Origin of the sequence: Enterobacter sp. JMULE2 (assembly GCF_013337145.1) — a bacterium.
Classification (GTDB): domain Bacteria; phylum Pseudomonadota; class Gammaproteobacteria; order Enterobacterales; family Enterobacteriaceae; genus Enterobacter; species Enterobacter mori.
In genome coordinates, this window is record NZ_SGWD01000010.1 from 1550496 (window position 1) to 1608166 (window position 57671).

The following is a 57671-nucleotide window of genomic DNA, read 5'->3' on the forward strand; positions in this document are numbered from 1 at the left end:
ACGGGACTGAAGGCTCTGGGCAATCTGTGCGGGCAGCCCTTCCGTGCCTTCAAAGATCAGGCTTTCGCCCGCGACGCGTTGCACTTCAGGCCACAGCGCCAGCATGGCGGCTTTTTCCGTCGCTGGGCCGGTCAGCTTGAGTTCGATAATGGGCATCGACGAGCGATAGCCCATTGAGACGCCCGGCGGCAGTTGGAGATGATCCAGGCTCTGGGCCAGATCGCTTTCCGAGCGGCCAAAGGTGGTCAGGCGCAGACACAGCGGCGGCTCTGGCAGCGTAAAACGCGCGCGCAGGCGCGGCAGGATTTGCTGCTCGACCATCACTTTAAATTCAGAAGGCACGCCGGGAGTGAAGAACATCAGGCAGCGGTTTAGCTGTACGGCAAACCCGCAGGCGGTGCCAACCGGGTTATCAACCAGCTCTGCGCTGGCGGGTATTTCAGCCTGCTTGCGGTTGCTGGGTGCCATCACACGACCACGATCGGAGAAGAAGCGTTCCATCTGCGCCAGCCACGCCTCGTGCAATACCAGCCCCTCGCCTTTCGCGGTGGCGGCAGCCAGCGCGCTGAGATCGTCGCTGGTGGGGCCGAGCCCGCCGTTCACAATCAACACGTCGCAGTGCTCGCTGCGCTCGCGAAGAACGTTCACCAGTGACTCAAGATTGTCGCCCACGGTGTTGCGGCGCGTTAACGGTAATCCTTGCTCAAAGAATAAATCGGCAAGCCAGGCGGCATTGGTGTCAATAATTTGCCCATGCAGCACTTCGTCGCCGGTGGATAACATCTCCACGTTAATCATTGTGTTCTCCCGCTTATATGGTCGAAACACTATAGCGCAATTGAATGGGGGGAGCAGAGAGAAACTGGCGCGACAGAACGCCGCGCCGAAGAGATTAGAAGCCTGCGCTCACGCCCACGTAAGGGCCATCAGCCAGCGCGTTGTCGCGGTTGCCGTCTTTACCCGCCAGGTTCAGATAGCGATAACCCGCTTCGATAGTGATCGGACGCATGATAGTCCAGCGCGCACCGGCATTGGCTTCTTCATAGCTTTCGATACCGCTGGAGAGCGAATCCGGAGAGTAGTAGTACTCGCCGAACAGACCGAAGCTGTCGCCAATTTTCCACTGCAGGCCGCCGCCGACCGCCGCCGCGTAGCCTTCGTCGCCGTCGTTCGGGTTGGTGTAGATCCCTTTGCCGCCGACGGTCGCCAGGAATGGACCAAGAGGAACGTTGAAGCCGAGTCCAAGGCTTGCCGCATCGCCGTCGTCATCGTTATGCGTCCAGCCGCCGGTCATTGCCAGACCGGCGCTATCCGTGCCAAGACCAAAGCCCAGATGGGTGTAATCCTCACCCGCCGAGCCGTTGAAGCTGATGGCGTTAGCCGCCGAAGAGATAACCATCAGGCCTAAGCCCATTAATGCCACTTTTTTCATTGTCGTGATCCCGCACAATTTATAGATAATAAGTCCCAAAACCGCGAGATTTTAACCTGCCTCACTGCGGGATCAAGCACTCTGCGTGCGTCAGACAATTAGTTTGTAACGATTTGATAATATCTACCTTTATCCCATCAGCAGAAAACGCATTTTCACACTCAGCCCGCCTAAGTGTTCACTGCGGGAAAGTTGAAGATGGCTGCGGTGCAGCCGGGCAATATCGCTCGCCAGCGCCAGCCCGATGCCGGACCCTGCCGCGTCGCCGACGTTATCCAGACGGCGAAACGGCAGCATCGCCTGCGGGATCAGATTTTCCGCAATCCCCGGCCCACTGTCTTCCACGCTCAGGTCAACCGCGCCGTTATCCGCGCGCAGGTAAACCGTTACGATCCCCTGCTCCGGCGTGTATTTGATGGCGTTCTCCAGCAGGTTTGCGCATAGCTCGCCCAGCAAAACCTCATCGCCTTCGATGATCGTCGGCTGCAGCTCACCGTCGTACCCCAGGTCAATCGCTTTGCTGCGCGCCTGCGCCAGCCGTGAAAAACAACAATTCTGCACCACCTGCACCAGATCTACCGGGGTAAACTGCCGCTCCCCCTGCTCTTTTCGCTTCACCGCCGAAAGCTGAAGCAGGCGTTCAGTCAGCACAATGGTGTTATCCAGCGTCACATTCATCGCCCGTAAACTCTCCTGCCACAGCGCAGGATCGTCCCGCGTCAGGGCCACCGAGACCTGCGTTTTCAGCACCGCCAGCGGGGTTTTAAGCTGGTGAGAGGCATCGGCATTAAAGCGCTCCTGCCGCGACAGCACGCCACGCAGCCGGTCAATATAGCGGTTGAAGGCCACAATCAGCAGGCGCGTTTCTGACCAGGGCAGCAGCTCGGGCAGCGGAGACAGCAGCCCCGGCTCCCGGCGCACCATGAGCGAGGACAGCTGGCGCATCGGGCGCAGCACGCGACGCAACAGCCAGGCGGTTAAGATCAGCGTCAGCAGGACCAGCAGCCCCTGAGATACCCAGGACGAAAAAAGCAGCTGGCTGGCAAGATAGCGACGGGACTGCAGCGTTTCAGCGACATAGATCTCCGCCATCCCGACGACGTTATCTTCGTTGATGGGCTGAAGCAACTTCGCCACGCGAATCGCCTGCCCGCGATACTCGGTGTGATAAAACCAGGCCAGCGCCGGGTAGAGCGTGGTGCGCGAGGTTGAAGGGGGCATCTTCGGCAGGTCGTCGTAGCCGGAGATCACCCGCCCGGCGGGGTCGACCACCTTGTAATACAGCCTGTCATTCATGTTGAGCTCAAAGCTGTCGAGCACCACCCAGGGCACATTCACCTGCAGCTTGCCGTAATGCACTTCAAGCCGCTCAGAGACCGTACGCGCCGACGATAACAGCGTGCGGTCATAAGCCTGCGTCGCCGCTTGCAGGGCGCTGACGTAGCTATTAAACGTTGATAATCCCCATAACAGCAGCAGCGGTAACCCCAGAAACAGCAGAAGTTGCAGATAAAGCGACTGCGGTTTAGCCCACTTCATCGCCACACTCCAGCACGTAACCCAGCCCGCGCAGGGTGGTAATCTTCACCCCGCTGCCGCTCAGTTTCTTGCGCAGACGATGGATGTAGAGATCGATGCTCTCCGGACTCACATCGTCGTTCAGGCTAAACACCTGGTCGAACAGCTGCTGGCGGGAGACGGGCCGGGTCCGGCGGTGCATCAGCACCTTCAGCAGGGAAAGCTCGCGCGGCGTCAGGGAGAGCGGTTCATCGTGCAGCAGAAAAAAACCGTCATCGTCATATTCCAGCTCGCCCAAAAGCTGACGCTCCTGGGTTCGCCCTTCGCTTCTGCGCAGCAGCGCGCGCAGCCGCGCATCGAGTTCTTCCAGCTCAAACGGCTTCGGCAGATAGTCATCCGCCCCGGCGTTCAGTCCTTTCACCCTGTCCGCCACGTTGCTGCGGGCGGTGAGAAACAGCACCGGAAGCGTCTGCCCGCGCTTTCTCAAACGATGGACGACCTCCAGCCCGTCGAATCCGGGCATGCCGATGTCCAGAATAGCGACGGCATAGTTTTCACCCTGCAACAGATGATCGGCCGCCCGTCCGTCGTTAACGCAGTCAACGGCAAAGCCTCCCTGCACCAGCGCTTTCTCCAGCCAGTGAGCCAGTTCACGATTATCTTCCGCGAGTAAGAGACGCATATCACATCCTGTAAAGTTCGTGTCGCAGTGAAAGGGAAATGAAAGGTTAATGTTTTAACAATCACGCAACGGAACCGCTACAAGGTGGTTCACATAATCAGAAAAAAAGCCCCGTACCCGTACTCCCGGTTCTCCGGCGTGAGGATAAACGATGAAAAAACAATTACTTTCGACCCTTGCTGCAAGCGTATTGATGTTGAGTGCCTCTGTCGTCCAGGCGCAGGATGTCCCGTCCCGCACCGAATGTATCGCCCCGGCCAAACCGGGCGGCGGCTTTGACCTGACCTGTAAGCTGATTCAGGTCAGCCTGATGGAGACAAAGACCATCGAGAAACCGATGCGCGTCACCTACATGCCCGGTGGCGTGGGCGCGGTGGCTTACAACGCCATTGTGGCGCAGCGTCCTGCCGAAGCGGGCACCGTGGTGGCTTTCTCCGGCGGCTCGCTGCTGAACCTGTCGCAGGGCAAGTTTGGCCGCTACGGCGTGGACGATGTGCGCTGGCTCGCGACCGTCGGCACGGATTACGGCATGATCGCCGTTCGCGCTGATTCCCCGTGGAAATCGCTGAAAGACCTGCTGACTGCGATGGAAAAAGATCCGAACAGCGTGGTGATTGGCGCCGGTGCGTCGATCGGCAGCCAGGACTGGATGAAAGCCGCCCTGCTGGCGCAGCAGGCAAAAGTGGACCCACACAAGATGCGCTACGTCGCCTTTGAAGGCGGCGGCGAGCCGGTCACGGCGCTGATGGGCAATCACGTGCAGGCCGTCTCCGGCGATCTCAGTGAAATGGTGCCTTACCTGAGCGGGGATAAAATCCGCGTGCTGGCGGTCTTCTCGGAAAACCGTCTGCCGGGCCAGCTGGCGAACGTCCCTACCGCCAAAGAGCAAGGCTACAACCTGGTCTGGCCGATTATTCGCGGCTTCTTCGTTGGGCCGAAAGTGACCGACGCTGAATACCAGTGGTGGGTGGATGCCTTCGCCAAACTCCAGCAAACCGATGAGTTCAAAAAGCAGCGCGATCTGCGCGGCCTGTTCGAGTTCAACCTCAACGGTAAGCAGCTGGACGAGTATGTCAAAAAACAGGTGAATGACTACCGCGAACAGGCGAAAGCCTTCGGTCTGGCGAAATAAACGGAGGCGCTATGAGCGATCGTATTTTTGCCGGGATATGGCTGCTGCTCTGCATTGGCGGGTTGTTCGTCGCCTGGCAGATCCACAGCGAATACAGCTATGAACCGGTGGGGCCACGCCCCTTTCCGATGGGCATCGTCGGACTGATGCTGCTCTGCTCCGTAGCAATGCTGTTGCGCCATCCTGACACCGTGGAGTGGCCGCCACGCAGGATTTTGCAACGCCTGTTGGTGATGGTGATTGTCCTGCTGATGTACGCGTGGGGCTTTGAGTGGCTCGGCTTCCCGGTTGCCACCGCTATTCTGACGATGGTGATTGGCATGCTGTTCAACGCCACGCTGCCCGCGGCGGGGCTATCGGGTGCGGTGCTGGGCATTTTGCTCTGGTACGCCTTCGACCGCCTGCTGGACGTGACGTTACCCCTTGGCGCATGGTTTAACTAACGGAGCACGCTATGGATACCTGGATTTACCTCTCTCAGGGGTTCGCGGTAGCGATGACCCCGGAAAACCTGGTGATCGCCCTGATCGGCTGCTTCGTGGGCACGATCGTCGGCCTGCTGCCCGGTCTTGGTCCGATTAACGGCGTGGCGATACTTCTGCCGCTGGCCTTTGCCCTGCATCTGCCGGCTGAATCCGCCCTGATCTTACTGGCGACGGTGTATATCGGCTGCGAGTACGGCGGACGCATCTCCTCCATACTGCTGAACGTGCCCGGCGATGCCGCCGCCATTATGACCGCGCTCGACGGTTATCCCATGGCGCAACAGGGACGCGGCGGCGTGGCGCTCTCCATTTCTGCCGTCAGCTCGTTCTTCGGTTCGCTGATTGCCATTGGCGGCATCATTCTGTTCGCCCCTGCGCTGGCCCAGTGGTCGCTGGCGTTTGGCCCGGCGGAGTATTTTGCACTGATGGTGTTCGCTATCGCCTGCCTCGGCAGCATGATGGCGCAAAACCCGCTCAAATCGTTTTTGTCTGCGCTGATTGGCTTAGGGTTGGCCACCGTCGGTGTGGATGCCAACACCGGGGTTTATCGCTTTACCTTCGACAGCGTTCACCTGTCCGACGGCGTGCAGTTTATCGTCGTCGTGATTGGCCTGTTCTCTGTCTCAGAAATCTTACTGATGCTGGAACATACCAGCAGCGGGCAGACGCTGGTGCGCAAAACCGGCCGCATGCTCTTTAATGCCAAAGAGGGGGCGCAGTGTGTGGGTGCTACCCTGCGTTCGTCGGTGATTGGTTTCTTCGTCGGCATCCTGCCCGGCGCGGGGGCGACCATCGCCAGCGCCATCACCTACATGACCGAGAAAAAGCTGAGCGGCAACAGCGACAGCTTCGGTAAGGGCGATATACGCGGCGTGGCGGCACCAGAGGCGGCCAATAACGCCTCGGCCTGCGGCTCGTTTATCCCGATGCTGACGCTCGGCGTGCCGGGCTCCGGCACCACGGCGGTGATGATGGGCGCGCTGACGCTCTATAACATCACCCCGGGCCCGGCGATGTTTACCGAGCAGCCGGACATCGTGTGGGGCCTGATTGCGGCACTGCTGATCGCCAACGTGATGCTGCTGGTGATGAATATCCCGCTGATCGGTCTGTTTACCCGCATGCTGACCATTCCCCTGTGGTTCCTGGTGCCCGCCATTGCGGCGGTCTCTGCGGTTGGGGTGTACGCGGTGCACAGCACCACATTCGACCTTGTGCTGATGGTGCTGCTCGGCGTGCTGGGGTACATCTTACGCAAGATGCACTTCCCGATGTCACCGCTGATTTTAGGCTTTGTGCTGGGCGAGATGCTGGAGCAGAACCTGCGCCGCGCCCTCTCCATTAGCAACGGCAATATGTCGATACTGTGGGAGAGCAGCGTAACGAAGATCCTGCTGGCCATGGCGATCATGGTGATTGTGGTGCCGCCGGTCCTGCGCCTGCTGCGTCGACGCCAGCGCAAGCCCGAGCCGGACGTCGGCTGATTAGCCCCTCAGCAGGGCATTGACCCACTGTTTTAACGCCTGGCGGGAGATTTTTATCCCGCCATTTTTTAGCGCTGCGGGCAGCACCAGCCAGTGTACCGGCTGTTCAAAACGCGCCAGCCTGCCCTGGATCCAGTCAGGGAATTGCGCGATATCCGTTCCCGGCTCGCACTCCACCACCGCCACCGGACGCTGTCCGAACTCGGCGTCGTCCAGCGGGACGATAAACACCTGGCTTATCTGCGGATGCGTGGCGATAACGCGCTCCAGCGATTCGGGTTGGATCCCCTCTCCTCCGCTGAAAAAGAGGTTGTCCATACGGCCTACAATTGTCAGACGACCGTTGCGCCATTCCCCGCGATCGCGGGTGGCAAACCAGCCCTGCGCGTTAGTAAGCGGAAGAAGCGCACCGTCTCGCCAGTAGCCCGCCGCCATGCTTTGCGCTTTGATCCAGATTTCCCCCTCAACCAGCTTCACTTCCCGACCCGGCAGGGCGGTTCCCACATCCGGCTCGCCGTCCGCCGCTTTCGCGCAAACGGTAGAGGCGAACTCCGTCAGGCCGTAACCGCAGAAGGTACGAATGCCCTGTTCCCGCGCCTTCTCGGTCAGTTCAACGGGAATTGCCGCGCCGCCGAGCAGAACGGCTTTAAGCGCAACGTGGTGTTGAGTATGAAGCAAACGCCACAGCTGGGTCGGCACCAGCGACGCGTGCGTGCAGCCCTCCAGCGCCTGCTCCAGCGGCTGCTTCTTGCGCACGGTCAAGCGACCGCCCGCCAGCAGCCAGCGCCACAGAATCCCCTGACCAGAAACGTGAAACAGCGGCAGCGACAACAGCCAGTCGTCGTCCCCGCCGTAGGGCATCAGCGCCAGCACGCCTTGCGCGCTCGCAAGATGCGCCGCGCAGGTGTGAACCGCCGCTTTTGGCAACCCCGTCGAGCCAGAGGTTAACGTCATGGAAGCCAGGCGATCCGGCTGCCACGCGGCCGCATATTCCCCTGCGAGTTCTGACAGGCTAAGGGAAGAGAGCCCGTCAAACGCGCCGTCCAGCACCAGCGCATGGCGTAGCGTCATCTGCGGGAGGAGGACGTCCAGCAAGGGGCGCGGAAGCTGGGGATTGACCGGCAGAATGCGCGCACCGCACTGCAGCAGCGCAAGCCACGCCAGCAGCGTTTGCGGGTGGTTATGGGCGAGCAGCATAACGCCGTCGCCCTCCTGCACACCCTGACGATGGAACCCGGCGGCAAGGCTATCGATGCGTGCACAAAGCTGTTGCCAGGTGAGAACATCGTCGTCCAGGCGCAGCGCGGGTTTTTCCGCACGCTGCGTGCGCCAGTGCCGCCACGGCCAGTCGGTAAAACTCATAGCAGCGGCTCCAGCGCCTCAACGTCGAGGCACGGCAGTATGCTGTCCGGCCACTGACGAATAAGCTGCGTTTGCATCAAGCTTAACGTGTCGAGGCCAGGGATGGTCTGCGGCGTGAGCCAGGCCGCAATGCGCGCCAGCTGCGTCAGCCCAAGGCTGGACTCAATGGAAGAACTGATCACCGCCGTCAGCCCCAGGGCGTGCGCAGCCGAGACCTGCGCACGCACCTTGTCCAGGCTGCCGGTCAGCGTCGGCTTAATGACCACCGCACTCACGCCCGGCTCGGCGACAAATTCAAAATCGGCTTCGCGCAGGCTTTCATCCCAGGCAATCGCGATGCCCGTTTCACGGGCAAAGGCGCGGGAGTCATCCCGCCTTTTGCACGGTTCTTCCAGAAACGCGATGCGGTTGCGGTAGGCCGGGTTGACGTACTTCGCGAACTGCTGCGCCTTAAGCGGCGTCCAGGCGCGGTTGGCATCCAGCCGCAGGCGCAGATCCGGAATCGCTTCCAGCAGCAGATTCGCCACCATCCCGTCGCGCACCGCTTCGTACAGGCCAACTTTGATTTTCGCCACTTTCTCGCCGGGCATGGCGGAGAGCAGCGCGAACAGTTCGTCCGGATCGCCGGTACAGAGCGGCGCCGCGCGGTAGTTGGCTTCCTGAGGCAAGCTGCCGTCAAGCTCCGCCAGCGCACAACTGATACCGAATGCAGCGGAAGGCAGGTCCGGCAGGGCCGGATTAGCACCTTCCCGCCACGCGCGCGCCCAGGCCATCAGCGCCGCCTGCGCGTCATCCAGCGACTCCAGGCTAAAGCCCGGCAGAGGTGAAATCTCGCCCCAGCCTTCCCGCTCGCCCTGCCGGAGATGCACGAAGAGTCCGTCACGGGTTTTTAACCGCCGCTCGCGCAGCACCACGCCCGCGTCCATCGGTATCTGCCAGCGGTAAACCTGCGCGCGACGCATTACGGGTTCCGTTTGTATTTGCTGAAGTCCGGCTGGCGTTTTTCGTTAAACGCGTTGCGTCCTTCCTGACCCTCTTCGGTCATGTAGAACAGCATGGTGGCGTTACCCGCCAGCTCCTGCAGACCCGCCTGTCCATCACAGTCGGCGTTGAGGGCCGCCTTCAGGCAGCGCAGCGCCATCGGGCTGTTTTGCAGCATTTCGCGGCACCAGCGCACGGTCTCTTTTTCAAGATCGGCAATTGGCACCACGGTATTCACAAGCCCCATATCCAGCGCTTCCTGCGCGTTGTACTGACGGCACAGGAACCAGATTTCACGCGCTTTTTTCTGCCCAACGATGCGTGCCATGTAGGACGCGCCCCAGCCGCCGTCGAAGGAGCCGACTTTTGGGCCAGTCTGGCCAAAGATGGCATTTTCAGCGGCAATGGTCAGGTCGCACATCATGTGCAGCACGTGGCCGCCGCCGATGGAGTAACCCGCCACCATCGCGACAACCGGTTTTGGACAGGTACGGATCTGGCGCTGGAAATCGAGGACGTTCAGGTGGTGCGTACCTGCATCATCCTGGTATCCGCCGTAGTCGCCGCGCACTTTCTGATCGCCGCCGGAGCAGAACGCTTTGTCACCTTCACCGGTCAGGACAATCACGCCGATGTTGTCGTCATAGCGCGCGTCGGCCAGCGCCTGAATCATCTCTTTCACGGTCAGCGGCCGGAACGCGTTGCGTACCTGCGGACGATTGATGGTGATTTTGGCGATGCCGTCGGTGGACTTGTGGTAACGAATGTCGGTGTAGCCTTCGGAGCAGTCTTGCCATTCAACCGGGGCGTAAAGCATGTGTTCATCAGGATAGATCATAGAGTGTCCTTTGTTCGAAGACGCAGTATCTGAGCCAGACTCGCGGCGACCGCGCCGGGGTTTTCCCGGTGGGCGTTGTGTCCGGCGTGAGGAATAACGTGGCGTTCGGCGTTCAGCTCGGCGGCGATGGCCGCAAACTTCTCGTCACGTTCGCCATAGAGATAATAAAAAGGGGCGTTGTACACGCTCAGCGCAGAACGCAGGTCGGGCTGCACGGCCAGCGAGGTGGCCTCAAGCATTGCCGCCAGATTCGCGCCGTTGTTCCGGCTACGCAGGGCAATCAGTTCGCCGCGCTGCGCATCCGTAAGAGAGGCAAACACCGGCTGCTGATACCAGTCGGCAAAGACGTCAGGGAGCGGTTCAGCACGAAAACGCGTCGCCCAGCGGCGATCGGACGCCAGCCGCGCCTCTCGCGAGCCCGCATCCTGCAGCCCAGGATGACCACCTTCAACGACAATGCCGCATAAGCCCTTTGGCTGCTGGCAAGCCTGAAACATCGCAATGCGGCCGCCGAGGGAGTACCCCACCAGCCAGTAGTTAAGTATGTTGTAACTAAGTAAGGTGCTGGCGAGTAAATCGCTGAGATCGTTAAACCCGGCGACGCTGACACTGGCTGATTCGCCGTGTCCCGGCAGGTCGAGATACAGCCGGGGATAATCGCGCAAAGACTCCCCGACAGCCTGCCACTCGCGGCAATCGCCGGAAAACCCGTGCAGAAAGACAAGCCAGGGGTAACCCGGCTTACCGTTATGCTGCACGCCAGCCAGGGTCACAGGTGGCTCACCTGCGCCAGCAGATTTTGCAGCTTCTGCGCGCCGTCAGCATCGTGCACCACCAACTCAATAAGCGTGGTGCCCGGCTGCCGCCAGGCGCTGCTTAACGCCGTCTCCAGCTGTTCCCAGTTTTCAGGACGATGATACTTGAGGCTGAACATGGCGGCGGCATGCTCGAACTGCACGTTTTGCGGCATCAGGTAGAAGCGTTCGCGCTCGCTCTGCGGCGTCGGCAGCAGGGAGAAAATCTGCCCGCCGTTGTTGTTCACCACAATCAGCACAAAGGGCGCGGAGACCTGACGCAGCAGCGCCAGCGCGTTGAGGTCATACAGTGCAGAGAGGTCGCCCACAATCGCCAGCGTCGATTTCGCACTGGCGCGCTGCACGCCTGCCGCCGTGGAAATCAGCCCATCGATGCCGCTGGCTCCGCGGTTGCTGTAAACCGGATAGCCTGCGGGCAGCTTAGAGAAGGCATCAATGAGGCGGACTACCAGGCTGTTGCCGACAAACAGCTGCCCCTGCTCGGGAAGATAGTGGCGAATACGGTGCGCCAGCTCTGCTTCACCAAAACCTTCGCACTGCGCGTTGGTGAGCTCCCACGCCTGGCGCGAGAGTTCCGGGATCGCCACCGCCCAGGGTTTACGCTTTTCTGCCGGATGCAGTTCCAGCCAGCTATCAATCTCGCTCACCAGACGACGACCGCGATGGTGCGCCGGATCGAGCCGCCCCTCCAGCGGATCCACCAGCCAGTACTCTTCCGGTGTGCAGGTAGCCTGCCACTGCAACAGACGCTTCCCGGTGAGGCTGGAGCCGATCTGGACCACAATCTGCGCCTGCGCCAGTTCGGTGACCGCTTTGGCATTACCCAGCCAGAGATCGGCGCACGGCAGCGGCTGACCGGTCTGGGAAAGCACGTCGCCAATCAACGGCCAGCCGAGAGTTTGCGCCCATTCGGCGACCAGCTTGCCTTCAGCCGCGCTCATGCGACCGGCAATCACCACGCCGCGCTTCTGCCGCCAGAAGAACCAGTCGCGCTGTTTCTCGCTTTCAAGATGCGTTTGCTCGCGCAGCCAGGGTTTTTCGCTCTCCCACCAGTCGCCGAGCTGCTGCTGCCAGGCCAAACCGGTGTCATTCAGTTCGCCGTAGAGCGGCTCGGCAAACGGGCAGTTGATATGCAGCGCGCCGCTGCGCAGCGAGCCCATCGCGTGGTCAAGGGTGGAAACCAGCCAGCTCGCCGGAATATCCTGAGTTGGACGCGGCAACGAGACCGTATGGGAAGGATGAGATGCGAAAATACCCGGCTGGCGGATCGCCTGATTGGCACCGCAGTCAATAAGTTCAGGAGGACGGTCGGCCGTCAGCAGGATCAGTTTTTCACCGGTTAACCCGGCTTCAATCAGAGCCGGATAGAGGTTCGCTACCGCGGTTCCGGAGGTGACAATCACCGCGACGGGGGCGTTGCTGGCTTTCGCCAGCCCTAACGCCAGATGACCCAGACCGCGCTCGTCAAAATGGGTGTGGTGAATAAAGGCCCGGTTTTCAGCCGCCGCCAGCGTCAGCGGCGTGGAGCGGGAGCCCGGTGCAATACACACGTGCCTGACGCCATGGCGGGTCAGGGCTTCGAGGATCACCGTCGCCCAGCGTCGGTTAAAAGAACTTACTGACATGAGTTTGTCCGGTATCAAGAATGCGACACAGTATAAATAATAGAAAAATTTGGAATTTTGATATGAATCGGGAATGCGCGAATCAGTATTAATCCCTAAGGAGCAGAGAGCGCAGCCCGGCGGCTTTGTTTTCTATCTCCTGCCACTCCTGTTCCGGGTCAGATCCGCTGACGATCCCCGCCCCGGCGTAGAGCCGCAGCGCTGCGCCCTGGACGCGTGCAGAGCGCAGCGCCACGCAGAATTCACTTTGCTCAGGCGATAAATAACCGGCCGATCCGGCATACCACTCGCGGTCAAAAGGTTCCACATTCTGGATAAACGCACGCGCCGCCTGGCGCGGTAGCCCGGCCACCGCCGCCGTCGGCTGCAGAACATGCAGACACTGTTCATCGTCAGCGTGTTTGAGCTCGGTCCAGATGCAGCGCCGCAGATGCTGCACCTTCCGCAACCGCACGACCTGCGCGGGCAGCACCTCCAGGGTTTGAGTGTGATGCTGCAAGCGTTCGCAGATGTCCTCTACAACCAGCATATTCTCACGCTGATTTTTATCGTCTTTCATCAGCCAGTCGCCCAGACGCCGGGCCTGAGCGTCATCCGCGTGGCTGGCGACGGTGCCTGCCAGCGCTTCGGTGCGCAGCAACGTGCCGCGCCGACGCCACAGACGCTCGGGCGTAGAGCCCAGAAACGCGTTGCTGGCATCGAAAACCATGCAGAAGTGGTAACAGTTCAGGTTGAGCGCGCGGCTGGCTGCCATCAGGGCAACGGCATTTACCGGCTGATGGCATTGCAGATCGGTGGCGCGGGCGAGAACCACTTTTTCAAACTCACCGTGCGCAATAGTCTCCGTTGCCTGCCGTATAAGGCGCAACCATTCCGGTTTTTGCGGCTGGTGCGTTTCGCGCTCCACCTGAACGGACAGCGGACGGATCGGTTTGGCGTCCTGAAGACTGCCTAAAAAACGCTGTGCCACCTGTGCATCGTCCTGAAGGGAACATTCACTCCACAGCTGCAGGCGCAGGGTGGCAACGCCGCCTGAACGTCGCCAGAGCAGGCGCGGTAAAAACAGGCTGCCCTTTTCCGGGGTAAAGGCGTTCAGGCCGCAAATGCGGGTATCACCGGCTGCATGCTGCGTATGCAAAAACTCCGAGGCCAACGCGAGAGAAGAAAAATGGATAACGGCACCCAGCGCGGCCAGCTCTTCATCGCCGCTACGCTGCTGCCAGTAAAATTGGGGATAGCATTGCTGGGCACCCAGCCAGGCCAGGGGATCGAATGCGTCGTTTAACGGGAAAGAGACGTCGAAATGATGTAAACCGGGTGTTGCGGGTAACGCTTGCGCCAGCCGTGTGCGCAGTTGCTCCAGCGCGAGGAATATCGAATGCACGCGAACCTCTCCCTGTTAAAACCTCGTATTATACGGGGTACCATAAGAAATATCAGTACCCACGTATAGGGAGTGGTTAACCGTTTAAAACGCTGTTAACGACGGGCTAAGAGCAGCCCCAGTACCAGCCCAACGGCAGCACCGGCGCCAATGCCTTGCCACGGTTTTTCATGCACGTAATCATCGGCACGATATACCGCTTTTTTCGCGCGGTAGTAGTAATTATCAGACGCATGGCTGACGCGGTTTTTCACTTCATGCAGTGCCTTTTCGGCACGCGCTTTAAGCTCAATATATTTCTGATCGGCAGGGTCGCCGGACGAACGTAACACCTCTTCCAGCGTCTCGCTCAGCAAGGCCAGGTCGTCGTCAATACGGGTATCCCAGGATTGAAATGACATATTTTTCTCCATGTTGTTACACCAGTCCGCTAACTATAGCCAACGACTCGCCATTACGCCTGCTTCGTTTCCCTCGCCATCCCGATATGCGGAATGCCATCTTCGTCATACACATCCGTCACTGGTGCAAAGCCAAAGTGCCCGTAAAAGGATTGAAGATGCGCCTGCGCGCCGAGGTATAACGCCTTGTCTGGCCACTGTTTTTCGCACGATGCCAGGGTTTTCTCCATCAGCTGATAGCCCAGTTTTTCACCGCGCGCTTTATCGCTGATGATGACGCGGCCAATCACCACCGGTTCGAAATCGTCATCGCTTTTCAGAATCCTCGCATACGCTACCAGCTCGTTTTCGCGCCAGCCGAGGATATGACGGTTCTCGCCGACGAGGTCATCGCCATCGATGTCCTGATACGGGCAGGTTTGCTCAACAACAAAGACTTCGCAACGCAGCTTCAACAGGGCATACAGTGAATGAACGGTGAGTTCGCTATGGTGTAAATCTTGCCACTGGATCATGTCTGTCTCCTTACTGGGGTTCATCACGTTATACTAGACCCCTCCCCGTTCGGCAAAGGGCTGATTGCGTTATGGAACTGATTTTTCTGGGTACGTCCGCTGGCGTGCCAACCCGCTCACGAAACGTGACGGCGATCCTGCTGGATCTTCATCACCCCACCCGCGGCGGTCTGTGGCTGTTTGACTGCGGTGAAGGCACGCAGCACCAGCTGCTGCGTACCGTTTATCATCCGGGCAAGCTGGATAAAATTTTTATTACCCATCTGCACGGTGACCACCTTTTCGGCCTGCCCGGCCTGCTCTGCAGCCGCTCGATGGCCGGTAATGCCAACCCGCTGACGATTTACGGGCCGGCGGGTATCCGGGAATTTGTTGAAACGACGCTGCGCCTGAGCGGCTCGTGGACGGATTATCCGCTCGACGTGGTGGAGATCGCCGAAGGTCTGATCTTCGACGATGGCGCGTATACCGTCACCGCTCAGCCGCTTAATCACCCGGTTGAGTGTTACGGCTATCGCATTGAAGAGCACGACAAACCCGGCGCGCTCGACGCCGCGGCCCTCATCGCTGACGGTATAAAGCCCGGCCCGCTGTTCCAGCGTCTTAAGCAGGGAGAGACCGTCACGCTGGAAGACGGGCGCGTAGTGAACGGTCAGGACTACCTCGCGGCGCCGCAGCCGGGGAAAAAGCTGGCGATCTTTGGCGATACCGCGCCGTGCCCTTCCGCCCGTCTGCTTGCACAGGGCGTAGATGTGATGGTGCATGAAGCGACGCTTGAAACGGCGATGGAAGAGAAAGCCAACAGCCGGGGCCATAGCTCGACGCGTCAGGCGGCGCAGCTTGCCCGTGACGCGGGCGTCGGGAGATTGATCGTCACTCACGTTAGTTCGCGCTACGACGCGCGGGGATGTGCAAGCCTGCTGGCAGAGTGCCGTCACCTGTTCCCGGCGTGTGAGCTGGCGGAAGATTTCACTCAGGTCAGCGTTTAGTCCTTCATTTTTCCCTCAGGATGCCGATAACGATTAAAAGGTCAGCATTTCTCTTGAGGGTAGAATGGATAATTTCCAGAAAGATATTGATGACAGGGCGAATCTGACCCTGTCGAACCGTTTTGAACTGTTGCTGTTCCGTCTTGGCACCTCTCTGAACGAAAATAAGTCCGAGCTGTTTGGCATTAACGTGTTCAAGCTGCGCGAAATTGTGCCGATGCCGGTGTTCACCAAACCTGCGGGCATGAAGTCTCCGCTGATGGGGATGGTGAACATTCGCGACCAGGTGATCCCGGTGATTGACCTGGCCGCCGTGGCCGGATGCAAGCCGACGACCGGACTAAACATTCTGCTGATCACCGAATACGCCCGCAGCGTGCAGGCGTTTGCCGTGGAGTCTGTTGAGAACATCATGCGTCTGGACTGGAAACAGGTTCATGCGGCCGAAACCGCCGTCAGCGGGCGCTATATCACCAGCATCGCCTGTCTGGACGAGAAGACCGATACCAACGATCTGGCGATGGTGCTGGATGTTGAGCAGATCCTGTACGACATCACCCCGGCTAACCACGATCTGCACGCGACCAATCTGAAAACCACCAAATTCAATATCAAGCCGGGCTCGGTCGCGATTGTTGCGGAAGATTCCAAAGTGGCGCGCTCGATGCTGGAGAAAGGCCTGCAGGCGATGGAAATTCCCGCGCAGCTACACATTACTGGTAAAGACGCATGGGAGAAAATTGGCGTACTGGCGGCACAGGCGCAGGCTGAAGGGGTTCCCATCACCGATAAAATTGCACTGGTGCTGACCGACCTCGAAATGCCGGAGATGGACGGCTTTACGCTGACGCGCAAAATCAAAACCGATCCGTTCCTGAAGGATATTCCGGTGGTGATCCACTCGTCTCTGTCCGGCAACGCCAACGAAGACCATATTCGCAAAGTGAAGGCCGACGGGTATGTGGCGAAGTTTGAGTTAAACGAGCTGTCGTCAGTGATTGAGGAAGTGCTGGACCGCTCGATGAAGAAGATTGACGGGCCGTTGATTAGCCGGAAGCAGCTGGCTTAGTCGGGTGGCGCTTCGCTTACCCGACCTACAGAACCCGTAGGCCCTGCAAGCGTAGCGCCGCTGGGCAATAAAAAAACCCGCCGAGGCGGGTTTTTTGTTTTTACATTAATGGCATCGCTCGCTGCACGATATCAATCAGCGGCTGCGGATAGATACCGAAGATCAGCACCAGCAGCGCAGAGATAAGCACCACGATACCACCAGCGCTGTACTGCCAGTTGGACGGTGCATCGCGGTTAAGCTGCTGAGGCGCGCTCAGGTACAGGCTTACGGCCACGCGCAGGTAGTAGTAAAGACCGATCGCGGAGCCGATAACGACACCCGCCGTCAGCCACCACAGACCTGCATGAACACCGACTGCCAGCACGTAGAACTTACCGATAAAGCCCAGCGTCATCGGGATACCCGCCAGCGAGAGCATCATTACGGTCATCACAGCAGACAGAATCGGACGGTGCCAGAACAGACCACGGTAGGAGAACAGTGAATCCGCATCAGGGCCACGGTACGGGCTGGACATCAGGCTCACCACGCCGAACGCGCCGAGGCTGCTGAACAGGTAACCCGCCAGATACACGCCCACGGCTTCCATCGACATCTCGCCGCTCTGCAGCGCAATCAGCGCCACCAGCAGGTAACCCAGGTGTGAGATAGACGAGTAGCCCAGCAGACGCTTGATGTTGGTCTGGCTCAGCGCCATCAGGTTACCGAAGATGATAGAGACGAACGCGATAATGCCCAGCACCACGCGAACCGCTTCGCTGTCACCTACCGGTGCGTACAGGAACAGACGCATCACCACACCGAAGATAGCGATTTTGCTCGCTGTCGCCAGGAAGGTCGACACCGGAGCCGGTGCGCCCTGGTATACGTCTGGCGTCCACAGGTGGAACGGCACCAGAGAGAGCTTGAAGCCGAGGCCAACAATCATCATGCCCAGACCCGCCAGCAGCAGCGGCTCGTGCAGCATGCCGTCGCCGAGGCTCTTGCCGATGGCCAGGAAGGAGAGATTACCCGTCTGTGCGTACAGCAGCGCGATACCGAACAGCAGGAACGACGAGGCAGCAGCGGACAAGATGGTGTACTTGATCGCCGCTTCCAGAGAGCGTTTCTGGCGGAAGGCGTAACCAATCAGGCCGAACAGCGGGAGTGAGATAAGCTCAATACCGAGGAACAGCGCGGCCAGGTGGTTCGCGTTCGCCAGCAGAATGCCGCCCAGTGCGGCAATCAGTACCAGCAGGTAAAACTCTTCTTTGTTGTCGTTGTAGCCTTCAAGCCACGGGTACGCAAAGGTGCAGGTTGCCAGGCTCGCCAGCAGAACCAGACCGGTGTACAGCATGGCGTAACCGTCAACGCGCATCAGCGGCGTGACGTCCATCGCGCCCGCCTGGCCAACAAACCAGAGGGAGACTAACGCAGCGTTCAGACCCAAAACGGACAGGGTCGCATTCAGGAAGTGATTGCGTCGCCACGCAATGGAGAGCATCACAACCACCACCGTCAATCCGACGATCAGCAGCGGTAGCAGCGCGATCAGTTGTTGTGGAGTTATTGTCATGGCGAATTACGGCCTTGTAGTAGAAGCAGAATTAACAAACCACTGCTGGATGTTGCCCATCGCGCTATGCGAGGTATCCAGAATCGGCTGCGGATAGAAGCCCAACAGCACCAGCAGTACGACCAGCAGCAGGATGATGAACAGCTCACGCAGCGACATCCCCGGCAGTTCTTGTGCAGCAATTTCGCTCTTCGCTTTACCGAAGTAAGCGCGGTGCAGCATCGCCAGCGAGTACACGGAAGCGAACACCAGGCCAAAGGTGGAGATGACGGTAATCATCGGAACCACTTTGAAGCTGCCGAACAGAATCATAAATTCGCCGACGAAGTTACCGGTGCCCGGCATACCCAGGGTGGCAACCGCGAAGAACATGGAGAGCGCTGGCAGCCATTTCATTTTGCCCCACAGGCCGCCCATCATGCGCATGTCGCGAGTGTGCAGACGTTCATACAGCTGACCGCACAGGATGAAGAGACCCGCGGCGGACAGGCCGTGCGCAATCATCTGAATGACCGCGCCCTGGTACGCCAGCTGGCTGCCGGTGTAGATCGCAATCAGCACGAAGCCCATGTGGGAAACGGAGGTGTAGGCAATCAGACGCTTGATGTCGTACTGCGTGAAGGCCATCCACGCGCCGTAGAAGATACCGATCACGCCGAGCCACATGGCAATGGGTGCGAATTCAGCGGAGGCATTCGGGAACAGCGGCAGTGCGAAACGCAGCAGACCGTAGGCCGCCGTTTTAAGCAAGATGCCCGCCAGGTCAACGGAACCCGCCGTCGGTGCCTGAGAGTGCGCGTCTGGCAGCCAGCCGTGCAGCGGAACCACCGGCATTTTCACCGCGAAGGCGATGAAGAAGCCCAGCATCAGCAGGTATTCCACGCCGTGAGACATCGGGGTCTTCAGCAGCTCTTCATAGTTGAAGGTCCAAACACCGGTCGCATTGTAATGCACGAACACCAGCGCCAGGATGGCAATCAGCATCACCAGACCGCTCGCCTGGGTATAGATGAAGAACTTGGTTGCCGCCGTAATACGCGTTTTACCGTCGGACGCCTTATGGCCCCACAGCGCGATCAGGAAGTACATCGGCACCAGCATCATCTCCCAGAAGAAGAAGAACAGGAACATGTCGATGGCAAGGAACACGCCGATCACGCCGCCGAGGATCCACATCAGGTTCAGGTGGAAGAAGCCCTGGTATTTTTCGATTTCTCGCCAGGAGCAAAGTACCGCCAGAACGCCGAGCAGGCCGGTCAGCACCACCATCAGCAGCGACAAACCGTCAATCGCGAGGTGGATCGTAATGCCGAAACGCGGGATCCACGGCAGGATAAACTCAGACTGCCACTGCGGAATGCCCGCAGACTGGGTCAGAGAGTAGCCACCCTGCAACCAGAGTTGCAGGCCAAGTGCGAGCGTTAATCCCATGGTGATCAGCGCGATCCAGCGCGGCATCTTCACGCCAAAGCGTTCAGTCTGCCAGCACAGGAAGCCGCCGATGAAGGGAATTAATATTAGCCAGGGTAGTAACATGGCGATTTACATTCCTTTTTAAGGCCCCCAGCAGGGGCCTGATTTTCAACGAATTCGAATAAAATTCACTTAACGATCAACGCAACACCATCAGCAGCGCCAGCACGACAACCGCACCGATGCTCATGGATGCCACATACCAGCGCAGATAACCGTTCTCGCTGTACAGCAGGCCTTTACCTGCAAAGCGGGAGAGGATCGCCGGGATATTCATCAGGCTGTTCAGCGGGTCGCGTTTTACCAGCCACGCGATGCCCAGGAACGGCTTAACGAAGATCATGTCGTAAAGCCAGTCGAAGCCCCACGCGTTGTACCACCAGGTGCCCAGCAGACGGCCCGGCGCACTGTTGGCAACGGCAGTCACCAGCGTGCGTTTACCCAGCCACAGCCATGCAGCAATCAGGATGCCCGCGATAGCAACCACGCCGGAGGTGATTTCAAGCGTCAGAACGCGACCGTGCTCAAGCTCGGTTGTCGCCGGGAGTACGCCCTGCAGCGGTGGCACAATCATCGCGCCAACGAAGGTGGAGAGTACCAGCAGCACAATCAGCGGCAGGTGATGGGTGATCCCCTTCCCTGCGTGAGCGTGAATTTGTTCTTTACCGTGGAATACGATGAAAATCATACGGAAGGTATACAGGGAGGTCATGAACGCACCGACCAGACCCGCAACCATCAGATTGATATGACCATTCGCCATGGCACCCGCAAGGATTTCGTCCTTACTGAAGAAGCCCGCGGTGATCAGCGGCAGTGCCGCCAGCGCCGCGCCGCCCACCAGGAAGCAGACATACACCAGCGGGATAGACTTACGCAGTCCGCCCATCTTGAAGATATTCTGCTCGTGGTGGCAGGCCAGGATCACCGAACCGGATGAAAGGAACAGCAGCGCTTTAAAGAACGCGTGCGTCATCAGGTGGAAAATGGCTGCGTCCCACGCCTGAACGCCCAGCGCCAGGAACATGTAACCAATCTGGCTCATGGTGGAGTACGCGAGAACGCGTTTGATGTCGGTCTGTACCAGCGCGGCAAAGCCTGCCAGCACCAGCGTGACCGCACCGACGATACCCACCAGATGCAGAATTTCCGGGGTCATCAGGAACAGGCCATGGGTACGCGCAATCAGGTAGACACCGGCGGTGACCATGGTCGCGGCGTGGATCAGCGCGGAGACAGGGGTTGGACCCGCCATCGCGTCGGCCAGCCATGTCTGCAGCGGCAGCTGCGCGGATTTACCCACAGCACCACCCAGCAGCATCAGCGTTGCCCACCACAGCATGTTGTTGCCTGCTTCGAAGTGCGCCGGCGCCAGTTCCACCATTTCGCGGAAGTTCAGCGTGCCCAGTTCGTTATAGAGAATGAACAGCGCGAAAGCGAGGAACACGTCACCCACGCGGGTCACGACGAACGCTTTCATGGCCGCTGCGCCATTCTTCGGATCGGTGTAGTAGAAGCCGATCAGCAGGTAAGAACACAGACCCACGCCTTCCCAGCCCAGGTACATCAGCAGCAGGTTATCGGCCAGCACCAGAACAACCATGCTGGCGATAAACAGGTTGGTGTAGGCGAAGAAGCGGGAATACCCCTCTTCACCGCGCATATACCAGGAGGCGAACATGTGGATCAGGAAGCCCACGCCGGTGACAACGGAGAGCATGGTCAGAGACAGACCATCCAGCACCAGGTTGAAACCGATGTTGAAATCACCGACCGACATCCAGGTCCACAGCGGCACGCTGAAAGGCTGACGTCCGTTGTTAAAGAAGTCGATACCCGCATACGCCGTCACCAGCGCAGCCAGACCGATTGAGCCAATGCCCACGGTCGCAGACAGATTCTCAGACCAGCGGCCGCGAGAAAACGCCAGCAGCACGAAGCCAATCAGCGGAAAAATAATGGTTAAGGCAAGCATGTTCATCCACGCAACTCACTTACTGAATCGATGTTCAGGTTCTGGCGGCGACGATGGAGCTGCAGCAACAGCGCCAGGCCAATACTCGCTTCGGCAGCCGCAAGGCTGATGGCGAGAATGTACATCACCTGACCGTCGGCCTGGCCCCAGTAGCTCCCGGCGACCACGAAGGCCAGCGCGGAGGCGTTAATCATGATTTCCAGACCAATCAGCATAAACAGCAGATTGCGGCGGATAACCAGACCGGTTAAGCCCAGAACGAACAAAATCGCAGCGAGGATCAGTCCATGTGTTAAGGGGATCATGCGCGCTCCTCCGTTTTTCTTTTCGCGCGGTCATCAGTGCGGTTGCTCAGCACCTCGCCAACACGCTCTTCACGGCCGACGTGGAAGGCAACAACCAGACCTGCCAGCAGCAGCATTGACGCCAGTTCAACCGCCAGAACGTAAGGGCCAAACAGAGCAATACCCACTGTCTTAGCGCTGATTGGCGTACCGTCGATGCCCTGATCGTTCACGCCCAGAATGGCGTAAACAATCACCACAAGCATGATGGCCGACAGAATTGCCGGACCAATCCACACCTGCGGTTTTAACCACTGACGTTCCTGCTCAATTTCAGAGCCGCCCAGGTTCAGCATCATCACCACGAACACGAACAGCACCATGATGGCACCGGCGTAGACGATGATTTCCAGCGCACCGGCGAAGTGCGCGCCCAGCGCAAAGAACACCCCGGAAATGGCCAGCAGCGAAATGATTAAGTACAGCAGCGCATGCACCGGATTGGTGTGCGTGATCACTCGCAGCGTAGCCAGGATGGCGATAAGGCCACAGATATAAAAAGCGAATTCCATTGCCCTCTCCTTACGGTAACAGGCTCTTGACGTCGATAGGCTTAGCTTCGTTCTCTGCTTCGCCCTTATCTTTGCCGTCGATTGCCATACCCGCCATCCGGTAGAAGTTATATTCCGGGTATTTGCCCGGACCGGAAATCAGCAGATCCTCTTTCTCGTACACCAGGTCCTGACGCTTGTACTCACCCAGTTCGAAGTCTGGAGTCAGCTGAATCGCCGTGGTTGGGCACGCTTCTTCACACAGACCGCAGAAGATGCAGCGTGAGAAGTTGATGCGGAAGAACTCAGGGTACCAGCGGCCATCTACCGTCTCGGCTTTTTGCAGAGAGATACAGCCTACCGGGCACGCTACCGCACACAGGTTACAGGCAACGCAGCGCTCAGAACCGTCCGGATCGCGCGTCAGCACGATACGGCCACGGTAGCGCGGCGGCAGATATACCGGCTCTTCCGGGTACATCTGGGTTTCGCGTTTGGCAAACGCGTGCAGGCCGATCATCCAGATACTGCGTACCTGGGTGCCGAAACCTACTAATAATTCTTTTAAGGTCATGGTCTAAAGCCCCTTATGGCTGCTGCCAGAGAATGACAGCCGCCGTTACCAACAAGTTGACGAGCGTCAGCGGCAGGCACACTTTCCAGCCGAAGGACATTACCTGGTCATAACGCGGACGCGGTAAGGACGCACGAATCAAAATGAACATCATCATAAAGAACGCGGTTTTCAGCGCGAACCAGATGAACGGCGGTAAGAACGGGCCATGCCAGCCACCAAAGAACAGCGTTACCATCAACGCGGAAATGGTGACGATACCGATGTACTCGCCCACGAAGAACAGACCGAATTTCATACCGGAATATTCAATGTGGTAACCGTCGGCCAGTTCCTGTTCGGCTTCTGGCTGGTCAAACGGGTGACGGTGACACACCGCCACGCCCGCGATAGCAAAGGTAATAAACCCAAAGAACTGCGGGATAACGTTCCAGATGTCGGCCTGGTTGTTGACGATGTCGGTCATGTTAAATGAACCGGCCTGCGCCACCACGCCCATCAGGGAGAGACCCAGGAACACTTCGTAGCTCAGCGTCTGCGCGGAAGCACGCATTGCACCCAGCAGCGAGTATTTGTTGTTACTGGACCAGCCTGCGAACAGCACCGCGTAAACCGCGAGGCCTGCCATCATCAGGAAGAACAGAATGCCGATGTTCAGGTCAGCGACCACCCAGGTCGGGCTGACCGGAACGATAGCAAACGCCAGCAGCAGCGAGGTGAAGGCGATCATCGGTGCCAGAGTAAAGATCACGCGGTCCGAGAAGCGCGGGATCCAGTCCTCTTTAAAGAACATCTTGATCATGTCCGCCACAAGCTGGAGTGAACCACCCCAGCCCACGCGGTTCGGTCCGTAACGGTTCTGGAACAGACCGAGCAGACGACGTTCACCAAAGCTCATGAACGCGCCGCAGGTGACCACCACCAGCAGAATCACAACCGCTTTCAGAATGCTCAGCAGGATGTCGATAAGATCCGGCGTTAACCAACTCATGCTTTTGCCTCCTGCAGGTTATCAAGACGCGCACCCGCCAGTACCGGCGCGATGCCAGGCATACCCATTGGCAGACCCACCTGCCCTGCTGTCAGACCTTCAGAGATAATCAGCGGCAGGCTGATGGTCTGGCCGTCATAGCTAAAGGCAATGTTTGCGCCCGCGTTAACGCCAAGCTTCGCGGCATCCGCCGGGTTGAGCTTGATGTACGGCTGCGGCATGCGGGTCTGGAAGACCGGTGAACGCTGGGACAGCTCGTCGCTACCGAACAGATGGTAGTACGGCGCGATACGCCAGTTGCCATCCTGGGCCTGGAAGCTCGCCGGTACAGTGGTGAAGAAGTCCAGACCGGTTTCGGAGGCTTCAATCAGACGCACGCCCGGATCGCCATGGCGCAGAGAGCCACCCACTTCAGCCTGGAACTTGTTCCATGCCTGCGGGGAGTTCCAGCCTGGCGCCCATGCGAATGGGATTTGCGAACGCGGCGCAGACGGCTGGTTGTTCCCTTCCATTGAGAAGGCAAACATCGTGTCTTTATCCTGCGGCTGGCGCGGTTCGTGCACGCTGATATTGGCGCGCATTGCGGTACGACCGCTGTAACGGTGCGGTTCACGCGCCAGTTTCTGGCCGCGAATGCGGAAGCTTGCTTCAGGTGCGGCATCTTTAATGCCTGCCAGCTGAGGCAGTTTTTCGACTACCGCGTCGATAACGTGGTCGAGCTGCGTCCAGTCCACTTCACGGCTCTGCACGGTGCTGTGCAGGGAGTGCAGCCAGCGCCAGCTTTCCAGCATCACGGTGTTGCTGTCGTAGTAGGCCGGGTCATAAACCTGGAAGAAACGCTGTGCGCGGCCTTCGTTGTTGATAACGGTACCGTCGCTTTCTGCGAAGCTTGCCGCAGAGAGCACCAGGTGCGCTTTATCCATAATCGCCGTGCGCTGGTGGTCAATCACCATCACCAGCGGCGCTTTGGAGAGCGCGGCGTCAACGCGAGCAGCAGAGGCATGGCGATGCAGATCGTTTTCCAGCACCACAACGGCGTCAGCAGAACCGGATTCCAGTTCGCTTAACGCTGCTTCCAGCGAGCCGCCGCCGATCATGCCCAGACCAATGCTGTTCACCGCACGGGCAATCATGGTCACACCGACGTCCGCACCGCGGCTTTTCAGGGCTTTGGCAACGTTGGCTGCCGCCTGAATGATCTCGGCGCTACCGGCGTTGGTCCCGGAAATAATCAGCGGTTTTTTCGCACCGGCCAGGGCCTGAACAATCACGTCGACCTTATTCTGCAGGTCGCGATCCAGCTCAACGGCCGGAGAGTTGCTGTCCAGCGCGTGGGCAATCGCAAAGCCAAGACGCGCCTGATCTTCAACCGGTGCGCAGTAGGTCCACGCCGCGATATCGTCCAGACGGGTATTGTCAACGTTGGTCACAAACAGCGGATGCTTCGCGCGCTGCCCGATGTTCAGGATTGCCGCAATCTGCCAGTCGGCCACTTTCTGCGCCGCTGCCATTTCACGTGCTTTCCCCTTCACCGCCTGACGAACCGCCAGAGCCGCCCGTGCGCCGGTCTGCGTCAGGTCTTCACCCAGCACCAGAACCGCATCATAAGATTCAATTTCGCGCAGCGCAGGGGTGTGGACACCGCCTTCACGCAGCACTTTCAGTACCAGCTGCAGACGTTCCTGCTCGCCCTGAGCGATACCGGTATAGAAGTTTTCCGCCCCAACCAGCTCGCGCAACGCAAAGTTGCTTTCGATACTGGCGCGCGGGGAGCCGATACCGATCACTTTCTTCGACTGGCGCAGAATATCTGCCGCGCCCTGCATCGCCTGTTCAGCGTTCAGGGTAATGAAGTCGTCGCCACGGCGCTGAACCGGCTGACGCGGACGGTCTTTCAGGTTGACATAGCCATAGCCGAAACGACCGCGGTCGCAGAGGAAGTAGTGGTTAACGGTACCGTTATAACGGTTTTCGATACGGCGCAGTTCGCCGTAACGCTCACCCGGGCTGGTGTTACAGCCGAGGGAACACTGCTGGCAGATGCTTGGCGCAAACTGCATGTCCCATTTACGGTTGTAACGCTCGGAGTGGGTTTTATCCGTGAATACGCCGGTCGGGCAGATTTCTACCAGGTTACCGGAGAATTCGCTTTCAAGCGTACCGTCTTCCGGACGACCGAAGTAGACGTTGTCATGTGCGCCATACACGCCCAGATCCTGACCGTCTGCGTAGTCTTTGTAGTATCGCACGCAGCGGTAGCAGGCGATGCAGCGGTTCATTTCGTGAGAGATGAACGGCCCCAGATCCTGATTACGGTGGGTACGCTTGGTAAAGCGATAGCGACGGAAGCTGTGACCGGTCATGACGGTCATATCCTGAAGGTGGCAGTTACCGCCCTCTTCACAAACCGGACAGTCGTGCGGGTGGTTGGTCATCAACCATTCCACCACGCTTTCGCGGAACTGTTTGGCTTCTTCGTCATCAATCGAAATAAAGGTGCCTTCGGTGGCTGGCGTCATACAGGACATCACCAGGCGACCACGCGTGTCTTCCGCGTTTTGATATTGCTTCACCGCACACTGGCGGCAAGCACCGACGCTGCCCAGCGCCGGATGCCAGCAAAAGTACGGAATATCGAGGCCAAGAGACAGACAAGCTTCCAGCAGGTTGTCCGCCCCGTTGACTTCGTATTCTTTGCCGTCTACATGAATCGTAGCCATTAGCATGCTTCCAGTTGTCTCGGTCGAAACCGAGCGTTAATCAAAATTCTGTTTTTACCAGCGCGCTTTCAGCAGGTTCGGCTGAATCCCATTGATTGAATGGGTATTGCTGAACGGCTGCTTGATGCCTGCTTCGAATTCGTCGCGGAAATATTTAATCGCGCTCTGCAGCGGCTCGACGGCACCCGGTGCGTGGGCACAGAAGGTTTTGCCTGGGCCTAAGAATCGACACAGTTGCTCAAGTGTCTCGATATCGCCAGGCTGGCCTTCGCCACGTTCGATTGCACGCAGGATCTTCACGCTCCACGGCAGACCGTCACGGCACGGTGTACACCAGCCGCAGGACTCGCGGGCGAAGAACTCTTCCAGGTTACGCACCAGCGAGACCATGCCGATCTCGTGGTCGACGGCCATCGCCAGCGCCGTACCCAGACGGCTGCCTGCTTTACCAATGCTTTCGAATTCCATCGGCAGATCGAGGTGAGCTTCGGTCAGGAAGTCAGTCCCTGCCCCACCCGGCTGCCAGGCTTTGAATTTCAGGCCATCGCGCATGCCGCCCGCGTAGTCTTCAAGAATTTCGCGTGCGGTGGTACCGAACGGCAGTTCCCAGACGCCAGGATTTTTAACGCGACCAGAGAAGCCCATCAGCTTGGTACCGGCATCTTTGCTTGAGGAGATGCCCTGATACCACTCCACGCCGTTGGCGAGGATAGCCGGAACGTTACACAGGGTTTCGACGTTGTTTACGCAGGTCGGTTTACCCCATACGCCGGAGCTTGCCGGGAACGGTGGCTTAGAGCGCGGGTTCGCACGGCGGCCTTCCAGGGAGTTTATCAGCGCGGTTTCTTCACCGCAGATGTAACGCCCGGCCCCGGTGTGCACGAACAGTTCGAAGTCAAACCCGGTGCCCAGGATGTTTTTACCGAGCAGGCCCGCTTCGGTGGCTTCCGCAATCGCGCGACGCAGGTTTTCTGCCGCTTCGATGTACTCACCGCGCAGGAAGATGTAGCCACGGTACGCTTTCAGCGCAAACGCGGAGATCAGCATGCCTTCCACCAGCAGGTGCGGCAGCTGCTCCATCAGCAGGCGGTCTTTATAGGTGCCCGGCTCCATTTCATCGGCGTTACACAGCAGGTAACGGATGTTCATGGATTCGTCTTTCGGCATCAGGCTCCACTTCAGACCGGTGGAGAAGCCCGCACCGCCGCGCCCTTTCAGGCCAGAGTCTTTTACCGCGTTAACGATGTCGTCCGGCGCCATGCCGCCAAGGGCTTTACGCGCGCCGGCATAGCCGTTTTTGCTTTCGTATTCTTCAAGCCATACCGGCTGTTTGTCATCGCGCAGACGCCAGGTCAGCGGATGCGTCTCAGCAGTACGAATTACAGTTTTCATTTGTACTGCTCCAGCAGGTCAGGAATCGCTTCCGGCGTCAGATGGCTGTGAGTGTCCTCATCAATCATCATGGTCGGCCCCTTGTCGCAGTTACCCAGGCAGCAGGTCGGCAGCAGAGTAAAGCGTCCATCGAACGTGGTCTGGCCCGGCTTGATATTGAGCTTCTTCTCAATCGCAGCCTGAATACCCTGATAACCGGTGATGTGGCAGACAACGCTGTCACAGTAGCGGATCACATGGCGGCCAACCGGCTGACGGAAGATCTGGCTGTAGAACGTGGCTACGCCTTCTACGTCACTCGCCGGAATACCCAGCACTTTTGCGATCTCGTAGATCGCCCCATCCGGCACCCAGCCACGCTGTTTCTGTACGATTTTCAGCGCTTCAATGGACGCCGCACGCGGGTCTTCGTAGTGGTGCATCTCGTGCTCAATAGCAGCACGTTCTGCTTCACTCAGCTCAAAAGCCTCGGTCTGTGGTTGTTGATTCTCGTGCATAATTAGCGGTCCACATCTGACATAACAAAATCGATACTACCCAGATACACAATCAGGTCGGAGACCAGACTGCCGCGAATGGCGGCCGGGATCTGCTGCAGGTGCGCGAAGCTTGGCGTACGCACGCGGGTACGGTAGCTCATGGTGCTGCCGTCGCTGGTCAGGTAGTAACTGTTAATACCCTTGGTCGCTTCAATCATCTGGAAGGATTCTTGCGCCGGCATGACCGGACCCCAGGAAACCTGCAGGAAGTGGGTGATCAGGGTTTCGATATGTTGCAGCGTGCGCTCTTTCGGCGGCGGCGTCGTCAGCGGGTGATCCGCTTTGAACGGGCCTTCCGGCATGTTGTTGAGGCACTGCTCAAGGATGCGCAGACTCTGGCGCAGCTCTTCCACTTTCAGCATCACGCGGGTATAGCAGTCGGAAACACCGCCGCCCACCGGGACTTCAAAGTCGAAGTTCTCGTAGCCAGAGTAAGGACGGGCTTTACGCACGTCGAAATCAATACCGGTCGCACGCAGACCTGCACCTGTCGTCCCCCACTCCAGCGCTTCTTTCGCGCCGTAGGCTGCAACGCCCTGAGAACGACCTTTCAGGATGGTGTTACGCAGCGCGGCTTTCTCGTAGGACGCCAGACGTTTTGGCATCCAGTCAAGGAATTCACGCAACAGACGGTCCCAGCCGCGCGGCAGATCGTGTGCCACACCGCCGATACGGAACCAGGCCGGGTGCATACGGAAACCGGTAATCGCTTCTACCAGATCGTAGATTTTCTGACGGTCGGTAAAGGCGAAGAATACCGGGGTCATCGCGCCGACGTCCTGAATGAACGTGGAGATGTACAGCAGGTGGCTGTTGATTCGGAACAGTTCTGACAGCATGACGCGAATCACGTTAACGCGATCCGGCGTGGTGATACCCGCCAGTTTCTCAACGGCCAGCACGTATGGCATTTCGTTGACGCAGCCGCCGAGGTACTCGATACGGTCGGTATACGGAATGTAGCTGTGCCAGGACTGACGCTCGCCCATCTTCTCAGCACCACGGTGGTGGTAGCCGATGTCAGGCACGCAGTCGACAATCTCTTCGCCGTCAAGCTGAAGAATGATACGGAATGCACCATGCGCAGACGGGTGGTTCGGACCGAGGTTGAGGAACATGAAGTCCTCGTTTTCGGTACCGCGCTTCATGCCCCAGTCTTCCGGCTTGAAGGTCAGCGCTTCCATCTCCAGATCCTGCTTGGCTTTGGTCAGCTCAAACGGGTCGAATTCGGTTGCACGTGCCGGGTAGTCTTTACGCAGCGGGTGGCCGGTCCAGGTCTGCGGCATCATGATGCGCGTCAGGTGCGGGTGGCCGTCAAAGGTCATGCCGAACATTTCCCAGGTTTCACGCTCGTACCAGTTCGCGTTCGGGAAAAGTTTGGTGATCGTCGGCAGATGCATGTCGTTTTCAGACAATGCCACCTTGAGCATGATATCCGTATTACGGTCTATTGAGATCAGGTGGTAGAAAACGGAAAAATCCGCAGCAGGGAGACCCTGGCGGTGAGTACGCAGACGTTCATCCATGCCGTGTAAGTCAAACAGCATGACGTAAGGTTTCGGCAATTTCTTGAGGAAATCGACCACTTCCAGTAATTGTTCACGCTTCACCCAAACAACGGGTACCCCGGTGCGGGTGGCCTGAACAGTAAAGGCATCCGGCCCAAAACGGTTGCGCAGTTCGCCAACGACTGGGTCATCGAGATGATCCCGTGTCTGCCAGGCGGCTTCTTGCGCGGTTAAGTCGGTCATATTGTTCACCATTGCAAATGGTCCGTGGTGACTGTTAAGCCTGGCTTCGCGCTATTTGAGTAGTGATATGCGAAGGTGTTCTCCAGGCCCACAGGCGCAAATTAAATTTCGTCAGGCGTACGCAGGTTGGTGACGGCAATACGTTCACCACGTTTACGCTCGCGCTCGGACTGCATGTTCGCGCGATACACACCCTGATCGCCAACAACCCACGACAGTGGGCGACGTTCTTTACCGATAGACTCCTGCAGCAGCATCAGCGCCTGCATGTAAGCTTCCGGACGCGGCGGGCAGCCCGGAATGTAGACATCCACCGGGATAAACTTATCTACGCCCTGCACGACGGAATAAATGTCGTACATACCGCCAGAGTTTGCACATGCGCCCATGGAGATAACCCATTTTGGCTCCAGCATCTGGTCATAAAGACGCTGAATAACCGGGGCCATCTTGGTAAAGCACGTACCGGCCACCACCATCAGGTCAGCCTGACGTGGGGAAGCACGCAGTACCTCTGCCCCAAAACGCGCAACGTCATGCACCGCAGTGAATGACGTCACCATTTCAACGTAGCAGCAAGAAAGGCCAAAGTTGTAAGGCCAGATGGAGTTCTTACGACCCCAGTTGACCATATCGTGCATGGCATGTTCGAGCTTGCCCATGTACACGCTTTTATTGACTTCTTGCTCCAGGGGGTCGGTTACGATCTCCTGTTTTTGCAGGGGGTAACGGTCATTCTCACCGTTAGGATCTATGCGGGTGAGCGTATAATCCATCTTATTGCCTCGCTGTTACTGCTGACGATTAGAGATACTGTTTTCCGGGTTGATCTGCTCACGGCGTGAACGCGCAGGCGTCCAGTCCAGCGCGCCAATACGCACCAGATAAACCAGACCGGCCAGTAACACTAAAATGAAAATTGCGGCCTCGACAAAGCCCACCCAACCACTTTCGCGAATGGAGGTCGACCATGCGAAAAGGTAAAGCGCTTCCACGTCGAAGATGACGAAGAACATGGCTACCAGGTAGAACTTGGCAGACAGGCGTAAGCGAGCGGTACCTACGGAATCAATACCTGATTCGAAAGGTGTGTTTTTGTGCCTTGCGCGGGCGCGACCGCCCAGGAACCAGCCGCCGACTAACATCAGGCAGCACAGGCCAATGGCTACAATAAGAAAGATTGCGAATGCCCAGTGATGAGCGATGACTTCTGTGGATGTTGACATACTCATTGCTTACTCATCAAAAGTGATACCGACGACACTGCTCTTGCTGGCAGATGGGCATCACATCGATTCATGGGGAGGAACAAATAACCTTACACTAACTGTCAGAAATGAGACATAGACAGCAAAATGATGGGGTTTTTTACTCCTTTCTATAACCTTTTGTCAACTTTAACAAAGGTTTCTTCACATTAAATGACATCAAGCGATTCTCATTAACATTTCATGCCCTTTTAACCCTGGTGGGTACCTGACTTTACGTCAAATGCATGTTGTTGAATCGTGTCCGTTTTGGAAGTAAAAAAATAACCCTCCTATTTTGACAGGATTTGCCAACGATTCCTCCCCCCAAATAGGAGTATTTTCTTGATCTGAGACACGCTTTTGTTAATTCAATCAAGAAACCGGCAACATATTTCCTGTTTTTTTAACATTGAACGGGGAAGCGTCCAGTTAGAACGGAAAACGAACACGATTTGACCAAAACAATCTATCTCACTGATATTTAAAGCTTACATGATCTAACCCTGTATTCGGAAAGGGTATTTTTACCAAAAAAAAACCACTTCACGCGAAAATCGCGCGAGTGGCTCTTTTTTACACTTACAATTTGTTACGAGAATTTTGAGTGTTTGATCACTCAAAGTCCCCTTCAACGATCAGGGAGTCATCCCCCCCTTCCGGAGTAACATGCTCGTATTGCCAGGGGTTATGGTAGTTTTCCATCGCCTCAAACACGACTTTTGCCAGCTCGTTATTGCTGGTTGCGTTGTGGCATAACAGATACTCCGTATCCGGCAACGCAGGAAGACCATCACTTTTACCCAACACGCGGAGATCCGGACTCATCATTTCCACCGGACGCGCTGTTACGCCGAGCCCCGCTTTCACGGCAGCTCGAACAGCGGGTAGCGTTGAGGCCACATAGGCCAAACGCCACGGAATGTTGGCCTCGTTGAGCGCCGACAGCACCATATCCCGGAACGGACTTGGATCATCCAGTAAGACCAATGGAATGGGCTCACCTTGTTGTAGTACATATTCAGCCGCGCAATACCAATGCGTTGGAGAAGTCCGCAGCGTCAGACAATCAAATTGCCCAGGACGATGCGTCGTGACCACCAGATCCACTTCATTCTCTTTGAGCATCTCAATCATAAAAGCATTACGCTTTACGCTAACATCCAGCGCAAGCTTCGGATAAACCGAACTGATACGATTGAGAAGAAACGGCAATATGGTATCCGCTGACTCATCAGATGCGCCTAATGTTAACACCCCCTGGAGGTTGCTAAACATTAAAGACATACATGCTTCATCATTAAAGCGAAGTATTTTCCTGGCATAACCCAGTAGCTGGATACCGTGTTCCGTTAAGAGCTTATTACGTCCATGACGTGCAAAAAGCTCTTTACCGACCAGTTGCTCCAGCCGCTGCATTTGCTGGCTAACGGCAGACTGGGTTCGGCAAACTGCGGCAGCAGCTGCTGCAAAAGTGTTGAGATCGGCGACCGCAACAAACGTTCTCAGCAGATCGAGGTCGAGATTCATTATCGGACGATTTGCATTTATCATATCTATTCACTTTCAGGTTGCTCGTGCGGAGCTGCCCGGGTTGAAGCTGTGTGTAACAGTTAAGCAATTCCCTCTGAAGGTTTCCCTCGCATCCCGGCCCGGCAGACTGCCTGACAGATAGTTATTGTGCTGCTGTATATCAACAGTCAGAAAGCACGTTTCATGACGTTATTTTTATTCTCTTAAACGTTCAGAATATTTAGATGTTCGCAGGTTTCTGTAAATTACATTAAAGGTATGACACCTTTACGGCCATCTTTATCGCAGCGCGGTTAACGTAGCAGGATGTGTTCGGCACACACCAGCCAGAGATAAATCCAACAATAACAATCAATTAATTTAGAAAAGCGGATCCAGATATACAAAACATAGGGCTCTGGCGCCTGCTTTCCTGAAAGACATCTTAACCCAAATCCACTTTATTTATAAGTCTTATTGCAATATTAAGGATTAAGAGCCTATCTCAATAGGACTTTATTCCAGACAATAAGACCACAGGCAAAATGCAACATGGCCTCGTAATTTTCAGTCTTCTTTTCCCATCGTGTCAGAACCCGGCGAAAGCGATTCATCCAGCTATGAGTTCTTTCGACAACCCAGCGATGGGCTTTGAAGTCCGTGTTTTTACTGGCATCTGACTCTTCTTTACGGGACTGGATATGCGGCTCGTAGCGGCGGCTCTGCAGATATGTTTTCAGCCAGCCTGCATCGTAACCTTTGTCCAGGCAGAGTCTGAGTTTTTGCCCCGGACGACCCGTCTGAAGGGCATCGAGCGTATCCGCAACCAGTTTGATGTCGTGCGTGTTCGCTGCTGAGACAACCAGCGACAGAGGAAGCCCGCAGGCGTCCGTCAAAAGGCTGCGCTTTACGCCTTGTTTCCCTCTGTCAGTGGGGTTACGGCCTGTTTTTTTGTTCCTGACAGCGGCGATTTGGTGATACAGCCGTCCATTGACAGCCAGGACCAGTCAATGCTGTCCAGATGCCCGCAGGCAAGCAAACCGTTCTGCCAGAAGCGCTCGAAGACTCCGGCATCGCGCCATTCCTGAAAGCGCCGGTGTGCAGAACTCGATGAACATATCCCGGTGGCGTTCAGGGCGTTCCACTGGCAACCGGTCCTGAGGACGAAGAATATGGCGTCCATGGCAGCGCGGTTATCAACGCGTTTCCGGTGCGTACCGAGTGGATGGCAGGTTTTGTGCTCAGGGATAAGCGGTGCCATTTTTTCCCAAAGTTCATCGCTGATCCGCCATTTGCTGCCTGTCATCTTTTCACCTTCAGAAATTATCAGTTACGACATTCTGACAATCCCTTCTGGGATAGGTTCTAAGAGGGACTGTTAAGCCTCTCAACTAATTTTATTAAAATTAACTAAAGTTGCATTTTGTTGGTTAATAATAAATAAATTTTAATTTAGATTAAGGCCATTCATTAATAACACTTAACATTAATTTCACATGAGTAACTTTTAGCCTAAGCATACTATTCCAACAGTCTGTCTCGAAGCATCTGATTTTACGAAAAGTCACTTAGAGGAACTTCTTACTGCGTATTGGGCATGTTTTTTATTTTTATCAGCACAATATGAAATAAAACCAACAATAAACAGCACAATAAACTTAAGAACATACTTATCACATTACTTTAGCACGACAGAACTCGCCGCAAGCAGTGAAATAGATTCCACAGGAATTGACGCATTGTACAAAATCTTCTCCTGTACACCCTTCAAAACGAAGCGAGGGGGGAGTACATTGTTCCGTGCAGACTTCCACGGCAGGGAGTGGCAATACTAGCGAAAAGGTTAAAGGTTCATGTCCCCTATCGAAAAATCCAGCAAACTAGATAACGTCTGTTACGACATCCGCGGCCCGGTTCTGAAAGAGGCCAAACGCCTTGAAGAGGAAGGCAATAAGGTTCTGAAACTCAACATTGGTAACCCTGCGCCATTTGGTTTTGAAGCGCCGGATGAAATTCTGGTTGATGTGATCCGCAACCTTCCTACTGCACAAGGCTACTGCGATTCAAAAGGACTCTATTCCGCGCGTAAAGCCATCATGCAGCACTATCAGGCGCGCGGTATGCGTGACGTTACCGTTGAAGATATCTATATCGGCAACGGCGTCTCTGAACTGATTGTGCAGGCGATGCAGGCGCTGCTGAACAGCGGCGATGAAATGCTGGTACCTGCGCCTGACTACCCGCTGTGGACGGCGGCCGTGTCGCTGTCGAGCGGTAAAGCCGTTCATTATCTCTGTGACGAGTCCTCTGACTGGTTCCCGGACCTTGATGATATTCGCGCGAAAATTACGCCTCGCACGCGTGGCATCGTGATCATTAACCCGAACAACCCGACGGGTGCGGTCTATTCGAAAGAACTGCTGATGGAGATCGTCGAGCTCGCCCGCCAGCACAACCTGATCATTTTTGCCGACGAAATCTACGACAAAATCCTGTACGACGCGGCACAGCACCACTCGATCGCCGCGCTGGCCCCGGATCTGCTGACCGTCACCTTTAACGGCCTGTCTAAAACCTACCGCGTAGCCGGTTTCCGTCAGGGTTGGATGGTACTGAACGGTCCGAAAAAGCACGCCAAAGGCTACATTGAAGGGCTGGAAATGCTGGCGTCGATGCGTTTATGTGCCAACGTTCCTGCACAGCACGCGATCCAGACGGCGCTCGGCGGCTACCAAAGCATTAGCGAGTTTATCGTTCCCGGTGGTCGCTTGTATGAACAGCGTAACCGCGCGTGGGAATTGATCAACGATATTCCTGGCGTCTCCTGCGTGAAACCTAACGGCGCGCTCTATATGTTCCCGAAAATTGACGCTAAGCGCTTCAATATTCACGACGACCAGAAGATGGTGCTCGACTTCCTGCTGCAGGAAAAAGTGCTGCTGGTTCAGGGTACGGCGTTTAACTGGCCGTGGCCGGATCACGTGCGCATTGTGACCCTGCCGCGCGAAGATGACCTAGAAATGGCCATCAGCCGCTTCGGGCGCTTCCTCTCTGGATACCATCAGTAACGTTGCCTTTCTGCCGGGTGGCGCTGCGCTTGCCCGGCCTACAAAATCCGCATATTTGCATCTTGCCTCCCCTCCCCGCACAATGAACGCCTGTCGCAGTAAAGACAAAAGGTAACCTATGAGTCAGAGTCATTTCTTTGCCCACCTCTCCCGCCTGAAGCTGATCAACCGCTGGCCGCTGATGCGCAACGTCCGCACGGAAAATGTTTCAGAGCACAGTCTGCAGGTTGCGATGGTCGCTCACGCGCTGGCCGCAATAAAGAACCGCAAATTTAACGGGCAGGTCAACGCTGAACGTATTGCCCTGCTGGCGATGTACCATGATGCCTCGGAAGTGCTGACCGGCGATCTGCCGACGCCAGTGAAATATTTCAACTCGCAGATTGCGCAGGAATATAAGGCGATTGAGAAGATTGCTCAGCAGAAGCTGATCGATATGGTGCCGGATGAATTACGCGATATCTTTGAGCCGCTTATCGATGAACATCAGTACACGGAAGATGAAAAGTCGCTGGTGAAGCAGGCCGACGCGCTCTGCGCCTACCTGAAGTGTCTGGAAGAGCTGTCTGCGGGGAATAACGAGTTTTTACTGGCTAAAACGCGTCTGGAAAAAACGCTGGAATCCCGCCGCAGCGAAGAAATGGATTATTTTATGCAGGTATTTGTACCGAGCTTCCATCTGTCGCTGGATGAGATTAGCCAGGATTCACCGTTGTAATTTTTTCGCCGGGTGGCGGCTTCGCCTTACCCGGCCTACGTTTCTGCGCTCACGCTAAAACGGGAATAAAACCGGAATTAACACCACGCACACCACCATTACCAGCACGGTGAACGGCACGCCAATCTTAACGAAATCGCTGAATCTATAATTCCCGGGCCCCAGCACCAGCGTATTCACTGGTGAAGATACCGGCGTCATAAATGCCGCGGAGGCCGCCATCGCCACCATCATCGCGAACGGATACGGCGACACGCCCATGGATTTCGCCATCGCCAGCGCAATAGGCGCCATCAGTACCGCCGTCGCGGTATTGGAAATAAACAGGCCGATGGAGGCGCACATGATAAACAGACAGACCATCATCATGTACGGCCCATACCCGCCGCCAACGTCCATTAAGCCTTTAACGATCAAATCCACCCCGCCGGTTTTTTGCAACGCCAGCGCAAAGGGCATCATTCCGACAATCAGAATAATGCTCGGCCAGTGAATGGCTTTATACGCGCTTTCGGCGTCAATGCAGCGGAATTTCCCCATCAGCAGGCAGGCGATGATGGCCGCGACCGGATTGGGGATTTCATCGGTCAGCATCAGTGCGACCATCAGCACCAGACAGAAAATCGCGTGAGGTGCCTGGCTGTGCGCCGGGGACGCATCGCTCTCTTCAACCGGCATATTGAGCACCACAAAATCACGCCCTTTTTGCCCGAGTTGGCTAATCAGCTTCCAGTTACCGACGACGAGAAAGATGTCACCTAACAGGATTGGCTCATCCACCACTGCGCCTTCCATCGCCACGCCATCGCGCTTCAGTCCCACGACGTTCAAACCATAGCGGGTGCGGAAGCCGACTTCGCGCACGGTTTTCCCCAACAGCTCCGATTCCGGGATCAGCGATACTTCGGCCATACCGACGTCCAGCGCCTGGTCGGAGAAATACTCGCCGCGCAGCACCATCGGCTCCAGCAGCTGTTCGCTGCAAAACTCACGCAGGTCTACCTCTGCGGTGGACATATCAATCAGCAGAACGTCCCGCGCACGGAATTCCGACACCCCGTTAACGTTGACAATCACCCGGCGGAAACGACGCCAGCGCTCCACGCCAATGACGTTCGCACCGTAGCGTTCACGGAGCTTAAGATCGTCCAGCCGCTGGCCAATCATCGGTGAGCCGGGGCGAATAGCCAGACGTCGTGCACGCCCGGTGAGACGGTACTCTTTAATCAAATCGCGAAAGGTGCGTCGCTTCCAGCCCTCTTTGCTTTTATCCTGATTTTCGCCTTTCAGGGCAAAACGGGTCAGCAGCATGTAGACCACGCCCATCACCAGAACGACCAGCCCAATCGGGGTAACGCTGAAAAAACTGAAGCCCTGGAATCCTTCGCGGATCAGTTCACTGTTGACGACCAGGTTTGGCGGCGTCGCCACCAGCGTCATCATGCCGCTGATCAAACCGGCAAAGCTCAGGGGCATCATCAGGCGCGATGGCGAGATTTGCATCCTCATGGAGACGCTCAGCACCACCGGAATAAAGATGGCGACCACGCCCGTTGAGCTCATAAACGCCCCCAGTCCGGCAACCGTCACCATCAGGTAGATCAGCATTTTGGTTTCACTGCTGCCCGCCACCTTCACCAGCCACGTTCCCATAATGGTCGCTACGCCGGTGCGCACCAGCCCGTCACCAATGATAAACAGGGCGGCGATAAGAATAACGTTGGGGTCGCTAAACCCGGAGAATGCCTCGGGTAGCGTGAGCGTGCCGCTCAGCACAAACGCGACGATGACAAACAGGGCGACGGCATCCATGCGCACCTTGCCTGTAGCGAAAAGAATGATGGCGATTAACAGCAGGCTCAGGACCCAAATCAGTTCACCGTTCACAACCTATCCTTGTCAGTGGAAGATAAAGAATTCTGCCATAAAAAAGCCCCAACAATGTGGGGCTATATCATGGGATTACATTTTTAGCGAGACGGTTACAACTCCGCCGGGTCCCTTCGTGACGTTAATCGCGGTCAGTGTATTCAGCACAAAATCCGCCTCACTCAACCGGGGAGAGTCCGCCGGGACGTTAACGGCGATCACGTGGCTCCCTGCATTAAGCCCGGCCAGCACACCGGCTGCTGCATCTTCCACTACCACGCAGTCCGCCGGTGCAAGGCCCAGCAGCTCTGCCCCAAGCAAGAACGCATCCGGCTCTGGCTTGCCGCGCTTGACGCGCTCTGCAGTAATGAACACCTCTGGCTTCGGTAAACCCGCCGCCTTATGGCGAGCATGGGCTACGGGAATGGAGCCGGAGGTCACAATGGCCCACGGAATATGTGCTTCGTTCAGATGTTCAAGCAGCTCGCGCGCGCCCGGCAGCGCGGTGATGCCTTCCGTATCGGTAGCCTCAATGTTCTCGAGGTATTTGAACTCTGCCTGAATCTCTTCCTCAGTACGTCCCGCTAAGAAGTGTCGCAAGGAGGTAATGGCCTGTTTGCCATGGATGAAATTCAGTACGTCCTGATGGTCGATGCCGTGCCTGTCGGCCCAATGGCACCATGAACGCTCCACTACCGGCAGCGAATCCACCAGCGTACCGTCCAGATCAAACAGAAAACCTTTACACTGCACACGCACCTCCGTCAGGCATTAATGATTTGTTGAATTTCGTTGCTGCTTAAATGGTACTGGCGCGGGCAGGAATGCCATACGCCCAGCATGCGCTGGTATTTTTCCCACATTGGGGTTTGCGCGTTAAAGCCGTGAGTACCCGCATCAAAATGGGTATAGCGCCCTTCGGTGTTCACCATAAAGCGAACGTAGCTCAGGTAGCGCGCTTCCGTTGCGGCATCAAAGCCTAAGAAGGTTACGCGGCGCTCGTCAATGGACTGGCGATCTTTGAGATTCGTCCAGGACACATGCAGCGCATGATACATCTCCATGATGTCGATCACGATGCGGCAGGTCTCTTCTTTCAGTTCGCCAAACTCGCGATCCAGTTCGCGCATCTGTAAACCAAACCCGCGTTCGACGATAGTTTGCAAGCGGCTGTAGCGTTCTGCGTTATCGGGATCAAGCATAGTCATCATCTTGTACTGGTTAGACAAAATCAGACGTTGGGCATGGGTCATTTCCATCTTTCGACTCCTGTAGCGCATTGCACTTTAAAAAAAAGACACGGTAACTGTTTGTTACTGTGCCTTCTTTTATTAGTCGTTTCGATGATCAATCACAAGTCATCAAGGAATGTTTTATCAAGTTGCTTAAAAGCGCGCTTGAGCGTGTCAGCCAGCGCCTGGTAATCCGGCTTGCCTTCGACCGGTGCCAACGCCTGGCCAGCTTCCTCAAGTTTTCCACGGACTTCATAAAACCAGTGTAAAATTGTAGGCGGCAGCGGCGTAATTGAGCGTTTCCCCAGCCACCATAGCCCCTGCATCGGCAGGCTCAGCGCAAAGAGCGCGGTGGCGACGGCGGGTCCAAGCTGGCCGCCGAGGGCAATTTGCCAGCACAGGGTAAAGATGGCAACAGGGGGCATAAAGCGAATCGCAAAGCGCGTGGCGCGGATAGTGCGGTTCTCTATAAACATCGGCGCGAGGCGCTTTTCCAGTGGCCACGTCTTCGCGTAATGCTGCCCCCGACGAAACAGACTAAAGAAATTCACGGATGGGTTTTCGGGTGTCGACATGGCTGTACCTCAACTTCACATATAAAAATTAAAATTTTTGTGCAAAACCACAACAGGCTATGACAACGTTCAAAATATTTTGTCATCGCTACCCCGTATCGGGTATCCTGTGCCAGCCTGATAAGGCCGTAGACGAGAACCGTTAACTCGTCAAATTATCGCATATTATGCCATTGTCTGAAAAATGTTCAAAATGGCATAAAATCATAGGTATTTCTTTCATCATGCCGGAATGTTCGCCTGGCATGATGTTAATCATAAATGTCTGGGTCATCATGCGTTACGCTTTTAGACTCACTGACGTTTTTTTAGCCACGTATCAATAATAGGTACTTCCATGTCGAGTAAGTTAGTACTGGTTCTGAACTGCGGTAGCTCCTCACTGAAATTCGCCATCATCGATGCGCTCAACGGTGACGAGTACCTCTCTGGTTTGGCCGAATGTTTCCATCTGCCTGAAGCACGTATCAAATGGAAGATGGACGGTAGCAAACAAGAAGCGGCTTTAGGTGCAGGCGCCGCTCACAGTGAAGCGCTGAACTTTATCGTTAACACTATTCTGGCACAAAAACCAGAACTGTCTGCTCAGCTGACTGCGATTGGTCACCGTATCGTCCACGGCGGCGAAAAATACACCAGCTCCGTCGTGATCGACGAATCTGTGATTCAGGGCATCAAGGACTCTGCGTCCTTCGCGCCGCTGCACAACCCGGCTCACCTGATCGGTATCGCTGAAGCGCTGAAATCCTTCCCGAATCTGAAAGACAAAAACGTGGCCGTGTTTGACACCGCGTTCCATCAGACCATGCCTGAAGAGTCTTACCTGTATGCCCTGCCGTACAGCCTGTACAAAGAGCATGGCGTTCGTCGTTACGGCGCACACGGCACCAGCCACTTCTATGTGACCCAGGAAGCCGCAAAAGTTCTGAACAAGCCGGTTGAAGAAGTCAACATTATCACCTGTCACCTGGGCAACGGTGGTTCTGTTTCTGCTATCCGCAACGGTAAATGTGTTGATACCTCTATGGGTCTGACCCCGCTGGAAGGTCTGGTGATGGGTACCCGTTCCGGCGACATCGACCCGGCGATCATCTTCCACCTGCACGACACCCTGGGCATGAGCGTTGACGACATCAACAAAATGCTGACCAAAGAGTCTGGCCTGCTGGGTCTGACCGAAGTGACCAGCGACTGCCGTTACGTTGAAGACAACTACGCAGAGAAAGCAGACGCTAAACGTGCAATGGACGTTTACTGCCACCGTCTGGCGAAGTACATCGGTTCTTACACTGCACTGATGGAAGGCCGTCTGGACGCGGTAATCTTCACCGGTGGTATTGGTGAGAACGCGGCTATGGTTCGTGAACTGTCCCTGGGCAAACTGGGCGTTCTGGGCTTCGAGGTTGATCACGAGCGTAACCTGGCTGCCCGCTTCGGCAAGTCTGGCTTCATCAACAAAGAAGGTACCCGCCCTGCTATCGTTATTCCAACTAACGAAGAGCTGGTCATCGCTCAAGACGCGAACCGTCTGACTGCCTGATTCCACACCGCCAGCAATGCTGGCGGTGCTGTTTTGTAACCCGCCCAATCGCGGCGGTAACGAAAGAGGATAAACCGTGTCCCGTACTATTATGCTGATCCCTACCGGAACCAGCGTCGGCCTGACCAGCGTCAGCCTTGGCGTGATCCGTGCTATGGAACGCAAAGGCGTTCGTCTGAGCGTCTTTAAGCCAATCGCCCAGCCGCGTGCCGGTGGCGATGCGCCAGACCAGACCACCACCATCGTTCGCAAGAACTCCAATCTGCCAGCGGCTGAACCGCTGAAGATGAGCCACGTTGAATCTCTGCTGTCAAGCAACCAGAAAGACGTGCTGATGGAAGAGATCATCGCCAACTACCACGCTAACGCGCAAGACGCGGAAGTGGTGCTGGTTGAAGGTCTGGTCCCGACGCGCAAACACCAGTTTGCCCAGTCTCTGAACTTTGAAATCGCGAAAACCCTGAACGCGGAGATCGTTTTCGTGATGTCTCAGGGCACTGACACCCCAGAGCAGCTGAACGAGCGTATCGAACTGACGCGCAGCAGCTTCGGCGGCGCGAAAAACACCAACATCACCGGCGTGATCGTGAACAAACTGAATGCGCCAGTGGATGAACAGGGCCGTACTCGCCCTGACCTGTCCGAGATCTTCGACGACTCTTCTAAAGCGAAAGTCGTCAAAATTGATCCGGCTAAGCTGCAGGGATCCAGCCCGCTGCCAGTACTGGGCGCGGTGCCATGGAGCTTCGATCTGATTGCCACTCGTGCAATCGATATGGCGCGCCACCTGAACGCCACCGTGGTTAACGAAGGCGACATCAACACCCGCCGCGTGAAGTCTGTGACCTTCTGTGCGCGCAGCATTCCGCACATGCTGGAGCACTTCCGCGCAGGTTCCCTGCTGGTGACCTCCGCAGACCGTCCAGACGTGCTGGTTGCAGCGTGCCTGGCCGCGATGAACGGCGTGGAAATCGGTGCGATCCTGCTGACCGGTGCCTACGAGATGGACCCACGTGTCAGCAAGCTGTGCGAACGCGCGTTCGCCACCGGCCTGCCGGTCTTCATGGTGAACACCAACACCTGGCAGACCTCCCTGAGCCTGCAGAGCTTCAACCTGGAAGTACCGGTTGATGACCACGAGCGTATCGAGAAAGTTCAGGAATACGTTGCGGGCTACATCAACGCAGACTGGATCGAATCCCTGACGGCGACCTCCGAGCGCAGCCGCCGTCTGTCTCCTCCAGCATTCCGTTACCAGCTGACCGAGCTGGCGCGTAAAGCGGGCAAACGCGTTGTTCTGCCAGAAGGCGACGAACCACGTACCGTTAAAGCCGCTGCTATCTGTGCAGAGCGCGGCATCGCGACCTGTGTGCTGCTGGGTAACCCGGATGAGATCACCCGCGTGGCGGCGTCTCAGGGCGTTGAGCTGGGCGCTGGCATCGAAATCGTTGACCCAGAAGTGGTTCGCGAAAGCTACGTAGCCCGTCTGGTTGAGCTGCGTAAGAGCAAAGGCATGACCGAAGCCGTTGCGCGCGAACAGCTGGAAGACAACGTGGTGCTGGGCACGCTGATGCTGGAGCAGGACGAAGTTGACGGTCTGGTTTCCGGTGCGGTTCACACCACGGCGAACACCATCCGTCCACCGCTGCAGCTGATCAAAACTGCACCGGGCAGCTCTCTGGTTTCTTCCGTATTCTTCATGCTGCTGCCTGAACAGGTTTACGTTTATGGCGACTGCGCGATCAACCCGGATCCAACTGCAGAACAGCTGGCGGAAATCGCTATCCAGTCCGCGGACTCTGCGATTGCCTTCGGTATCGAACCGCGCGTGGCGATGCTCTCCTACTCCACCGGTACCTCTGGTGCAGGTAGCGACGTAGAGAAAGTGCGTGAAGCGACCCGTCTGGCGCAGGAAAAACGTCCTGACCTGATGATCGACGGCCCGCTGCAGTACGATGCTGCGGTAATGGCTGACGTTGCGAAATCCAAAGCGCCGAACTCGCCGGTTGCAGGTCGCGCTACCGTGTTCATCTTCCCGGATCTGAACACCGGTAACACCACCTACAAAGCGGTACAGCGTTCTGCAGACCTGATCTCCATCGGGCCAATGCTGCAGGGCATGCGCAAACCTGTGAACGACCTGTCCCGTGGCGCGCTGGTTGACGATATCGTCTACACCATCGCTCTGACCGCGATCCAGTCTTCGCAGCAGCAGTAATTGTAAGGTCTTGCCGGATGGCGCTTCGCTTATCCGGCCTACAGGACCGTAGGCCCGGTAAGCGTGAGCGCCACCGGGCAACAAAAAGGCGACCACAAAGGGTCGCCTTTTTTATTTACAGCAGCTCTCTCGCCGCCGACACAATGTCATGTGCCGTCAGGCCATACTCCTTCTGCAGGAAATCCTGCGTACCCACCTGGCCGTAACGCTCCTTAACGCCCACCCGCCGCATCGGTACCGGACAGGTTTCCACCAGCACTTCCGCTACCGCCGATCCCAGCCCGTTGTGAATGCTGTGGTTTTCACAGGTGACGATGCGCCCGGTTTTCTCGGCGTAGTTTTTCACCAGCATCCGGTCGATGGGCTTCAGGGTAAACATGTCGATAACCGCCGCGCTTACGCCCTCCTGCTCAAGCTGGCGAGCCGCCTCCAGCGCTTCCGCCACCATGATGCCGTTGGCAATCAGGGTAATATCGCTTCCTTCGCGCAGCACGTTGCCTTTGCCAATGGTGAATGTTGAGCCCGGGGCGTACACGCTCGGCGCCTGTTTACGAATGGTCCGCACCCAGTAGAAGCCTTCGAGGTCGATAAGCTGGCGCAGCACGTCCTCGAACATCACAGCGTCGGTCACCTCCAGCACCACCGAGTGCGCCAGGCCGCGTACGATGCCCATATCCTCAAATGACATATGTGTCCCGCCGTTGTGGCAGGCCGTCACGCCCGCGTCCGACGCTATCACCTTCACGTTGTTACGCTGGTAGTCCAGGGACATAAACAGCTGATCGAAGCAGCGGCGGCTGGCAAACGCGGTAAAGGTGTGCACGAACGGCTTACGTCCGGTAAGCGACAGCCCCGCCGCGGTGCCGATGACGTTGGCCTCCATAATCCCGCAGTTAATCACGTGCTGCGGATAATCGCGCGCCACGCCGTCCATCGCCATCGAGCTCATCAGATCCGCTTCCAGGGCGATAATCTCGCTTCCTGCCTCAATCTGCTTTGCCACAAAGCCCGCGTAGACCTTACGCATCTCAACGGCGTCTTTCTCTCCTGCCGGTGCAACCTTAATCATGTGAAGCCTCCAGTTGGCGAATCGTCTCGTTGAGGGCCGCTTTGCTCTCCGCGGTCAATCGCAGGTGGTGCGAATTGCTGAGCTGCTCCAGATACGGCACCCCCTGCCCTTTGATGCTGTCGAGGATGACAACTAATGGACGCGCTTCGGCCTCGGGGACCCGCGACGTTACCGCCAGCAGACCCGGAATGTCGTCGCCCTTCACCGTCGCCACGTCAAAGCCAAAGGCGCGGAATTTCCCCTCCAGGTCGAACGCGCTGATGATCTCGTCCAGCTCGCCGTCGAGCTGCTGCTTGTTCCAGTCCACGAACACCGTCAGGTTGTTCAGACGATGGTGGGCGATAAACTGGAAGGCTTCCCAGCATTGTCCCTCGTTCAGCTCGCCGTCACCGACGATGCAAAACACCCGATTCGGTCGCCCCGCCAGCTTGTGCGACAGCGCCATACCGCCCGCAATGGAGATACCCTGTCCCAGCGAGCCGGTGGTGGCATCCACGCCGCGTGTTTTCAGGCGGTCCGGGTGGCTTGGCAGCCGCGTGCCGTTTTGGTTGAGCGTGCTCAGCTCTTCAACGGGGAAGTAGCCCTTGATCGCCAGCGTGCTGTAGAGCGCCGGGCCCGCGTGTCCTTTCGACAGGACAAAATAGTCTCGCTCCGGCCAGTCCGGATCCGCCGGGTCGATTTTCATCACCGCGCCGTACAGCACGGCCAGGGTTTCAACCACCGACATACTGCCGCCGTAGTGGCCAAAGCCCAGCTGCGTCAGGGATTTCAGCGTCTCAAGACGGATCTGACGCGCGAGTTCGGTTATCTCTTTCTCATTCATGATTTGGCTCCGGTGTTTTCCTGCGCGTTACCGCCCGCAGGTTTGTTTTTCGCGAAGACGTTGTACGCCACCAGCAGCGCGAACAACGCCACAACCAGCCCGGTAATGGCAAGCGGCGACAGGAAGCGCGCCAGGTTGCCGAGCACAATCCCGACCGCACCGAAATCAGCGTCCGAGAAGGTGGTGTTGGCAAAACCAATTGCGCCCAGCACCGGCAGCAGCAGAACCGGCAGGAAGGTGATCAGCAGGCCGTTAGCAAAGGCGCCAATCATTGCCCCGCGACGTCCGCCGGTGGCATTACCGAACACGCCCGCCGTTGCGCCGGTGAAGAAGTGCGGTACCACGCCCGGGAGGATCAGCACCCAGCTGAACTGGCCGCAGATGAACAACCCCACAATCCCGCCGAGGAAGCTGAACAGGAAGCCAATCAGCACCGCGTTTGGCGCATACGGATACACCACCGGGCAGTCCAGCGCGGGGCGCGCGTTGGGCACCAGTTTTTCCGAGAAGCCGGTAAAGGCCGGGACGATTTCCGCCAGTATCAGGCGTACGCCCTGCAGGATGATGAACACGCCCGCCGCAAAGGTGATCGCCATGATGATGGCGTAGACCAGGTAGTTCTGGCCGCCGCTGAAGGTCGCCTCTACGTACTCACGTCCGGCGCTCACCGCCAGGATGAGGTAGATAATCATCATGGTCAGGGAGATGGAGATCGAACTGTCGCGCAGGAAGCTCAGGTTCTTCGGCAGGTTCATCTCTTCCGTTGAGCGGGAGCCCTTACCGACCTTGCTGCCAATCCAGCCGGACAGCACGTAGCCCAGCGTGCCGAAGTGGCCGAAGGCAATCTCATCGTTGCCGGTTATGCGCTTCATGTAGCGCTGCGCAATCGCCGGGAAGAAGGCCATGATCAGGCCGAGGATCAGCGAGCCGGTAAAGACCAGGCCCACGCCCTCAAAGCCCGCCACCGTCAGGATCACGCCAATCATGCACGCCATGTAGAAAGTGTGGTGACCTGTCAGGAAGATGTATTTCAGGCGGGTAAAGCGCGCGACGATAATATTCGCCACCATCCCAAAGGCCATAATCAGCGCGGTCGAGGCACCGTATTTTTCCAGCGCAATCGACACAATCGCTTCATTGTTTGGAATAATGCCCTGAATAGTAAAGGCGTGCTCAAACATTCCGCCCAAAGGATTTAACGACCCCACCAGCACCGTGGCGCCGCCGCCCAGCACAATAAAGCCGAGAATAGTTTTAATTGTTCCTTTCACCACGTCCGAAAACGCTTTTTTCTGCGCAACCAGACCGATTAAGGCAATTAATCCCACCAGCACCGAAGGAACTTTTAAAATATCAACAACGAAATTCAGCGTTTCAAGGATAAACATATCCACCTCGCCTAATCAGGGTTATTGTCTTTCGAACCAGGCACGCAGCTGCGCTTCAAGTTCGTTGATGTCGATGATGTTATTGATCACCACCAGCTGGCTTTCCGGCACGCTGGCGCTGGCCGCGATATCTTTTGCCATCACGAACAGGTCGGCTGCGCCAGGCGTTGCAGACGAGAGATCGGAGTGTTCAACCTCTGCCTCAATTTCCAGCTTTTTAAGTACCTTTTTGATATTCATTTCGACCATAAAACTGCTGCCAAGGCCGGAGCCGCAAATAGCCATGATTTTCATTGTTGTTCCCTTATTTTGAGTAGAGTACGCCCCACCACGCTGACGCGTAATATTGTGAATAATCGGATTAAAGAATTAAATCAGAAGCGGTCAATAATGGTTTTTATCTCCTCCCGCGTATTCGCCTGATGTAATTCAGCCATATCCTCATCGCTGGAAAATAATTCTGCTAGCGCCGAGATCATTTCGATATGGCTATGTTTGTCCGGTGCCGCCAGCATGACTATCACGTCGACGGGGTCAAACTCACCGGCACCGAAAGAGACACCTTTTTTCAGTTTTAATAATGACAGGCCGAGTCCTTTCGCCCCTTCTTCCGGCCGCGCATGCGGCATCGCTAGCCCTGGTGCCAGCACGTAATAAGGACCCAAAGTATGATGCTGCTTGATGATGGCCGTGATGTATTCCGGCGAAATCACCTGCAAATCCAGCAGCGGCTTCGCGCACAGCTCCAGCGCCTGCGGCCAGTCCTCTACGCTCTCCTGCAGCGTGATGGTTGTATCATATATCCATTTTTTGAGCACTTTGCCCTCCGGCTACAACGCTAAAGATGAGCAAACTTTATTCAACACCTCAACGAATGACTGCGATCAGGATCACAAAGATAGCGCTACCAATAGTTAACATGCAGAAGTGTGATAGCGCTATCAAATTGCAATCACGGTGCTAAATCACAGCAAAAAAAGGGATTTAAGGCGTATACTGCCTTTCACGTGAAGCGAAGGATGAAAGTAGTCGCGCCCTGTTAGCAGGAAGGTGTATGTCTCTAACCCGAAAACGACGCAGTACCGGTAAGGTGACGCTGGCCGATGTCGCACTGCTTGCCGGTGTGGGCACTATGACCGTGTCCCGTGCGCTCCGCACGCCCGAACAGGTTTCCGATAAACTGCGAGAAAAAATAGACGCTGCGGTGCAGGAGCTGGGCTACATGCCTAATCTTGCGGCCAGCGCGCTGGCGTCAGCCTCTTCATGGACGATCGCAATGGTTGTTCCTAACCTCTCTGAAGCCGGTTGCTCAGAGATGTTCGCCGGGCTACAGCAGGTGCTGCAACCCGCCGGATATCAGATCATGCTGGCAGAGTCCCAGCACCGTCTCGAGCAGGAAGAGAAATTACTGGAAACGCTGCTGGCGTCAAATATCGCCGCCGCCATTTTGCTCAGCGTCGAGCACACGGATACCGTGCGCCACTGGCTGAAAAATGCCTCCATTCCGGTGATGGAAATGGGGGCGATGCGCGCCGATCCGATTGATATGAATATCGGCATTGATAACGTCGCCGCTATGTATGAACTGACGGAAATGGTGATTCAGCGCGGGTATCAAAATATCGGCCTGCTGTGCGCAAACCAGGAGCAGTGGATTTTCCAGCAGCATTTGCAGGGCTGGTACAAAGCCATGCTTCGCCACCATTTGTCGCCGAACAGAGTGATTAACGCCGCCATGCCGCCAAATTTCTCCACGGGCGCGGCACAGTTGCCGGAATTCCTGCTGGCCTGGCCGGAGCTGGATGCGCTGGTGTGCGTCTCGGACGAACTGGCCTGCGGGGCACTCTATGAATGCCAGCGTCGACGCATTAAAGTGCCGGACGATTTAGCAGTGGTAGGCTTTGGGGATAGCGACGTGAGCCGCGTCTGTCAGCCGCCGCTGACGACCATGGCGGTACCGCATCGTAAGATTGGAATTGAGGCCGGGAAAGCATTGCTGGAACGTCTGAATGATGGAGACTGGCGCGACCATAAACCTATCGCGTCCAGCCTCTGTCTGCGGGAAAGCTGTTAAGGCTTACTCAGCCTCTTCCTCTTTTTCCGCTTTGCTTTCTGGCTTAGCGGATTCGTTTTTGGCGTTGCGGGTCATCCACAGCGCCAGTGCTTTTAAGGAGTCCGGGGTGAACTCGTCGCAACGCGCGGTGATCTCTTCCGGCGTCATCCAGCAGACTTCGCTCACTTCCTCTTCCTGCAGGGCGAAAGGCCCGTGAGAGACACAGCTAAACAGCCCGCCCCAGACGCGACAGTTTTCGTCCTCGAAATAGAACTGGCCGTGCTCGGCAAACGGCACGCCGGCGATACCTAACTCTTCTTCTGCTTCGCGACGCGCGGAATCCAGCAGCACTTCATCTGCCTGCACAACGCCGCCCGCCGTGGCATCCAGCATACCGGGGAGAAAATCTTTGGTGTCCGTGCGGCGCTGGACCAGAATCTTGCCCATGCCGTCATGCACAACGATGTATGTTGCACGGTGACGCAGACGCTCCGCGCGCATTTGTTCGCGGCTGGCCTGCGCGATCACTTCGTTCTCTTCGCTGACAATGTCAACCCACTCAGTACTTGCCAAATGATTCTGCTCCACCATCGGGAAACCTTCTCGTCTAAGCGCTCTTTCGGCGCGTTTGCAGTTGTGGTGTAACTTACGGATTAATCGCTATCTGCGCAATAACTTGCTGATCATTAAGTGCGATAACGCGCAGGGTATTTCCGTCCAGCATGCCATAGCTCGCTGGATTACCGCCTTTCGGAATACTGACCGAACCGGGGTTAAAGTGATAAATCTCACCGCATTTTTCCGCTACTGGAATATGAGTATGACCATAAACCAGGACATCGCCAGCGGCGAGTGCCGGAAGGTTATCCGGGCTAAAAAGATGACCGTGAGTCAAAAAAAGACGGCTCTTTTCCAGCAGGACCTGCTGCCAGGGCGCGGTGATGGGAAAACGCAGCAGCATCTGGTCAACTTCACTGTCGCAGTTACCGCGCACCGCGATAATACGCGAGGCATGCTCATTCAGTTTTTCCGCCACCTGCGCGGGTGCATACCCTTCCGGCAGCGCATTTCGCGGGCCATGGTTTAACACATCGCCCAGCACCACCAGCCACTTTGCCCCGCTTTCGGCAAACAGAGAAAGAACGCGCTCGGTAGCGGGCAGCGATCCATGGATATCCGACGCAAACATCAGTTTCATCAGTCACTCCTCAGGAAAACAGACTGCCCTATCATACCTGAAGCGCCAGGCCTTATCAGCCCGCGCGCTTAGCGGAGAGTGCCACATAGCGCTGTACGGAAGCGCGCTGCCACTGGAATGCAGCATAATCCACCAGCAGTTGCGGAACCTCGTCGCCGTTGAGGATCAGACGGTTCAGCATCAGCGCCAGATCGGTATCCGCAATGCACCACTCGCCGAAGAGATTCGGGTTACCGTGCGCCAGCAATGCAGACGCGGTCTCAATCAGCTTATGCGCGCTGGCGCTGCCCTCAGCGCTCAACGCAGGCTTTCTCACGGCGGCGAAAACCACGTCAGTGGAACGTTCAACGCGGATAGGCACCAGATCGCTACGCAACCACGCCTGGATCTGCCGTGCTCGGGCGCGCTTTTGCAGATCGTGAGGATAAATTCGCTCCCACTCCGGCGGCGCAAAGCGATCTTCAAGGTATTCATCGATCGCCGAGGATTCGCTCAATGCAAAACCGTCAATCTCCAGCACCGGCACGCGTCGGGTCAGGTCGTAACCCTGCCACTGCGGCTTCAGGTGTTCGCCACTGTCCAGATCGATGGTCTTCAGGGTGAAAGACAATCCTTTTTCCGCCAGAGCGACGTAAACGCTCATCACATAGGGTGAAAAATAACAGGCATCGGACCACAACGTTATCGCAGGCTGGTTCATAACTTCCTCATTGGCTGAACGGTTTTCACTCAACATATAATCTCTTTGGCTCGCTGTCACTTGATGAAAACTCACGATTTACAACAGGCACCTATACTGATTTTTATGGCATCACTTTTCACACTAACAGGAGTTGAGAATGATCGACCTTTACTATGCCCCTACCCCAAACGGCCATAAGATCACCCTTTTTCTGGAAGAAGCCGAACTGGAGTACCGGATCATTCGCGTGGATATCAGCAAAGGCGATCAGTTCAGGCCGGTCTTTCTGGCGATATCGCCCAACAATAAAATTCCGGCCATTATTGATAATCTGCCCGCCGACGGCGGCAGGCCGTTAAGTCTGTTTGAATCCGGGGAGATTTTGCTCTATCTGGCGGAGAAATCCGGCAAGCTGCTGAGCGGTGAACTGCGTGAGCGTCACCACACCCTGCAATGGCTTTTCTGGCAGTCGAGCGGTCTCGGGCCGATGCTCGGGCAAAATCATCACTTTACCGCCTACGCCCCGCAGCCTATTCCTTATGCTATAGAACGTTATCAGGTTGAAACCCAGCGGTTATATGGCGTACTAAATCGCCGGCTGGAGAAAACGCCGTGGCTTGGCGGCGATCATTACAGCATTGCCGACATCGCCTGCTGGCCGTGGATCAACACCCATGAAAAACACCGAATTGACCTGGCGGCATACCCTGCCGTGAATAACTGGTTTGAACGGATTCGGACCCGCCCTGCGACCGAGCGCGCCATGCAAATAATCCAGCAGATTTAGACCACTGCCCCGTTGGGTGCATGACGCGCTCTCATGTATTATGGGCAGCAAATACTGACACGGAGAAGACCTGCAATGTCACAGCATGACGCGATTATTCGTATAAAAAATTTACGCTTACGGACGTTCATCGGTATCAAAGAGGAAGAGATTGCCAACCGGCAGGACATTGTCATCAATGTGGTTATTCACTACCCAGCAGACAAAGCGCGGGCCAGCGAAGATATCAATGACGCGCTGAACTATCGCACAATCACCAAAAACATTATCCAGTACGTGGAGAACAACCGCTTCTCTTTGCTGGAAAAATTAACTCAGGATGTGCTCGACATCGCACGCGAACATCACTGGGTCACTTATGCTGAAGTCGAGATCGATAAACTTCACGCCCTGCGTTACGCCGACTCCGTTTCCATGACGTTAAGCTGGCGACGCCAGGCATAAACCTGGAGGTTGTATGAAGATTCTGCTGACCGGCGGTACGGGCCTGATTGGCCGTCATCTCATTCCCCGTCTGCACGCGCTGCATCACGAGATTACCGTGGTGACGCGCAGCCCGGAGAAAGCACGTCAGGTGCTGGGGGCAGGAGTCGACATCTGGAAAGGTCTGGCTGAGCAGCAGAATCTGGACGGCTTTGACGCCGTCATCAACCTCGCGGGTGAACCCATTGCCGACAGGCGCTGGACCCAAGAGCAGAAGCAGCGGTTGTGCAGCAGCCGCTGGACTATCACCGAGAAGCTGGTCGAGCTGATTCGCAACAGCCATACGCCGCCATCGGTGCTCATTTCAGGCTCTGCAACGGGCTATTACGGCGATCTCGGCGAAGTGGTGGTGACCGAAGAGGAGCCGCCGCATAACGAATTTACCCATAAACTCTGCGCCCAGTGGGAGCGTATCGCCTGCGCGGCGCAGAGCGATCGTACCCGCGTCTGCCTGCTGCGTACCGGCGTGGTGCTTGCGCCGAAAGGTGGCATTCTGGGTAAAATGCTTCCTCCCTTCAAGCTGGGGCTCGGCGGGCCAATTGGTAACGGGCGTCAGTATCTGGCGTGGATCCACATCGACGATATGGTGAACGGCATTATCTGGCTGCTGGATAACGATCTGCGCGGGCCGTTTAACATGGTTGCGCCCTATCCGGTGCGTAATGAACAGTTTGCCCACGCGCTGGGGCATGCCCTGCATCGTCCGGCGATTTTACGCGTGCCTGCGACGGCGATCCGGCTGTTGATGGGAGAATCATCGGTGCTGGTGCTGGGCGGGCAGCGCGCGCTGCCAAAACGTCTGGAAGCGGCCGGGTTTGCCTTCCGCTGGTACGATTTAGAAGAGGCGCTGGGGGATGTGGTGCGCTGAATATGTTACAGTGATACGCCATGTTCCGATGAAATGGCGTAACAATGGCAACCATCACCACTCCCCGGCTTCACCTCACCCCTTTCGAACCCTCTGACTGGGCGTTCTTCCGCTCGCTGCGCGAAAACCGCGACGTCATGCGCTATATGGCCGCTATTGCACCCGAAAAAGAGACCCGACGCGTGTTTGCTGCACGCCTGATGGCGGAGCATGTTTTCGTGATTCGTTTTCAGGATGACGATACGCCGCTGGGCGATATCGGCCTGCAAATCAGCCCTGAGAACCGTGAAGAGGCGGATATCGGCTACACGGTTGTGCCTGCCGCGCAGGGAAAAGGCATCGCCAGCGAGGCGCTGCGCGCGGTATGTGACTATGCGTTTAGCCAGACCAGCGTAAAAGCGATTAACGCGTACGTGCTGGCGGACAACGCCGGGTCTGTGCGGGTGCTGGAGAAAGCGGGGTTTGTGCGTACGCAGGTGCTGGAAAAGGCGTATGAGATTGACGGCGTACGTTATGACGACTGGGTGTACCGGCTGGAGTGTGCCGGACGGCAACGGAATTTGTAGGCCCGGCAAGCGAAGCGCCACCGGGCGATTGGGCGGCACTGCGGCCTGATGCCCTCACCCCAACCCTCTCCCACAGGGAGAGGGAGAAGGGCAAAACCTACTTCAACGATCCCTTCAGGAACTGCTGCAAACGCGGGCTTTGCGGGTTCGCTAACACCTCGTCCGGATGCCCCTGCTCTTCAATTTTCCCCTGATGCAGGAAAATAACGTGGTTGGAGACGTTACGGGCAAAGCCCATCTCGTGCGTCACCACCACCATCGTTTTGCCCTCTTCGGCCAGTTTCTGCATGATGCGCAGCACTTCGCCAACGAGTTCCGGGTCCAGCGCGGAGGTCGGTTCGTCGAACAGCAGCACTTCCGGCTCCATTGCCAGCGCGCGGGCGATGGAGACACGCTGCTGCTGGCCGCCGGAGAGATGCACCGGGTACTTCATCTGCTGGCGCTCGTCGATACCCACTTTCGCAAGGTATTTCACCGCGCGTTCGCGGGCTTCCTGCTTGCTCAGCCCCAGTACCTGAACCGGCGCTTCCATCACGTTCTCCAGCACCGTCATGTGGCTCCAGAGGTTGAAGTGCTGGAACACCATCGTCAGGCGCGTACGCAGCAGGCGCAACTGATGCTTATCTGCCACCTTCAGCTGGCCGTCTTTATCGCGCACCAGATTGATATTCTGTCCGCTCACCACAATCGAGCCTTCGCTCGGCTTTTCGAGGAAGTTAATGCAGCGCAGGAAGGTACTTTTACCCGAGCCGGATGAGCCGATAATACTGATCACATCGCCTGCGTTAGCCTGCAGCGACACCCCTTTCAGCACTTCATGTTCGCCGTAGCGTTTGTGCAAATCAATAACGTTTAATTTGTTCTCAGCCATCATCTTTCTCAGTGCGTCGAAGGTTTTATATGCTGCAACCAGCGTTTTTCAGCCTTACGGAACAGGCTAATCAGAACATAAGAGATAATTAAATAGAGCACGGCCGCAATGCCAAACGCAGTAAACGGCTGATAGGTCGCGGAGTTAATATCGCGCGCGATTTTGAGCAAGTCCGGCACCGTCGCGGTAAAGGCAAGCGCGGTGGAGTGCAGCATCAGAATCACTTCGTTGCTGTACGCAGGCAGCGCAATGCGCAGCGCCGACGGCAGAATGATGCAGCGATAGAGCTTCACCGACGAAAAGCCGTACGCCCGCGCCGCTTCGATTTCACCGTAAGGGACAGAGCGGATCGCCCCCGCAAAGATCTCAGTGGTATAGGCGCAGGTATTGAGCGTCAACGCCAGCACCGTACAGTTCAGACCGCTGCGGAAGAACGCATTGAGCATCTCTGTGCCTTTCACGATCTCCAGCGTGTACATTCCCGAATAGAACACCAGCAGTTGCACGTACAGGGGCGTACCGCGAAACACGTAGGTGAACAGCCAGATCGGGAACTGGATAAATTTGTGTGTTCGACACGCGGCCAATGGCAAGAAACACCGCCAGAATACCGCCCATCACCACGGAAGAAATCAGCAGCCAGAGCGTAATCGCCACGCCGGTAAAGCGGTAGCCATCCGTCCACAGCAGGGATTTCCAGTATTCCTGAATAATCTCAATCACAGGTCAGCCCTCTTCACACCCACGGAGTAGCGACGCTCGAGCAGAAGCAGCACACCATTGGAGACCGTCGTAAACACCAGATAAATCACGCCACAGACTACGGCAAAGTAGAAGGGCTCCCAGGTACTCTTGCCTGCCAGTTGAGTCGCTTTGACGACGTCTTCCAGACCAAGCAGCGAGACCAGCGCTGTCGCTTTGAGGATAACCTGCCAGTTGTTGCCGATGCCCGGGAGCGCATAGCGCATCATGGCCGGGAACATGATCCGGCGAAACGTTTGTGAGGAGGTAAAACCAAATGCGGTTGCCGCTTCAATGTGCCCTCTCGGGACGGCCATGTAAGCGCCACGGAAGGTTTCCGTGAAGTAAGCACCGTAGATAAAGCCGAGGGTAATAATACCGGCTACCATCGGGTCGATATCGATCTGTTCCATGCCGACGGCGTCGGTAATACCGTTCAGCGCGATCTGCAGTCCGTAAAAAATCAGCAGCATCAGCACCAAATCGGGTACGCCGCGAATAAGCGTGGTATAGCCTTCGAAGATGAGCGCCAGGGGTTTATTCGCCGACAGCTTTGCCCCTGCCCCCGCCAGACCTATCAGCACCGCCAGTACCACGGAGCTGATAGCCAGCTCAAGGGTGACAAGCGCGCCTTGTAAAATAACGCCAGAAAATCCGTACAGCATACCGCGTGCCCTGTCGTGTCGTGAGTGGTGGAACCGTGTCTTTTCCCCTCCCTGAGTGGGAGGGGCCGCACGTTATTTGACGGGGCGATTAGCCGCCGTAAACATTAAAATCAAAGTACTTTTTCGCCAGCTTGTCGTAGGTGCCATCAGCACGCATTTCGGCGAAGGCTTTGTTCAGCGCTTCACGCAGCTCGTTGTCTTCTTTGCGCAGGCCCATACCGGTGCCCACACCAAACAGCTTCACGTCCTTAATGGACGGGCCGCCAAATTTGTAATCTTTACCCACCGGCGTTTTCAGGAAGCCTTCGCTTGCCGCGACTTCATCCTGGAATGCCGCATCAATTCGGCCTGCCGTCAGGTCGGCGTAGATATTTTCCTGGCCCTGATAAGAGACGATTTCGATCCCCTTCGGCGCCCAGTGTTCGTTGCCGTAGGTTTCCTGCGTGGTGCCCTGCAGCACGCCGACGCGTTTGCCCTTCAGCGACTCAAGGGTGGGCTGAATGTCTGAAGACTTAGCCACCACCAGACGAGAATCCGCTGCGTAGAGTTTGTCGGTGAAGGCAATCTCCTGCTGGCGTTTTTCAGTGATGGAAAGAGAGGACATGATGACGTCGATTTTTTTCGCTTTCAGGGACGGGATCAAGGCATCCAGCGGGTTCTCAACGTAGGTACATTGCGCTTTAATACGTTTGCACAGCTCATTGGCCAGATCGATGTCAAAACCCACCAGTTCACCCTTCGCATTTTTCGATTCAAAGGGGGCATAGGTAGGGTCAGTACCAATACGAATTTTTTGCGGAACGGCTGCGAAAGCCGCGGTGGCGCTGGAAAAGGCCAGTACCAGAGAGAGTGACAACACGAGTTTTTTCATATCTATCCTCAACAAACTGTCTTCATACGGTTTTTTACGACGACGGGGTGCGGTTAATGTGCCATTAATCCACGCTGTCAGGCAAAGAATAATGCCTTTGGGGCGGG

At 56.6% G+C, this 57671-nt stretch carries 56 protein-coding genes and 1 pseudogene (1 of these 57 only partly in view); 14 read left to right on the top strand and 43 right to left on the bottom strand.

The genetic code is table 11. The annotated features are described in order from the left end of the window. From EXW94_RS08090 to tctD, 4 genes are all read right to left on the bottom strand, one after another. Positions 1–798 carry the 5' portion of a nicotinamide mononucleotide deamidase-related protein YfaY gene (locus tag EXW94_RS08090; RefSeq protein WP_089597928.1) on the bottom strand. 402 nt of this gene lie to the left of the window's left edge, so the window shows 798 of its 1200 coding nt (coding positions 1–798); the start codon lies at positions 796–798; the stop codon falls past the left edge of the window. 94 nt (positions 799–892) lie between these two features. Continuing rightward, positions 893–1432, bottom strand: a complete 540-nt coding sequence (locus tag EXW94_RS08095) for a YfaZ family outer membrane protein (protein ID WP_010433398.1) — start codon at positions 1430–1432, stop codon at positions 893–895. A 129-nt stretch (positions 1433–1561) separates the two neighbouring features. Beyond that, positions 1562–2971: a sensor histidine kinase gene (locus tag EXW94_RS08100; RefSeq protein ID WP_174339877.1), complete on the bottom strand. Its 1410-nt coding sequence runs from the start codon at positions 2969–2971 to the stop codon at positions 1562–1564. Continuing rightward, the gene (tctD, locus tag EXW94_RS08105) at positions 2958–3632 is read right to left on the bottom strand and encodes a transcriptional regulator TctD (RefSeq protein ID WP_042716616.1); all 675 of its coding nucleotides are present in this window, start codon (positions 3630–3632) and stop codon (positions 2958–2960) included. The genes EXW94_RS08100 and tctD overlap by 14 nt, the downstream gene beginning before the upstream one ends. Positions 3633–3783: 151 nt before the next feature. Between tctD and EXW94_RS08110 the strand changes: the two genes are divergently transcribed. The 3 genes from EXW94_RS08110 to EXW94_RS08120 are packed head-to-tail and all read left to right on the top strand — an operon-like array spanning position 3784 to position 6733. Continuing rightward, positions 3784–4764 (top strand): tripartite tricarboxylate transporter substrate binding protein, encoded by a 981-nt coding sequence (locus tag EXW94_RS08110; protein ID WP_126816622.1) that lies wholly within the window; start codon positions 3784–3786, stop codon positions 4762–4764. A gap of 11 nt (positions 4765–4775) precedes the next feature. Further along, positions 4776–5207 carry a tripartite tricarboxylate transporter TctB family protein gene (locus EXW94_RS08115; RefSeq protein ID WP_089597925.1) on the top strand — a complete coding sequence of 144 codons (432 nt, stop codon included), beginning with the start codon at positions 4776–4778 and terminating at the stop codon, positions 5205–5207. An 11-nt stretch (positions 5208–5218) separates the two neighbouring features. Continuing rightward, positions 5219–6733, top strand: a complete 1515-nt coding sequence (locus EXW94_RS08120) for a tripartite tricarboxylate transporter permease (protein ID WP_174339878.1) — start codon at positions 5219–5221, stop codon at positions 6731–6733. Here the strand turns inward: EXW94_RS08120 and menE are convergent, their stop codons facing one another. The 8 genes from menE to EXW94_RS08160 form a co-directional block, all read right to left on the bottom strand. Beyond that, positions 6734–8095, bottom strand: a complete 1362-nt coding sequence (gene menE / locus EXW94_RS08125; RefSeq protein ID WP_174339879.1) for an o-succinylbenzoate--CoA ligase — start codon at positions 8093–8095, stop codon at positions 6734–6736. Then, positions 8092–9057 carry an o-succinylbenzoate synthase gene (gene menC / locus EXW94_RS08130; protein WP_174339880.1) on the bottom strand — a complete coding sequence of 322 codons (966 nt, stop codon included), beginning with the start codon at positions 9055–9057 and terminating at the stop codon, positions 8092–8094. The genes menE and menC overlap by 4 nt, the downstream gene beginning before the upstream one ends. Further along, the gene (menB, locus tag EXW94_RS08135; protein WP_010433380.1) at positions 9057–9914 is read right to left on the bottom strand and encodes a 1,4-dihydroxy-2-naphthoyl-CoA synthase; all 858 of its coding nucleotides are present in this window, start codon (positions 9912–9914) and stop codon (positions 9057–9059) included. Before menB ends, menC begins: the two co-directional genes overlap by 1 nt. Then, positions 9911–10687: a 2-succinyl-6-hydroxy-2,4-cyclohexadiene-1-carboxylate synthase gene (gene menH / locus EXW94_RS08140; RefSeq protein ID WP_174339881.1), complete on the bottom strand. Its 777-nt coding sequence runs from the start codon at positions 10685–10687 to the stop codon at positions 9911–9913. Before menH ends, menB begins: the two co-directional genes overlap by 4 nt. Continuing rightward, entirely contained in the window at positions 10684–12354 is a 1671-nt protein-coding gene (gene menD / locus EXW94_RS08145) for a 2-succinyl-5-enolpyruvyl-6-hydroxy-3-cyclohexene-1-carboxylic-acid synthase (RefSeq protein WP_174339882.1), read from the bottom strand. The genes menH and menD overlap by 4 nt, the downstream gene beginning before the upstream one ends. 88 nt (positions 12355–12442) lie before the next feature. Further along, complete coding sequence (gene menF, locus EXW94_RS08150; RefSeq protein ID WP_174339883.1) at positions 12443–13738, bottom strand: isochorismate synthase MenF; 1296 nt, start codon at positions 13736–13738, stop codon at positions 12443–12445. A 95-nt stretch (positions 13739–13833) separates the two neighbouring features. Next, on the bottom strand, positions 13834–14139 hold the full coding sequence (gene elaB, locus EXW94_RS08155; RefSeq protein WP_029485146.1) for a stress response protein ElaB: 306 nt from the start codon (positions 14137–14139) through the stop codon (positions 13834–13836). Between the two features lie 53 nt (positions 14140–14192). After that, the gene (locus EXW94_RS08160; RefSeq protein WP_010433368.1) at positions 14193–14654 is read right to left on the bottom strand and encodes a GNAT family N-acetyltransferase; all 462 of its coding nucleotides are present in this window, start codon (positions 14652–14654) and stop codon (positions 14193–14195) included. A 71-nt stretch (positions 14655–14725) separates the two neighbouring features. Between EXW94_RS08160 and rbn the strand changes: the two genes are divergently transcribed. Together rbn and EXW94_RS08170 are read left to right on the top strand one after the other, a co-directional pair. Beyond that, complete coding sequence (gene rbn / locus EXW94_RS08165; protein ID WP_174339884.1) at positions 14726–15643, top strand: ribonuclease BN; 918 nt, start codon at positions 14726–14728, stop codon at positions 15641–15643. 64 nt (positions 15644–15707) lie between these two features. After that, a complete protein-coding gene (locus EXW94_RS08170) occupies positions 15708–16712 on the top strand; it encodes a chemotaxis protein (RefSeq protein ID WP_174339885.1) in 1005 nt (334 codons plus the stop codon). 100 nt (positions 16713–16812) lie between these two features. Here EXW94_RS08170 and nuoN read toward each other — a convergent pair whose 3' ends face one another. The 15 genes from nuoN to EXW94_RS08245 all read right to left on the bottom strand — a co-directional run bounded on the left by nuoN (position 16813) and on the right by EXW94_RS08245 (position 34585). Beyond that, positions 16813–18270, bottom strand: coding sequence for an NADH-quinone oxidoreductase subunit NuoN (gene nuoN, locus EXW94_RS08175; RefSeq protein ID WP_174339886.1), 1458 nt, complete (start codon positions 18268–18270; stop codon positions 16813–16815). Between the two features lie 6 nt (positions 18271–18276). After that, entirely contained in the window at positions 18277–19806 is a 1530-nt protein-coding gene (gene nuoM, locus EXW94_RS08180; RefSeq protein WP_089597916.1) for an NADH-quinone oxidoreductase subunit M, read from the bottom strand. A gap of 76 nt (positions 19807–19882) precedes the next feature. Beyond that, on the bottom strand, positions 19883–21724 hold the full coding sequence (gene nuoL / locus EXW94_RS08185) for an NADH-quinone oxidoreductase subunit L (RefSeq protein WP_089597915.1): 1842 nt from the start codon (positions 21722–21724) through the stop codon (positions 19883–19885). Beyond that, positions 21721–22023 (bottom strand): NADH-quinone oxidoreductase subunit NuoK, encoded by a 303-nt coding sequence (nuoK, locus tag EXW94_RS08190; RefSeq protein WP_006176506.1) that lies wholly within the window; start codon positions 22021–22023, stop codon positions 21721–21723. The genes nuoL and nuoK overlap by 4 nt, the downstream gene beginning before the upstream one ends. Then, the gene (gene nuoJ, locus EXW94_RS08195; RefSeq protein ID WP_010433354.1) at positions 22020–22574 is read right to left on the bottom strand and encodes an NADH-quinone oxidoreductase subunit J; all 555 of its coding nucleotides are present in this window, start codon (positions 22572–22574) and stop codon (positions 22020–22022) included. The genes nuoK and nuoJ overlap by 4 nt, the downstream gene beginning before the upstream one ends. Before the next feature lie 10 nt (positions 22575–22584). Further along, a complete protein-coding gene (nuoI, locus tag EXW94_RS08200; RefSeq protein WP_010433353.1) occupies positions 22585–23127 on the bottom strand; it encodes an NADH-quinone oxidoreductase subunit NuoI in 543 nt (180 codons plus the stop codon). Positions 23128–23140: 13 nt separating this feature from the next. Beyond that, positions 23141–24118 (bottom strand): NADH-quinone oxidoreductase subunit NuoH, encoded by a 978-nt coding sequence (gene nuoH, locus EXW94_RS08205; protein WP_010433351.1) that lies wholly within the window; start codon positions 24116–24118, stop codon positions 23141–23143. Further along, entirely contained in the window at positions 24115–26838 is a 2724-nt protein-coding gene (nuoG, locus tag EXW94_RS08210; RefSeq protein WP_174339887.1) for an NADH-quinone oxidoreductase subunit NuoG, read from the bottom strand. Before nuoG ends, nuoH begins: the two co-directional genes overlap by 4 nt. Positions 26839–26892: 54 nt before the next feature. After that, positions 26893–28230, bottom strand: coding sequence for an NADH-quinone oxidoreductase subunit NuoF (gene nuoF / locus EXW94_RS08215; RefSeq protein ID WP_089597913.1), 1338 nt, complete (start codon positions 28228–28230; stop codon positions 26893–26895). Then, entirely contained in the window at positions 28227–28727 is a 501-nt protein-coding gene (nuoE, locus tag EXW94_RS08220) for an NADH-quinone oxidoreductase subunit NuoE (protein WP_006176513.1), read from the bottom strand. Before nuoE ends, nuoF begins: the two co-directional genes overlap by 4 nt. A gap of 2 nt (positions 28728–28729) precedes the next feature. Next, on the bottom strand, positions 28730–30532 hold the full coding sequence (nuoC, locus tag EXW94_RS08225) for an NADH-quinone oxidoreductase subunit C/D (protein WP_089597912.1): 1803 nt from the start codon (positions 30530–30532) through the stop codon (positions 28730–28732). 89 nt (positions 30533–30621) lie between these two features. Next, positions 30622–31296 carry an NADH-quinone oxidoreductase subunit NuoB gene (nuoB, locus tag EXW94_RS08230; RefSeq protein WP_003861482.1) on the bottom strand — a complete coding sequence of 225 codons (675 nt, stop codon included), beginning with the start codon at positions 31294–31296 and terminating at the stop codon, positions 30622–30624. Between the two features lie 15 nt (positions 31297–31311). Further along, the gene (gene nuoA, locus EXW94_RS08235; RefSeq protein WP_010433335.1) at positions 31312–31752 is read right to left on the bottom strand and encodes an NADH-quinone oxidoreductase subunit NuoA; all 441 of its coding nucleotides are present in this window, start codon (positions 31750–31752) and stop codon (positions 31312–31314) included. Positions 31753–32382: 630 nt separating this feature from the next. Beyond that, on the bottom strand, positions 32383–33321 hold the full coding sequence (gene lrhA / locus EXW94_RS08240) for a transcriptional regulator LrhA (protein WP_089597911.1): 939 nt from the start codon (positions 33319–33321) through the stop codon (positions 32383–32385). Positions 33322–33779: 458 nt separating this feature from the next. Then, a protein-coding gene (locus tag EXW94_RS08245; RefSeq protein WP_174339605.1) for an IS5 family transposase occupies positions 33780–34585 on the bottom strand; the annotation gives its coding sequence in 2 pieces (ribosomal slippage) (positions 33780–34232 and positions 34235–34585; 804 coding nt in all). A gap of 547 nt (positions 34586–35132) precedes the next feature. Between EXW94_RS08245 and alaA the strand changes: the two genes are divergently transcribed. Both alaA and yfbR read left to right on the top strand, forming a co-directional pair. Continuing rightward, positions 35133–36347: an alanine transaminase AlaA gene (gene alaA / locus EXW94_RS08250; protein WP_008500204.1), complete on the top strand. Its 1215-nt coding sequence runs from the start codon at positions 35133–35135 to the stop codon at positions 36345–36347. 118 nt (positions 36348–36465) lie between these two features. After that, positions 36466–37065, top strand: coding sequence for a 5'-deoxynucleotidase (yfbR, locus tag EXW94_RS08255; protein WP_010433329.1), 600 nt, complete (start codon positions 36466–36468; stop codon positions 37063–37065). A 54-nt stretch (positions 37066–37119) separates the two neighbouring features. Here yfbR and EXW94_RS08260 read toward each other — a convergent pair whose 3' ends face one another. From EXW94_RS08260 to yfbV, 4 genes are all read right to left on the bottom strand, one after another. Beyond that, positions 37120–38952 carry an SLC13 family permease gene (locus EXW94_RS08260; protein WP_010433326.1) on the bottom strand — a complete coding sequence of 611 codons (1833 nt, stop codon included), beginning with the start codon at positions 38950–38952 and terminating at the stop codon, positions 37120–37122. Positions 38953–39027: 75 nt separating this feature from the next. Beyond that, positions 39028–39687 carry a sugar phosphatase gene (locus EXW94_RS08265; protein WP_010433324.1) on the bottom strand — a complete coding sequence of 220 codons (660 nt, stop codon included), beginning with the start codon at positions 39685–39687 and terminating at the stop codon, positions 39028–39030. A gap of 11 nt (positions 39688–39698) precedes the next feature. Further along, positions 39699–40193, bottom strand: a complete 495-nt coding sequence (locus tag EXW94_RS08270; protein ID WP_010433320.1) for a YfbU family protein — start codon at positions 40191–40193, stop codon at positions 39699–39701. 92 nt (positions 40194–40285) lie between these two features. Further along, a complete protein-coding gene (gene yfbV, locus EXW94_RS08275; RefSeq protein ID WP_010433317.1) occupies positions 40286–40741 on the bottom strand; it encodes a terminus macrodomain insulation protein YfbV in 456 nt (151 codons plus the stop codon). Between the two features lie 337 nt (positions 40742–41078). Between yfbV and ackA the strand changes: the two genes are divergently transcribed. Continuing rightward, positions 41079–42281, top strand: a complete 1203-nt coding sequence (gene ackA, locus EXW94_RS08280; protein ID WP_010433314.1) for an acetate kinase — start codon at positions 41079–41081, stop codon at positions 42279–42281. A gap of 76 nt (positions 42282–42357) precedes the next feature. Next, positions 42358–44499 carry a phosphate acetyltransferase gene (pta, locus tag EXW94_RS08285; protein ID WP_174339888.1) on the top strand — a complete coding sequence of 714 codons (2142 nt, stop codon included), beginning with the start codon at positions 42358–42360 and terminating at the stop codon, positions 44497–44499. A 115-nt stretch (positions 44500–44614) separates the two neighbouring features. Here the strand turns inward: pta and EXW94_RS08290 are convergent, their stop codons facing one another. From EXW94_RS08290 to EXW94_RS08310, 5 genes are all read right to left on the bottom strand, one after another. After that, complete coding sequence (locus tag EXW94_RS08290; protein ID WP_089597910.1) at positions 44615–45568, bottom strand: transketolase family protein; 954 nt, start codon at positions 45566–45568, stop codon at positions 44615–44617. Next, positions 45561–46391 (bottom strand): transketolase, encoded by an 831-nt coding sequence (locus EXW94_RS08295; RefSeq protein WP_089597909.1) that lies wholly within the window; start codon positions 46389–46391, stop codon positions 45561–45563. Before EXW94_RS08295 ends, EXW94_RS08290 begins: the two co-directional genes overlap by 8 nt. After that, a complete protein-coding gene (locus EXW94_RS08300; protein ID WP_089597908.1) occupies positions 46388–47779 on the bottom strand; it encodes a PTS ascorbate transporter subunit IIC in 1392 nt (463 codons plus the stop codon). Before EXW94_RS08300 ends, EXW94_RS08295 begins: the two co-directional genes overlap by 4 nt. A gap of 21 nt (positions 47780–47800) precedes the next feature. Beyond that, the gene (locus EXW94_RS08305; RefSeq protein ID WP_003861447.1) at positions 47801–48073 is read right to left on the bottom strand and encodes a PTS sugar transporter subunit IIB; all 273 of its coding nucleotides are present in this window, start codon (positions 48071–48073) and stop codon (positions 47801–47803) included. A gap of 80 nt (positions 48074–48153) precedes the next feature. Next, entirely contained in the window at positions 48154–48597 is a 444-nt protein-coding gene (locus tag EXW94_RS08310) for a PTS sugar transporter subunit IIA (RefSeq protein WP_174339889.1), read from the bottom strand. A gap of 236 nt (positions 48598–48833) precedes the next feature. Here EXW94_RS08310 and EXW94_RS08315 point away from each other — a divergent pair, with 236 nt between their 5' ends. After that, positions 48834–49853, top strand: coding sequence for a LacI family DNA-binding transcriptional regulator (locus tag EXW94_RS08315; RefSeq protein WP_010433293.1), 1020 nt, complete (start codon positions 48834–48836; stop codon positions 49851–49853). A 3-nt stretch (positions 49854–49856) separates the two neighbouring features. On the opposite strand, the gene yfcD is transcribed toward EXW94_RS08315, so the two are convergent. Genes yfcD through yfcF form a run of 3 tightly spaced genes read right to left on the bottom strand, consistent with a single transcriptional unit; the run spans position 49857 to position 51730 of the window. Beyond that, positions 49857–50423, bottom strand: coding sequence for an NUDIX hydrolase YfcD (yfcD, locus tag EXW94_RS08320; protein ID WP_010433290.1), 567 nt, complete (start codon positions 50421–50423; stop codon positions 49857–49859). Positions 50424–50478: 55 nt separating this feature from the next. Next, a complete protein-coding gene (gene yfcE / locus EXW94_RS08325; protein ID WP_174339890.1) occupies positions 50479–51030 on the bottom strand; it encodes a phosphodiesterase in 552 nt (183 codons plus the stop codon). Positions 51031–51085: 55 nt separating this feature from the next. Beyond that, on the bottom strand, positions 51086–51730 hold the full coding sequence (gene yfcF / locus EXW94_RS08330; RefSeq protein WP_010433284.1) for a glutathione transferase: 645 nt from the start codon (positions 51728–51730) through the stop codon (positions 51086–51088). Between the two features lie 139 nt (positions 51731–51869). Between yfcF and yfcG the strand changes: the two genes are divergently transcribed. The 4 genes from yfcG to EXW94_RS08350 all read left to right on the top strand — a co-directional run bounded on the left by yfcG (position 51870) and on the right by EXW94_RS08350 (position 54416). Beyond that, positions 51870–52499, top strand: coding sequence for a GSH-dependent disulfide bond oxidoreductase (gene yfcG, locus EXW94_RS08335; protein WP_100165823.1), 630 nt, complete (start codon positions 51870–51872; stop codon positions 52497–52499). Positions 52500–52574: 75 nt separating this feature from the next. Next, on the top strand, positions 52575–52943 hold the full coding sequence (gene folX, locus EXW94_RS08340) for a dihydroneopterin triphosphate 2'-epimerase (protein ID WP_010433280.1): 369 nt from the start codon (positions 52575–52577) through the stop codon (positions 52941–52943). A gap of 13 nt (positions 52944–52956) precedes the next feature. Then, a complete protein-coding gene (locus EXW94_RS08345) occupies positions 52957–53850 on the top strand; it encodes a TIGR01777 family oxidoreductase (RefSeq protein WP_174339891.1) in 894 nt (297 codons plus the stop codon). Positions 53851–53894: 44 nt separating this feature from the next. Continuing rightward, complete coding sequence (locus tag EXW94_RS08350) at positions 53895–54416, top strand: GNAT family N-acetyltransferase (protein ID WP_174339892.1); 522 nt, start codon at positions 53895–53897, stop codon at positions 54414–54416. A gap of 97 nt (positions 54417–54513) precedes the next feature. On the opposite strand, the gene hisP is transcribed toward EXW94_RS08350, so the two are convergent. The 4 genes and pseudogenes from hisP to hisJ all read right to left on the bottom strand — a co-directional run bounded on the left by hisP (position 54514) and on the right by hisJ (position 57564). Beyond that, positions 54514–55287 carry a histidine ABC transporter ATP-binding protein HisP gene (hisP, locus tag EXW94_RS08355; RefSeq protein WP_010433274.1) on the bottom strand — a complete coding sequence of 258 codons (774 nt, stop codon included), beginning with the start codon at positions 55285–55287 and terminating at the stop codon, positions 54514–54516. An 8-nt stretch (positions 55288–55295) separates the two neighbouring features. Beyond that, positions 55296–56010: pseudogene (locus EXW94_RS08360) on the bottom strand (ABC transporter permease). After that, positions 56007–56693 carry a histidine ABC transporter permease HisQ gene (locus EXW94_RS08365; RefSeq protein WP_089597903.1) on the bottom strand — a complete coding sequence of 229 codons (687 nt, stop codon included), beginning with the start codon at positions 56691–56693 and terminating at the stop codon, positions 56007–56009. The pseudogene EXW94_RS08360 and the gene EXW94_RS08365 overlap by 4 nt, the downstream one beginning before the upstream one ends. A gap of 88 nt (positions 56694–56781) precedes the next feature. Further along, positions 56782–57564, bottom strand: coding sequence for a histidine ABC transporter substrate-binding protein HisJ (gene hisJ, locus EXW94_RS08370; RefSeq protein WP_010433264.1), 783 nt, complete (start codon positions 57562–57564; stop codon positions 56782–56784). Between the last annotated feature and the right edge of the window lie 107 nt (positions 57565–57671).

Coding starts and splice junctions, on each gene's coding strand:
- EXW94_RS08345 (WP_174339891.1), top strand. CDS start 52,957: ATGAAGATTCTGCTGACCGGCGGTACGGGCCTGATTGGCCGTCATCTC.
- yfbR (WP_010433329.1), top strand. CDS start 36,466: ATGAGTCAGAGTCATTTCTTTGCCCACCTCTCCCGCCTGAAGCTGATC.
- EXW94_RS08100 (WP_174339877.1), bottom strand. CDS start 2,971: ATGAAGTGGGCTAAACCGCAGTCGCTTTATCTGCAACTTCTGCTGTTT.
- nuoM (WP_089597916.1), bottom strand. CDS start 19,806: ATGTTACTACCCTGGCTAATATTAATTCCCTTCATCGGCGGCTTCCTG.
- menC (WP_174339880.1), bottom strand. CDS start 9,057: ATGCGTCGCGCGCAGGTTTACCGCTGGCAGATACCGATGGACGCGGGC.
- yfcD (WP_010433290.1), bottom strand. CDS start 50,423: ATGGTGGAGCAGAATCATTTGGCAAGTACTGAGTGGGTTGACATTGTC.
- EXW94_RS08170 (WP_174339885.1), top strand. CDS start 15,708: ATGGATAATTTCCAGAAAGATATTGATGACAGGGCGAATCTGACCCTG.
- EXW94_RS08095 (WP_010433398.1), bottom strand. CDS start 1,432: ATGAAAAAAGTGGCATTAATGGGCTTAGGCCTGATGGTTATCTCTTCG.
- yfcF (WP_010433284.1), bottom strand. CDS start 51,730: ATGAACCAGCCTGCGATAACGTTGTGGTCCGATGCCTGTTATTTTTCA.
- nuoI (WP_010433353.1), bottom strand. CDS start 23,127: ATGACCTTAAAAGAATTATTAGTAGGTTTCGGCACCCAGGTACGCAGT.
- lrhA (WP_089597911.1), bottom strand. CDS start 33,321: ATGATAAATGCAAATCGTCCGATAATGAATCTCGACCTCGATCTGCTG.
- ackA (WP_010433314.1), top strand. CDS start 41,079: ATGTCGAGTAAGTTAGTACTGGTTCTGAACTGCGGTAGCTCCTCACTG.
- EXW94_RS08120 (WP_174339878.1), top strand. CDS start 5,219: ATGGATACCTGGATTTACCTCTCTCAGGGGTTCGCGGTAGCGATGACC.
- EXW94_RS08160 (WP_010433368.1), bottom strand. CDS start 14,654: ATGATCCAGTGGCAAGATTTACACCATAGCGAACTCACCGTTCATTCA.
- EXW94_RS08300 (WP_089597908.1), bottom strand. CDS start 47,779: ATGTTTATCCTTGAAACGCTGAATTTCGTTGTTGATATTTTAAAAGTT.
- EXW94_RS08305 (WP_003861447.1), bottom strand. CDS start 48,073: ATGAAAATCATGGCTATTTGCGGCTCCGGCCTTGGCAGCAGTTTTATG.
- nuoL (WP_089597915.1), bottom strand. CDS start 21,724: ATGAACATGCTTGCCTTAACCATTATTTTTCCGCTGATTGGCTTCGTG.
- menE (WP_174339879.1), bottom strand. CDS start 8,095: ATGAGTTTTACCGACTGGCCGTGGCGGCACTGGCGCACGCAGCGTGCG.
- nuoC (WP_089597912.1), bottom strand. CDS start 30,532: ATGGTGAACAATATGACCGACTTAACCGCGCAAGAAGCCGCCTGGCAG.
- yfcG (WP_100165823.1), top strand. CDS start 51,870: ATGATCGACCTTTACTATGCCCCTACCCCAAACGGCCATAAGATCACC.
- yfbV (WP_010433317.1), bottom strand. CDS start 40,741: ATGTCGACACCCGAAAACCCATCCGTGAATTTCTTTAGTCTGTTTCGT.
- EXW94_RS08315 (WP_010433293.1), top strand. CDS start 48,834: ATGTCTCTAACCCGAAAACGACGCAGTACCGGTAAGGTGACGCTGGCC.
- nuoE (WP_006176513.1), bottom strand. CDS start 28,727: ATGCACGAGAATCAACAACCACAGACCGAGGCTTTTGAGCTGAGTGAA.
- nuoH (WP_010433351.1), bottom strand. CDS start 24,118: ATGAGTTGGTTAACGCCGGATCTTATCGACATCCTGCTGAGCATTCTG.
- nuoJ (WP_010433354.1), bottom strand. CDS start 22,574: ATGGAATTCGCTTTTTATATCTGTGGCCTTATCGCCATCCTGGCTACG.
- EXW94_RS08110 (WP_126816622.1), top strand. CDS start 3,784: ATGAAAAAACAATTACTTTCGACCCTTGCTGCAAGCGTATTGATGTTG.
- nuoF (WP_089597913.1), bottom strand. CDS start 28,230: ATGAAAACTGTAATTCGTACTGCTGAGACGCATCCGCTGACCTGGCGT.
- nuoA (WP_010433335.1), bottom strand. CDS start 31,752: ATGAGTATGTCAACATCCACAGAAGTCATCGCTCATCACTGGGCATTC.
- EXW94_RS08350 (WP_174339892.1), top strand. CDS start 53,895: ATGGCAACCATCACCACTCCCCGGCTTCACCTCACCCCTTTCGAACCC.
- nuoG (WP_174339887.1), bottom strand. CDS start 26,838: ATGGCTACGATTCATGTAGACGGCAAAGAATACGAAGTCAACGGGGCG.
- hisP (WP_010433274.1), bottom strand. CDS start 55,287: ATGGCTGAGAACAAATTAAACGTTATTGATTTGCACAAACGCTACGGC.
- elaB (WP_029485146.1), bottom strand. CDS start 14,139: ATGTCATTTCAATCCTGGGATACCCGTATTGACGACGACCTGGCCTTG.
- rbn (WP_174339884.1), top strand. CDS start 14,726: ATGGAACTGATTTTTCTGGGTACGTCCGCTGGCGTGCCAACCCGCTCA.
- EXW94_RS08365 (WP_089597903.1), bottom strand. CDS start 56,693: ATGCTGTACGGATTTTCTGGCGTTATTTTACAAGGCGCGCTTGTCACC.
- yfcE (WP_174339890.1), bottom strand. CDS start 51,030: ATGAAACTGATGTTTGCGTCGGATATCCATGGATCGCTGCCCGCTACC.
- EXW94_RS08115 (WP_089597925.1), top strand. CDS start 4,776: ATGAGCGATCGTATTTTTGCCGGGATATGGCTGCTGCTCTGCATTGGC.
- nuoB (WP_003861482.1), bottom strand. CDS start 31,296: ATGGATTATACGCTCACCCGCATAGATCCTAACGGTGAGAATGACCGT.
- tctD (WP_042716616.1), bottom strand. CDS start 3,632: ATGCGTCTCTTACTCGCGGAAGATAATCGTGAACTGGCTCACTGGCTG.
- menD (WP_174339882.1), bottom strand. CDS start 12,354: ATGTCAGTAAGTTCTTTTAACCGACGCTGGGCGACGGTGATCCTCGAA.
- nuoK (WP_006176506.1), bottom strand. CDS start 22,023: ATGATCCCCTTAACACATGGACTGATCCTCGCTGCGATTTTGTTCGTT.
- menB (WP_010433380.1), bottom strand. CDS start 9,914: ATGATCTATCCTGATGAACACATGCTTTACGCCCCGGTTGAATGGCAA.
- hisJ (WP_010433264.1), bottom strand. CDS start 57,564: ATGAAAAAACTCGTGTTGTCACTCTCTCTGGTACTGGCCTTTTCCAGC.
- alaA (WP_008500204.1), top strand. CDS start 35,133: ATGTCCCCTATCGAAAAATCCAGCAAACTAGATAACGTCTGTTACGAC.
- nuoN (WP_174339886.1), bottom strand. CDS start 18,270: ATGACAATAACTCCACAACAACTGATCGCGCTGCTACCGCTGCTGATC.
- EXW94_RS08295 (WP_089597909.1), bottom strand. CDS start 46,391: ATGAATGAGAAAGAGATAACCGAACTCGCGCGTCAGATCCGTCTTGAG.
- EXW94_RS08270 (WP_010433320.1), bottom strand. CDS start 40,193: ATGGAAATGACCCATGCCCAACGTCTGATTTTGTCTAACCAGTACAAG.
- EXW94_RS08290 (WP_089597910.1), bottom strand. CDS start 45,568: ATGATTAAGGTTGCACCGGCAGGAGAGAAAGACGCCGTTGAGATGCGT.
- folX (WP_010433280.1), top strand. CDS start 52,575: ATGTCACAGCATGACGCGATTATTCGTATAAAAAATTTACGCTTACGG.